The organism is Marinomonas sp., assembly GCF_039940335.1.
Classification (GTDB): Bacteria; Pseudomonadota; Gammaproteobacteria; order Pseudomonadales; family Marinomonadaceae; genus Marinomonas.
The window spans coordinates 1-57671 of sequence record NZ_JBDVGW010000008.1; the positions used below are offsets into that span (position 1 = coordinate 1).

52 protein-coding genes (1 of these 52 running past the window's edge) are annotated in these 57671 nt (G+C 44.7%); 31 read left to right on the forward strand and 21 right to left on the reverse strand.

Annotation, left to right across the window (positions count from 1 at the left end):
* Together ABJF92_RS05180 and glgC are read right to left on the reverse strand one after the other, a co-directional pair.
* Window positions 1-2013: VCBS domain-containing protein (locus ABJF92_RS05180; RefSeq protein WP_446814759.1), on the reverse strand; the 2013-nt coding region annotated here is incomplete at its 3' end.
* Window positions 2014-2287: 274 nt separating this feature from the next.
* Complete coding sequence (gene glgC, locus ABJF92_RS05185; protein ID WP_446814760.1) at window positions 2288-3538, reverse strand: glucose-1-phosphate adenylyltransferase; 1251 nt, start codon at window positions 3536-3538, stop codon at window positions 2288-2290.
* 111 nt (window positions 3539-3649) lie between these two features.
* Between glgC and glgA the strand changes: the two genes are divergently transcribed.
* Complete coding sequence (gene glgA / locus ABJF92_RS05190) at window positions 3650-5089, forward strand: glycogen synthase GlgA (protein WP_446814761.1); 1440 nt, start codon at window positions 3650-3652, stop codon at window positions 5087-5089.
* Between the two features lie 8 nt (window positions 5090-5097).
* On the opposite strand, the gene ABJF92_RS05195 is transcribed toward glgA, so the two are convergent.
* Window positions 5098-7221, reverse strand: coding sequence for a transglycosylase domain-containing protein (locus tag ABJF92_RS05195; RefSeq protein WP_446814762.1), 2124 nt, complete (start codon window positions 7219-7221; stop codon window positions 5098-5100).
* 433 nt (window positions 7222-7654) lie between these two features.
* On the opposite strand from ABJF92_RS05195, the gene ABJF92_RS05200 reads away from it, so the two are divergent.
* Genes ABJF92_RS05200 through modC form a run of 4 tightly spaced genes read left to right on the forward strand, consistent with a single transcriptional unit; the run spans window position 7655 to window position 10662 of the window.
* The gene (locus ABJF92_RS05200; protein WP_445977372.1) at window positions 7655-7984 is read left to right on the forward strand and encodes a Rieske (2Fe-2S) protein; all 330 of its coding nucleotides are present in this window, start codon (window positions 7655-7657) and stop codon (window positions 7982-7984) included.
* 17 nt (window positions 7985-8001) lie between these two features.
* On the forward strand, window positions 8002-8820 hold the full coding sequence (gene modA / locus ABJF92_RS05205) for a molybdate ABC transporter substrate-binding protein (RefSeq protein WP_446814763.1): 819 nt from the start codon (window positions 8002-8004) through the stop codon (window positions 8818-8820).
* Window positions 8821-8833: 13 nt separating this feature from the next.
* The gene (modB, locus tag ABJF92_RS05210; RefSeq protein ID WP_446814764.1) at window positions 8834-9559 is read left to right on the forward strand and encodes a molybdate ABC transporter permease subunit; all 726 of its coding nucleotides are present in this window, start codon (window positions 8834-8836) and stop codon (window positions 9557-9559) included.
* Entirely contained in the window at window positions 9559-10662 is a 1104-nt protein-coding gene (gene modC, locus ABJF92_RS05215; RefSeq protein ID WP_446814765.1) for a molybdenum ABC transporter ATP-binding protein, read from the forward strand. Before modB ends, modC begins: the two co-directional genes overlap by 1 nt.
* Here the strand turns inward: modC and ABJF92_RS05220 are convergent.
* Complete coding sequence (locus tag ABJF92_RS05220; protein ID WP_446814766.1) at window positions 10659-11297, reverse strand: HD domain-containing protein; 639 nt, start codon at window positions 11295-11297, stop codon at window positions 10659-10661. The two genes, modC and ABJF92_RS05220, sit on opposite strands and share 4 nt — an antisense overlap.
* Before the next feature lie 165 nt (window positions 11298-11462).
* On the opposite strand from ABJF92_RS05220, the gene ABJF92_RS05225 reads away from it, so the two are divergent.
* On the forward strand, window positions 11463-12347 hold the full coding sequence (locus ABJF92_RS05225) for a carboxylate/amino acid/amine transporter (RefSeq protein ID WP_446814767.1): 885 nt from the start codon (window positions 11463-11465) through the stop codon (window positions 12345-12347).
* 57 nt (window positions 12348-12404) lie between these two features.
* Here ABJF92_RS05225 and ABJF92_RS05230 read toward each other — a convergent pair whose 3' ends face one another.
* Together ABJF92_RS05230 and ABJF92_RS05235 are read right to left on the reverse strand one after the other, a co-directional pair.
* Window positions 12405-13118, reverse strand: a complete 714-nt coding sequence (locus ABJF92_RS05230; RefSeq protein WP_446814768.1) for a YccT family protein — start codon at window positions 13116-13118, stop codon at window positions 12405-12407.
* A 135-nt stretch (window positions 13119-13253) separates the two neighbouring features.
* A complete protein-coding gene (locus tag ABJF92_RS05235; protein ID WP_446814769.1) occupies window positions 13254-14414 on the reverse strand; it encodes a diguanylate cyclase in 1161 nt (386 codons plus the stop codon).
* A 257-nt stretch (window positions 14415-14671) separates the two neighbouring features.
* On the opposite strand from ABJF92_RS05235, the gene ABJF92_RS05240 reads away from it, so the two are divergent.
* Window positions 14672-16342 (forward strand): methyl-accepting chemotaxis protein, encoded by a 1671-nt coding sequence (locus ABJF92_RS05240; RefSeq protein WP_446814770.1) that lies wholly within the window; start codon window positions 14672-14674, stop codon window positions 16340-16342.
* A gap of 88 nt (window positions 16343-16430) precedes the next feature.
* On the opposite strand, the gene ABJF92_RS05245 is transcribed toward ABJF92_RS05240, so the two are convergent.
* Both ABJF92_RS05245 and ABJF92_RS05250 read right to left on the reverse strand, forming a co-directional pair.
* Window positions 16431-18035: an isocitrate lyase gene (locus ABJF92_RS05245; RefSeq protein ID WP_446814771.1), complete on the reverse strand. Its 1605-nt coding sequence runs from the start codon at window positions 18033-18035 to the stop codon at window positions 16431-16433.
* Between the two features lie 82 nt (window positions 18036-18117).
* On the reverse strand, window positions 18118-20295 hold the full coding sequence (locus ABJF92_RS05250) for a malate synthase G (RefSeq protein WP_446814772.1): 2178 nt from the start codon (window positions 20293-20295) through the stop codon (window positions 18118-18120).
* A gap of 132 nt (window positions 20296-20427) precedes the next feature.
* Between ABJF92_RS05250 and ABJF92_RS05255 the strand changes: the two genes are divergently transcribed.
* Window positions 20428-21951, forward strand: a complete 1524-nt coding sequence (locus tag ABJF92_RS05255) for a DUF3612 domain-containing protein (protein WP_446814773.1) — start codon at window positions 20428-20430, stop codon at window positions 21949-21951.
* 233 nt (window positions 21952-22184) lie between these two features.
* Here ABJF92_RS05255 and ABJF92_RS05260 read toward each other — a convergent pair whose 3' ends face one another.
* The 6 genes from ABJF92_RS05260 to ABJF92_RS05285 all read right to left on the reverse strand — a co-directional run bounded on the left by ABJF92_RS05260 (window position 22185) and on the right by ABJF92_RS05285 (window position 27805).
* Window positions 22185-22769 (reverse strand): hypothetical protein, encoded by a 585-nt coding sequence (locus ABJF92_RS05260; RefSeq protein WP_446814774.1) that lies wholly within the window; start codon window positions 22767-22769, stop codon window positions 22185-22187.
* A gap of 205 nt (window positions 22770-22974) precedes the next feature.
* On the reverse strand, window positions 22975-24237 hold the full coding sequence (locus tag ABJF92_RS05265; RefSeq protein ID WP_446814775.1) for an amidase family protein: 1263 nt from the start codon (window positions 24235-24237) through the stop codon (window positions 22975-22977).
* Window positions 24238-24262: 25 nt separating this feature from the next.
* Window positions 24263-24916: a DUF2848 domain-containing protein gene (locus tag ABJF92_RS05270; RefSeq protein ID WP_446814776.1), complete on the reverse strand. Its 654-nt coding sequence runs from the start codon at window positions 24914-24916 to the stop codon at window positions 24263-24265.
* Between the two features lie 8 nt (window positions 24917-24924).
* The gene (locus ABJF92_RS05275) at window positions 24925-26205 is read right to left on the reverse strand and encodes a TRAP transporter large permease (protein ID WP_446814777.1); all 1281 of its coding nucleotides are present in this window, start codon (window positions 26203-26205) and stop codon (window positions 24925-24927) included.
* On the reverse strand, window positions 26202-26735 hold the full coding sequence (locus ABJF92_RS05280) for a TRAP transporter small permease subunit (RefSeq protein ID WP_446814778.1): 534 nt from the start codon (window positions 26733-26735) through the stop codon (window positions 26202-26204). The genes ABJF92_RS05275 and ABJF92_RS05280 overlap by 4 nt, the downstream gene beginning before the upstream one ends.
* 11 nt (window positions 26736-26746) lie before the next feature.
* Complete coding sequence (locus ABJF92_RS05285; protein WP_446814779.1) at window positions 26747-27805, reverse strand: TRAP transporter substrate-binding protein; 1059 nt, start codon at window positions 27803-27805, stop codon at window positions 26747-26749.
* Window positions 27806-27998: 193 nt separating this feature from the next.
* Here ABJF92_RS05285 and ABJF92_RS05290 point away from each other — a divergent pair, with 193 nt between their 5' ends.
* On the forward strand, window positions 27999-28880 hold the full coding sequence (locus tag ABJF92_RS05290) for a LysR family transcriptional regulator (RefSeq protein ID WP_446814780.1): 882 nt from the start codon (window positions 27999-28001) through the stop codon (window positions 28878-28880).
* Between the two features lie 2 nt (window positions 28881-28882).
* Here the strand turns inward: ABJF92_RS05290 and ABJF92_RS05295 are convergent, their stop codons facing one another.
* On the reverse strand, window positions 28883-29287 hold the full coding sequence (locus ABJF92_RS05295; RefSeq protein ID WP_446814781.1) for a DUF1801 domain-containing protein: 405 nt from the start codon (window positions 29285-29287) through the stop codon (window positions 28883-28885).
* 162 nt (window positions 29288-29449) lie between these two features.
* Here ABJF92_RS05295 and urtA point away from each other — a divergent pair, with 162 nt between their 5' ends.
* From urtA to ABJF92_RS05365, 14 genes are all read left to right on the forward strand, one after another.
* The gene (gene urtA / locus ABJF92_RS05300; protein ID WP_446814782.1) at window positions 29450-30733 is read left to right on the forward strand and encodes an urea ABC transporter substrate-binding protein; all 1284 of its coding nucleotides are present in this window, start codon (window positions 29450-29452) and stop codon (window positions 30731-30733) included.
* A gap of 241 nt (window positions 30734-30974) precedes the next feature.
* Window positions 30975-32582, forward strand: a complete 1608-nt coding sequence (gene urtB / locus ABJF92_RS05305; protein WP_446814783.1) for an urea ABC transporter permease subunit UrtB — start codon at window positions 30975-30977, stop codon at window positions 32580-32582.
* Window positions 32579-33712 (forward strand): urea ABC transporter permease subunit UrtC, encoded by a 1134-nt coding sequence (gene urtC / locus ABJF92_RS05310; protein WP_446814784.1) that lies wholly within the window; start codon window positions 32579-32581, stop codon window positions 33710-33712. Before urtB ends, urtC begins: the two co-directional genes overlap by 4 nt.
* Entirely contained in the window at window positions 33709-34575 is an 867-nt protein-coding gene (urtD, locus tag ABJF92_RS05315; RefSeq protein ID WP_446814785.1) for an urea ABC transporter ATP-binding protein UrtD, read from the forward strand. Before urtC ends, urtD begins: the two co-directional genes overlap by 4 nt.
* A complete protein-coding gene (gene urtE / locus ABJF92_RS05320; protein ID WP_446814786.1) occupies window positions 34572-35279 on the forward strand; it encodes an urea ABC transporter ATP-binding subunit UrtE in 708 nt (235 codons plus the stop codon). Before urtD ends, urtE begins: the two co-directional genes overlap by 4 nt.
* A gap of 54 nt (window positions 35280-35333) precedes the next feature.
* Window positions 35334-36287 carry an urease accessory protein UreD gene (locus ABJF92_RS05325; RefSeq protein WP_446814787.1) on the forward strand — a complete coding sequence of 318 codons (954 nt, stop codon included), beginning with the start codon at window positions 35334-35336 and terminating at the stop codon, window positions 36285-36287.
* 61 nt (window positions 36288-36348) lie between these two features.
* Window positions 36349-36651, forward strand: coding sequence for an urease subunit gamma (locus ABJF92_RS05330; RefSeq protein ID WP_446814788.1), 303 nt, complete (start codon window positions 36349-36351; stop codon window positions 36649-36651).
* Window positions 36652-36667: 16 nt separating this feature from the next.
* Window positions 36668-36997 carry an urease subunit beta gene (locus tag ABJF92_RS05335; RefSeq protein WP_446814789.1) on the forward strand — a complete coding sequence of 110 codons (330 nt, stop codon included), beginning with the start codon at window positions 36668-36670 and terminating at the stop codon, window positions 36995-36997.
* Window positions 36994-38724 (forward strand): urease subunit alpha, encoded by a 1731-nt coding sequence (gene ureC, locus ABJF92_RS05340; RefSeq protein WP_446814790.1) that lies wholly within the window; start codon window positions 36994-36996, stop codon window positions 38722-38724. The genes ABJF92_RS05335 and ureC overlap by 4 nt, the downstream gene beginning before the upstream one ends.
* 11 nt (window positions 38725-38735) lie before the next feature.
* Entirely contained in the window at window positions 38736-39182 is a 447-nt protein-coding gene (locus ABJF92_RS05345; RefSeq protein WP_445977401.1) for an urease accessory protein UreE, read from the forward strand.
* Window positions 39160-39837, forward strand: coding sequence for an urease accessory protein UreF (locus ABJF92_RS05350; protein ID WP_446814791.1), 678 nt, complete (start codon window positions 39160-39162; stop codon window positions 39835-39837). The genes ABJF92_RS05345 and ABJF92_RS05350 overlap by 23 nt, the downstream gene beginning before the upstream one ends.
* A 41-nt stretch (window positions 39838-39878) precedes the next feature.
* Window positions 39879-40526 carry an urease accessory protein UreG gene (gene ureG / locus ABJF92_RS05355; protein ID WP_446814792.1) on the forward strand — a complete coding sequence of 216 codons (648 nt, stop codon included), beginning with the start codon at window positions 39879-39881 and terminating at the stop codon, window positions 40524-40526.
* A 38-nt stretch (window positions 40527-40564) separates the two neighbouring features.
* On the forward strand, window positions 40565-41149 hold the full coding sequence (locus ABJF92_RS05360) for a HupE/UreJ family protein (RefSeq protein ID WP_446814793.1): 585 nt from the start codon (window positions 40565-40567) through the stop codon (window positions 41147-41149).
* 189 nt (window positions 41150-41338) lie between these two features.
* Window positions 41339-43528, forward strand: coding sequence for a bifunctional diguanylate cyclase/phosphodiesterase (locus ABJF92_RS05365; protein ID WP_446814794.1), 2190 nt, complete (start codon window positions 41339-41341; stop codon window positions 43526-43528).
* 97 nt (window positions 43529-43625) lie between these two features.
* On the opposite strand, the gene ABJF92_RS05370 is transcribed toward ABJF92_RS05365, so the two are convergent.
* The 4 genes from ABJF92_RS05370 to ectA all read right to left on the reverse strand — a co-directional run bounded on the left by ABJF92_RS05370 (window position 43626) and on the right by ectA (window position 47597).
* A complete protein-coding gene (locus tag ABJF92_RS05370; protein ID WP_446814795.1) occupies window positions 43626-45068 on the reverse strand; it encodes an aspartate kinase in 1443 nt (480 codons plus the stop codon).
* A 221-nt stretch (window positions 45069-45289) separates the two neighbouring features.
* Entirely contained in the window at window positions 45290-45679 is a 390-nt protein-coding gene (locus tag ABJF92_RS05375) for an ectoine synthase (protein ID WP_445977407.1), read from the reverse strand.
* 49 nt (window positions 45680-45728) lie between these two features.
* Window positions 45729-47042: a diaminobutyrate--2-oxoglutarate transaminase gene (gene ectB, locus ABJF92_RS05380; RefSeq protein ID WP_446814796.1), complete on the reverse strand. Its 1314-nt coding sequence runs from the start codon at window positions 47040-47042 to the stop codon at window positions 45729-45731.
* 57 nt (window positions 47043-47099) lie between these two features.
* Window positions 47100-47597: a diaminobutyrate acetyltransferase gene (ectA, locus tag ABJF92_RS05385; RefSeq protein ID WP_446814797.1), complete on the reverse strand. Its 498-nt coding sequence runs from the start codon at window positions 47595-47597 to the stop codon at window positions 47100-47102.
* A 384-nt stretch (window positions 47598-47981) separates the two neighbouring features.
* Between ectA and ABJF92_RS05390 the strand changes: the two genes are divergently transcribed.
* The gene (locus ABJF92_RS05390) at window positions 47982-49328 is read left to right on the forward strand and encodes a sodium-dependent transporter (protein WP_446814798.1); all 1347 of its coding nucleotides are present in this window, start codon (window positions 47982-47984) and stop codon (window positions 49326-49328) included.
* Window positions 49329-49411: 83 nt separating this feature from the next.
* Here ABJF92_RS05390 and ABJF92_RS05395 read toward each other — a convergent pair whose 3' ends face one another.
* Both ABJF92_RS05395 and ABJF92_RS05400 read right to left on the reverse strand, forming a co-directional pair.
* Entirely contained in the window at window positions 49412-49651 is a 240-nt protein-coding gene (locus ABJF92_RS05395; RefSeq protein ID WP_446814799.1) for a DUF2061 domain-containing protein, read from the reverse strand.
* Between the two features lie 86 nt (window positions 49652-49737).
* Window positions 49738-50640 carry a MerR family transcriptional regulator gene (locus ABJF92_RS05400; RefSeq protein WP_446814800.1) on the reverse strand — a complete coding sequence of 301 codons (903 nt, stop codon included), beginning with the start codon at window positions 50638-50640 and terminating at the stop codon, window positions 49738-49740.
* 195 nt (window positions 50641-50835) lie between these two features.
* Here ABJF92_RS05400 and ABJF92_RS05405 point away from each other — a divergent pair, with 195 nt between their 5' ends.
* From ABJF92_RS05405 to ABJF92_RS05435, 7 genes are all read left to right on the forward strand, one after another.
* Entirely contained in the window at window positions 50836-51834 is a 999-nt protein-coding gene (locus ABJF92_RS05405; RefSeq protein ID WP_446814801.1) for an NAD(P)/FAD-dependent oxidoreductase, read from the forward strand.
* Between the two features lie 20 nt (window positions 51835-51854).
* Window positions 51855-52835, forward strand: a complete 981-nt coding sequence (locus ABJF92_RS05410; RefSeq protein WP_446814802.1) for a YbgA family protein — start codon at window positions 51855-51857, stop codon at window positions 52833-52835.
* Between the two features lie 15 nt (window positions 52836-52850).
* A complete protein-coding gene (locus ABJF92_RS05415) occupies window positions 52851-54239 on the forward strand; it encodes a cryptochrome/photolyase family protein (protein ID WP_446814803.1) in 1389 nt (462 codons plus the stop codon).
* Between the two features lie 205 nt (window positions 54240-54444).
* On the forward strand, window positions 54445-54933 hold the full coding sequence (locus ABJF92_RS05420; protein ID WP_445977415.1) for a MarR family winged helix-turn-helix transcriptional regulator: 489 nt from the start codon (window positions 54445-54447) through the stop codon (window positions 54931-54933).
* Window positions 54934-55184: 251 nt separating this feature from the next.
* The gene (locus ABJF92_RS05425; protein ID WP_446814804.1) at window positions 55185-56189 is read left to right on the forward strand and encodes an ABC transporter substrate-binding protein; all 1005 of its coding nucleotides are present in this window, start codon (window positions 55185-55187) and stop codon (window positions 56187-56189) included.
* A gap of 73 nt (window positions 56190-56262) precedes the next feature.
* Window positions 56263-57162: an ABC transporter permease gene (locus ABJF92_RS05430; protein ID WP_446814805.1), complete on the forward strand. Its 900-nt coding sequence runs from the start codon at window positions 56263-56265 to the stop codon at window positions 57160-57162.
* Window positions 57155-57671 carry the start of a quaternary amine ABC transporter ATP-binding protein gene (locus ABJF92_RS05435; RefSeq protein WP_446814806.1) on the forward strand. The gene runs 659 nt beyond the window's last position, so the window shows 517 of its 1176 coding nt (coding positions 1-517); the start codon lies at window positions 57155-57157; its stop codon lies off the right edge, out of view. Before ABJF92_RS05430 ends, ABJF92_RS05435 begins: the two co-directional genes overlap by 8 nt.

Below are 57671 nucleotides of genomic sequence, written 5' to 3' on the forward strand. Positions count from 1 at the left end.
CGACCCGTCGACAGACGTCGCCAAGATGGTGATGTCATGAGAGGTGTCTGTTTCATAATCCAGTTTGGACGCATCGCTTACGGTGACCACACCGGTGGTGGCATCGATGGTAAAACGTCCGTCCGCATTGTCTGACAAGCTGTAGGTCACGGTGTCGCCATCCGCGTCTGTTGCAAACGCGGTAATACCCACGGCAGTGCCGTTGGCAGCGTTTTCAGACAATAGGTTCACCGTATCATCTGAGTCGACTAGATTACCAATGGTTGAGTCAATTTCAGTGGTAACAGTAATATCATTATTTGAACCTGACGTGGTTAAACTCACTTGAGGCAGCGTTCCGCCAACATTAACGAAATCGACACCTACCTGAGTTAGAACAACGCTATTTCCTGAAATACTATAATAACCTTCTAGATTAGTACCAGGAGAGAACCCTATTTGAACGTCATCATCAACATCTGTAACGCTAAAGTTTGCGACAACCGACCCCGTTGCAATATCAGCACTAGATAAAGATAGGGCAGTAATAATTACACTGGTTTCATCGTCAGTACCATGAATAGTAATCGTAACTACTTCTGTATCCCCCCCTTGAGTGGTCACAGTAATAGTTTCCTGTAATGTCTCACCAACATTTAATGCCTGTATTTGTGGACCATTACTTGATGTGTAACTCCAATCTCCAGCCGGACTGATAGAGAAAAGACCATAAGTTGTTGATTGGCTGCTTTGCTCGATGAATGAAGCCTCATCAGTATCTATATCTATGACAGTCAATTTACCATCAATAGATATATCACTGTCTTCCGTGATGCTAGCTACTTTATTGCCTGTAATAACGGCCTGTTGATTCGTCCCAATTAAAGTAAATGTAATGTCAACTGTGGTGGTAGCACCCTGATCATCTTTCACTATAATGCTTGCTGTAATAACCTCTGTTTCACCTGCCTTTAAATAGTTATAACTTGATCCATCAAAAACATAGGAGCCGTCACTATTTAAAACTAAGCCTTCTAGTTGACCATCAAGGCTAAACTCTAATTGGGCACCTTCGGGTAGGTCTACATCGGCAGCGTGCACTTGACCTTGTACACTACTTTTATCTGTAACATAGCTGTTAGCAACTTGTGCAGTTGGAGCATCATTGGTGCCTGTTAGGGTAATATTAATTTGCGCATTACCCACACCACCTTCTGAGTCAGTAATACTTACAACGGCTGTTAGGTTTTTAACCTCACCTTTAGCCAAATAGTCATAGGAAGATGCGTCGAAAACATATGTACCATCGGGGTAAACAGTCAATCCTATAATTGACGTATTCTGACTAAAGTTAATGGTTCCTTCACTGTCATCAACTGCTGTTATTTTTCCCACCGTCACAGTATCTTCAAGCAAAGAAATTGACACATCATCAGCCGTTGGAATTGAATTAACACTAGATCTATTTGTGATATTTTTGTTAGAACTGGATGTATCATCCACCTCATCAGAATGTGAGCTTTCGTGGATTCCTAGGTATTCAACAGTATTAGGTGAGTTATATTCATAGACATCGTATTGGTATCGGCTTGCCTCTGTTAACGGAGTATTGTGATCTGATTCAACCGTCACAGTCACATGATCAGACAAAGAATATTCAACCTCTTCCCCTGCTGCGGATGGGTCTTGAATAAGTGTTGGATCTTCTCCAGCGAGAATCGCTTCTTGCAAATCAATAGTTGATGTAGAGGAATCTGCGGCAAGGAAATCTAAATCATCCAAGTGATATATTTCATCATTGATCTCTAAAATATCACCTTCAGCAAATGGTACTTCTTTTGGATTCCCTTCAAAAAAGACAATAAAACCAGCAACTCCTTGAGCAATAACTATGTCGCCAAAAAAAATGTCACTATTATTTCCAACTTGTCTCATCTCGCCAGTTGTAGATTGAACTTGGATAATACCATTTTCAATTTTTACATAGCCAATCGACTCCCAGGAATTTAATTCTCCATTTCTATCGCCGCTCATAATCTATTTCCTTATCAAGTTCTAATGCCTACTAAATACTATTACTAATTTAACCCCTTTCTCTCTAACAAACCATTGTACCTTGGTACAAGGTACAATTTCCTACACTAGATACAGTCTTATACATATAATTATTTTCAACCGAGCTTTCTCTATTTATAAGCCATCAAACACCACATTTTTTTTACATTTAGTTACAGGGTACATTTATTTACACAAAAAAAAGCCCCTTTGTGATCATTACAAAAGGGCTTTAAATTAAATACTTTGAGAATCAATTAAATAACTTTTCTATCATCTCTTGAGTAACAAGTGTAATACCATCTTCATTTCGGTAAAAACGTTCAGCGTCTTCCTGAGCATTCTCACCTATGATAGTACCCTCAGGGAGGCGACAGTCAGAATCTAAGACCACTTTGGTTAAACGACAATTACGTCCTATGTCACACCTTGGCAGTATCACAGACCGATTTACATGAGAGTACGAGTTCACCCTGACATTATTAAAGAGAATAGACTTTTCAACAGTAGACCCAGACACAATACAGCCTGCCGAGACTACGGAATTTAATGCCGTTCCCATACGTTCTTCATAATTATAATTAAACTTAGCGGCTGGACGTTGATAATGAGCAGTACGTATTGGCCAATCTTCATCATATAAATCTAATTCTGGCACTAAGCGGGTTAAATCCATATTGGATTCCCAATATGCGGTTAAGGTACCCACATCACGCCAGTAAGGATGAGTATAACTTTCATTACTTATTACACTACGAGAAAAGTGATGCGCTTTAATGGTACTTCTACCCACAAAGAAAGGAATTAAATCTTTACCGAAATCATGACTAGAATCTTTATCATCTGCATCCGAGCGAAGTTTTTCACAGAGGAATTTCGTATTAAAAATATAGATCCCCATACTGGCTAAAGAGACTTCTGGATTGCCTGGCATAGTCGGGGGATTAGAAGGTTTTTCCTCGAAAGCGATAATATTGTCGCCTTCATCAACATGCATAATGCCAAACTGATCAGCCTCAGTGACGGGCACCTCTATACAAGCCACAGATACATCTGCACCGCACTCAATATGCTCTTTAAGCATAATACTGTAATCTTGTTTATAAACATGATCACCCGCCAGAATCAAAATATATTCACTATCAAGACCTTCTATCATGCTGAGATTTTGATACACAGCGTCCGCCGTACCTTGATACCAGTCTCCGCCGGTCTGCTGTTGCGCAGGCCAAAGCTCAATGAACTCATTAAAATCTGAACGCAGGAAGTTCCATCCTCTTTGAACATGCTGATTTAATGTATGAGATCGATATTGGGTCAATACCGCAATGCGGCGCATACCCGAGTTAACACAGTTAGAAAGTGGAAAATCAATAATTTTATACTTACCAGCAATCGGCACTGCTGGCTTCGACCGGTTATCTGTTAATTGCTTCAACCTTGAGCCTCGGCCACCCGCTAAAATAATAGACAGGGTTTTCATACACGCTGTATTTAAATCCATATTAATTCCCTTACACTAAAGACTTTAAATATTATTTTTAATAGTCACACTCTACTCGAAACCCAATTTAGGTATACTCTTAAATCAACATAACACCAAAAAGATAACAACATGATGAAAATTCTCTTTGCTGCTTCAGAAATTTATCCTCTCATCAAAACAGGTGGTTTAGCCGATGTAGCTGGCGCACTTCCCTTGGCATTAAGGAAAAAAGGCTGCGATGTTAGGCTGATCATGCCTGCTTATAACGGCATACTAGATAAAGTAGCCCCTATTCATAACACTATCAACCTCGGAAACCCTTTTGGTGTCGGTGATCTGCTCTTACTTGAAAGTCACCTTACAGAAAATGACACGCCTATATGGCTCGTTCAGTGTCAGGCTTTGTTTGAACGCGATGGCGGCCCTTATGTTGACCCTCAAGGACATGATTACACAGATAATCATATTCGTTTCGCAGCCTTTTCATGGGTTGTGGCCCAACTTATTTCTAACAGTACCATTGTGAATTGGCACGCGGATATTGTGCATTTGAATGATTGGCAAACAGGCTTAACAGCGGCCTATTTAAAAAGCTGGGGAAATCACACCACTTCAGTTGTCACCACTGTGCATAATTTGCGTTACAACGGCAGTTTTGAACAAGACAAATTCTATGATCTGCAATTGCCGGATCATATGTTTAATATGCACGGCGTTGAGTTTTATGGTCAATTTTCTGCATTAAAAGCAGGGCTTGTGTATGCCGACGCCATCACCACGGTTAGTCCAACGTATGCGCACGAAATTTTAACACCTCACTATGGCGATGGATTAGATGGTGTTTTAACGGCCATGCAAAGCAAATTAACCGGCATTCTTAACGGTGTAGATTATGACCAATGGTCGCCTGAAAAAGATTCCCTACTTGCCATCAATTATGACCAATACAGTCTACATCTCAAACAAGAAAACAAGCGTTTACTGTTGGAAGAGTGCGGATTAGAGACGAACCTAGAACAACCCGTGCTAGGCATAGTCAGTCGTTTAACGGAACAAAAAGGCTTAGATCTAGTTCTCGATGTCATGCCAAACATACTAGAACAAGGCTGTAAGCTTGTATTGCTTGGCTCTGGTGATAAACAACTAGAAGCAGGCTTCCTTGACTTACAAAAGCGCTACCCGCAACAAGTCTCAGTACGAATCGGTTATATGGAAGATTATTCCCACCGTCTACAAGCAGGTGTCGATGCCTTACTCATTCCATCACGCTTTGAACCTTGTGGCTTAACTCAGTTGTATGCCCTTAAATACGGGACCTTGCCCGTTGTTCGCCAAACCGGTGGGTTGGCAGACACGGTATTTGAAGGCGGCAATAAGGCCAACGGTTTCGTTTTTGAAGAAGCGTCTGCTCATGCATTGTATGAAGCCTTGCAACGCACGATTGAAGCCTTTCGTGACACCAAAAAATGGCAGCAACTACAAACCAACGCCATGTCATACGACTACAGTTGGCAAGCGGTTACAGACCAATGGATTGATCTGTACCAATCACTTCTCAAAAACCACTAGACCTCAGACTAGAATGGCCACAGGCAAGAGGTGCTCTCCTGTGGCTGAGTCCCCACAAGGAATGCTAGCTCGACCTTGTTATCACAACGAGGGGCTGCAATTTCAAACTTGTCCTTAGAAATACTATAACGAAACGCCCCATTTGGAAGGCTGCTTGGCAGCGAACGTTGTGGCAGAGTTTTGGCAAAATCCATCCAGACTTTTTGTGCGCCGCTACTGCCGGTAATACTCAAGGGTACATTATCGTCATCGCCCAACCAGATAACGGAGGAATAATCCCCTGTAATACCAACAAACCAACTGTCTTTTTGGCTATTAGTCGTACCTGTTTTAGCCCCATAAGTTACGTTAGGAAAAACTCTTTTCGACGCTCTCGCCGTCCCTATCTCAGGCACTTTTGTCATGCCATCTAAGGTTACTGCAAGGGCGGCATCCGTGAAAGGCACGTTACCATTATGCGTAAAGCGTTTAATGAGCCTGTCCTGTTGATCAGTGACCGCCAGCACGACCCCTAACTCACTGCTTCGTCCTTGGGAAGCAATCGGCTGATATAGACGTGCCACTTCAAATGGGGACAACTCTAATGCCCCTAGAGTCGTAGAGGGACGCATGGTAAATGGTCGCTTAACACCCAAATCGCGTAGGGTTTGTCCAATTCTATCGAAGCCTAATTGAGTGGCGAGATTTAAAGTCGCTAAGTTATATGACTTAGCCATCGCCTCGTAGAGGTGTACTTCCCCATGTAACTTGCGATCATAGTTTTCCGGTTGCCAAACTTCACCACCCACATTAAACCGTAAGCGTTTATCTTCAATTTTTGACCACCAGGTGTATTTACCCGAGGCGATCGCTGCCAGATACAAAGGAGGTTTCACCAAAGATCCTATCGGGCGAACTGCTCCGAGGGCACGGTTAAAGCCCGTATAATGCTCTCCACTTGAGCCCACCACGGCACGAACCTGCCCATTGTCCCGATCCGTAATGACCATTGCCGCCTGCAAGCCTTGTAACTTTTTATCGCGCTTTTCTAATGCCTGCACTTGTCGGCGCACAGCGATGCTGGCCGCTTGCTGCGCGCGAATGTCTAATCCGGTATAAATACGTAAATTTTCAGTGGCAAGCGTATCTTCATCAAAATCCCTAGATAATTGTAAGGACACTAAGTCTAGATAATCCCCATAGACAGAGCGGGATTGTTGTTTTTCCGACAGGCGAATAGGCCGCTTAATTAATAATTGATAATCCTTTTCCGTCAGCCTACCTTGGTCTTTCAAGACCGCTAAAACTGTATTACGGCGAGACATGGCCCGTTTAGGAGAACGTTGCGGGTTGTACAGAGAAGGGCCCTTCACCATCCCCACTAACAAAGACAATTCATCAATGTTCAACTCGTTAAGCGGACGGGCAAAGAAATGCTGACTGGCCGCGGCAAAGCCGTGCAAACCGCTGTTACCTACTTGGGCTAAGTACACCTCGTTCATATAAGCGGTAATAATGTCTTGTTTCGAATAATGGTACTCAAGCAACAAGCTCATAATCACTTCGGTGAGCTTTCTGGTATAAGTTCTCTCAGAACTTAAATACATGTTTTTCACCAACTGCTGAGTCAAGGTTGAGCCACCTTGGCGACGAGAGCCATGGGTAAAGTTCACCCAGACAGCTCGAGCGATACCACTTAAAGAGATCCCCCAGTGTTGATAAAAGTCCTGATCTTCCACTGCGATTAGAATATCGATCAAGCTGACGGGGATTTGTTCGAAGGTAAGAATCTGGCGTCGCTCGGTATTACCTCCATATAAAAATCCGATTCGTTGAGGCTCAATTTGCGCCTGATCAACCGCTTCACCGCTAAGAGTTTGAATAGAAAGTTTGCCATTTGGAAACGAAAATATGCGCCGAGCACTGTCGTGATAGCCTAAATGATCAACATAAGACCGTAAGTAAGCGCTTACCTTCGTATTGCTACGAGCAGCCCAACCCACTTTTTGGCTATTCCGACCAAAGCGGTAACCATTGTCTTTTAACAAGACCTCTAAATCCGTTTTATTCCAAGGTGAACCACTTTGTAAGGTGATAGGAGCACTGTAAACCTCTGAGGGCACCTGCCACTTTTGGCCTTCAAAACGCGCCACTACTTGACCATTTAGCCACCATACCCAAAAGGCAAATGGGATACTGGCTAAAAGGCCTAAGATGATTCCCCATTTGAAAATAAATCGTATAGTACGCCTCAAAAATGAATGGCGACGCTTTCGCGATGCAGGTCGTTTACGGCCAGCTGAGGGTTTTCGAGTGGATTTTGCAGGGCTTTTTTTAGTCATGGGCGCAGTATAAGGAGCTTAAAGTTTAGGATCAATGTCATCTAGTAAACTAACTCAGTTACTGCATATTGACTCAACTGCTCTGTCGTTTTAGAGTCATCTTTTACACCTATTACAATTTACTTACTTTTTTCTATTTTTAAAATTGTGGGATGCCGCTAAGATGTGGTCACAATTAAGTAACAAATACTAAAGCTTGTTAACAATAAAACAAAAACATTCACCAGAAGAAGTGTGCGATCACGTGTTTAATAAACATCTAATTCCCAACGTAGAGAACTTACCAGAAGGTCAGGCCTTAAGTGTTAATATAGAACAACACCATTTTCTTATTACAAAATACGATGGCCAGATCCTTGCTTATAAAAACTTGTGCCCTCACCAAAATAAACCTTTGTCGCAACCTACAGACTGCGCCTTCGATGGTGACGGTGACTACCTAAAATGCAAGCACCATGGCGCTTTGTTTTCCCCGAAAGATGGCACCTGTATTACCGGCCCATGCCAAGGAAGCCAGCTTGCCAAAGCCACCGTTGGTATGCACCAAGGTGACTGCTACCTACTATTGGCTTAATAACTTTTGGAGCAAATATGCCTCACAGGCGCGATAAATTGAAAAACACAGCTTTCTCAATTTATCGCTGGCGCGTTGTTCTAATCTGCTTAGCACTCAGCCTCTCTCATCCAGTATTGTCGCAGCCATTACGATTGGCAGTTGCTTCAAACTTTATTGCGCCAATGACCCTCATTGCCCAACAATTTGAGCAAACATCTGGGCACCAAGTTACTCTCGCCTTTGCGTCGTCAGCAAAGCTGTACGCACAAATTCAGCATGGCGCACCCTACGATGCTTTCTTATCCGCTGACACAGCAAAACCCCACAAGCTCATTGAAGCTGGGCTGGCTAGAGCTGATAGTTTTAGAATCTATGCCCAAGGAATACTAGCCTTATGGTCAGCCACACCGCTAGAAACACAAAGCTATGATCAGCTTTTCACCAAATCCAAGCGTATCGCGATTGCCAACCCCAAGCTTGCCCCTTATGGGCTGGCCGCACAGCAAAGCCTAGAGTCACTTAATTTATGGGAGACGGTACAAAACAAATTGGTTCAAGGGGAAAATATTGGACAGGCCTTCCAATTCACCTACTCACAGAATGCGAGGTTAGGATTAGTTGCCCTATCTCAGGTGCTTGCCTATCAAGCGCAAATCCATCTATCCGACCAAGAAGCTGGAAAGCAATTTATGCTTATACCGGCAAACTTACATGCCCCCATAGAACAGGCGGCAGTCAGCCTATTAAAAAGTCCAAATCAAGACACAGCAAAAGAATTTTTAGCCTTTCTAAACAGCCCAGATATCCAAGCACTCATCGCAGAGTTTGGCTATCTATCAGTCTCTTCTTCATAAGGCTTCCCTATTTATGACACTGAGCGCAGACGACCTTTCCGCTATCTGGTTAACACTCAAGTTAGCGAGTCTTGTGACCTGTTTATTATTGGTGCTCACTACACCTTTGGCTTGGTGGTTAAGTCGTACACAATCTGTGTTCAAAGGCCCAATTAATGCCATTGTTGCCATGCCACTAGTACTGCCCCCTACCGTTTTGGGTTTTTATCTACTAATTTTCCTTAGCCCAAACAGTGCCGTTGGCAAGCTTCTTGATCAATTTGGTATCGCCCCTCTGCCTTTCAGTTTCACCGGTCTTGTCATTGCATCAATGGTGTATTCACTGCCCTTTGTAGTGCAGCCATTACAAAATGCTTTTTCTGCTATTGGTAGCCGCCCTTTAGAAGTCGCCGCCACTTTACGAGCTTCTCCATGGCAAACATTTATCTACGTTGTCTTACCTTTAGCCAAGCCCGGTTATCTAAGCGCTGCAATATTAGGCTTTGCCCATACACTTGGCGAATTTGGTGTGGTGCTGATGATAGGGGGCAATATTTCTTCACAAACCAGTGTGATCTCAGTAAAGATCTACGAACATGTTGAAGCCTTAGAGTATCAACAAGCCCATTCTCTATCCTTGCTCATGGTGGGGTTTGCGTTTCTAATTTTGACGCTTTTGTACAGCCAAAAAAAACGCCAACACAATTTATTTGGCGGGCATAAGAAGGCAGAAACAGATTCGCCATTTGGAGAACAATAATGCCAGTAGCTAAAACTCAATCTAGCTTATATCTGGCCTTAGAAAGCCTACCCAGTTCTGACAGACAATTTTCTCTTGATGTGAAAACCAAAATTCCGCCCCAAGGTGTCACCGCTTTATTTGGACCTTCTGGGTCAGGAAAAACCAGTTTACTACGGGCGATTGCTGGACTCGACAGTCACTTAACAGGAGACATTATTTTTGGCGACCAAGTCTGGCAGAGTCAGACGTATAGATTAGCCACCTACCGCCGCCCAATAGGCTATGTTTTTCAAGAAAGTAGCTTGTTTGAACATTTGAATGGGGAGCAAAACCTTCGTTTTGCACTCAATAGAGCAGACACTAGCCAGCTTCAAATCCAATACTCAGATGTGGTGGAGCTCATGCAAATTGGCCCTCTACTAAAACGCTACCCTCATCAGCTTTCAGGGGGGGAAAGACAACGTATCGCCATTGCCAGAGCCTTATTAATTCAACCCAAACTACTATTAATGGATGAACCCTTATCTGCATTGGACGATGCTTTAAAACAAGAAATATTGCCTTACCTTGAAACTCTTTGCCATCAAACTCAACTGCCCATTATCTATGTTAGTCATGCTCTAGACGAAGTGATCCGCCTAGCGGATAATATGTTAGTACTACACAGTGGACGCATCACAGACCAAGGTCCTACTCAGGAATTACTAGGTAAACTGGGCACGACTTTTTGTCACTATCAAGATGCCAGTGTTGTCATACAGGGAAAATTGTCCGCCGAAAACGCCTCTTGGGGGTTATCTGAACTGCATTTCGATGGTCAACGCTTACGGGTGAAAACTCCAGAACGTAAAATCGGCGAAGACGTAAAAGTTAGAGTTCAAGCCAAAGATGTCAGCTTATCTTTAAGTGCTCACGACGACACCAGCATCCTCAACCGATTACAAGTTAAGGTAGATCAAATAGCCCAAGAGCCAAATGATAACAGCATGTTCACCATACGTTTACTGGCTGGTAAAACTCCTATTTTAGCAAGAATCACCGGGCTATCTGTCCATCATTTACAACTAAAAACTGGCATGACCCTCTATGCACAAATTAAGTCCGTGGCGGTCATCGTCTAGATTTCCGCAGCTAATTGCGTCAAAAAACCTCGCATAACTTGTTCTCTGCGCTTACCTTCCATACGAGCAGAGGCAGTATTTAACTGATCTGAAATATGAAATAGCTTTTTATAAAAATGATCAATTGAATAATGCTGATCATCTAGCGCTCGCGTTTCACAAAAAGGATCCTCTGGCGCATATAATGGGCGATTTAGTGCACCACTTACCTGCATACAGCGGGCAATCCCTATGGCGCCTAACGCGTCTAAACGGTCAGCGTCTTGGACTATTTTTGCCGCCAAACTGCTTGCGAGCTGATTAGCACTAAAGCTATGAGCGTGTATGGCATGATGAATGTCGGCGAAGTATTTACTCGGATAGCCTATTGAAGCTAAGAACTCAACCGCTTTATCTGCAGCCCTCAGAGACGCCAAGTGCCTTTCTGGATGGTTTTTTGGATAGGATACACAGTCGTGTAACCAAGCCGCAGGCACCACAATGGCCAACTCCGCTTTTTCCTCAAGAGCAAGTTGCTTTGCGGTTTTAACGACACGAGTTAAGTGGGCGACATCATGGGCGACATCACCACCTTGGCTGTCACATAAAAATGGCTGAAATAACCTTTCATAGCTCGCTAACTGGTTTTCTGTCACAAACGAATCCTTCTAATGATTCCCTCAAGAGCCCGACAAGCACTTATCTTAATCAAAACTATACTGACCATTAGTAAACCAAAGGTTTATTTTCAGTAAACTGATTTACCCCAATATTATAAATGGGTACACTGGCGCAAACTTTCTTAGATGGAATTGATTCTCATGTCGATACTTGTTGCTGTCACTCTTTTGTGGGCATTTTCTTTCAGTTTAATTGGCGTCTATCTTGCTGGGCAAGTCGACGCGTGGTTTTCGGTGTTAATGCGCGTCTCCTTGGCGACACTGGTCTTTCTGCCTTTTCTAAATCCCCGCCAGATTGAACGTAAAGTCATTTTACAGCTCATGGTGTGTGGCGCTTTTCAGCTAGGGATTATGTACGGTTTTTACTACCAGTCCTTCCTTTACTTGTCGGTGCCAGAGGTACTTTTGTTTACCGTCATGACACCTATTTATATTACCTTACTAAATGACCTTATTGATCGTCGGCTCAATGTTGGCTTTGTCATCAGTGCACTACTCGCCGTTCTAGGAGCAGTAGCAATTCGCTATCAAGGCATTGATGAAGGCTTCCTTAAGGGCTTACTGATAGTTCAAGGGGCTAATCTGTGCTTCGCTGCAGGACAAGTAGGCTACAAACGCATTATCGCAAAAGAGCGTCCGGATTTACCCCAACGCACAGTTTTTGGCTGGTTCTTTATTGGCGCCTTGATCGTTGTAGTGCCTTGCTTCCTTTTAATGGGTAACACAGAAAAACTACCAACAACCAATCTGCAATGGTCCATTCTTGTGTATCTAGGTGTCGTGGCCTCTGGGGTGGGATATTTCGCTTGGAACAAGGGCGCGACCTTAGTCAATGTGGGCACCTTAGCCATTGCTAACAACCTACTGATCCCTGCTGGCATTTTGGTAAATGTTCTATTTTGGAACCGTGACGCCGACATTTTACGTTTATCTATCGGTGCAGCCATCATTCTATTAGCGCTGGTTGTGAATGATAAGTTCAACCAAAGAATCCAAGCTCGCCAAAACACAATGAGTCATACCTAATCCAATTGGCCACTCAACTTTCTTGCTGAGTGGCCAATGCCTTCTACCTTTAAAAGGCTACTTAAGAGTCCAAGCTAAGAACGCCTCTTGCTGAGTATCATTGGCTTTTTGTGACCAAAAATTCAGCATTTCTGCGGCAACATCACTTATTTCAACCTTACGTTCTGGGTTAGCACGCCATAATTGAACCTCTTCTCGGGTCGACAAGCTGGCTTTGTTGTACCAAAATTTCAGCATTTCCAAAGCAATATTATCCAGACGGTCATCAGTAACAGGAACAACTTGAGGAGAAACGTCAGACCCTTTCTTACTCACTTGTTCGATCTCTTCTAAATAGTCACGAGTATTTTGTAAGCCAGAACGTGTCGCTAATTGTACTTGTGTAAAAGGTATATTTTGATCTAGTTGAGTATCGAGCAATTCAAACTGAGGGGCTTGAGCATATTCTTGCGCTTTTCTTTGAGACGAAACATAGGGCGCTTGTAACTGGATATTTGAGTCTTGCAGAAAGTTTATATCTAAGACAATAGGTTCTGAGCGGTAGCGATGAGTATCACCACCTTGGCGTAGCAATTTATTGAAACGTACGACTAATTGGTGCTGACCAGCCGCAACCTCGACTTTAAAATCATGACCAAATTTATTCGCCGCTTGCTGATCCACATACATGATTTCAAAGGTACGAGGCACTTCAAATGTCGCAGCAAAGATAGGGCTTGCTGCGACTGAAACCAAACCACCAAATAATGCCAACTTAAACTGGTGTAACATACTATTCCTTTTAAATAAGCTACTAGTAAAGTGGCAAACTTATCATGAAAAATAGTATTTTTTGGCTTTCTTCTCCGTTAAAAAAAGGAATATGGAATTAATTCATACTCGATGCACATTTCATAAAATTAATGACTAGTCTCGATCTGTTTTACGGACATCTGAATCCACTACAACTTGATTACGACCTCTTTCCTTGGCAATGTACATACACAAATCAGCTCGCTTCAACAACTCAACTACATTATCGCCTGCCTTTTTCTCAGCGATACCTGCACTAACTGTAATATGAAAAGGTGTATTTTTTGGTCCATAGAAAGTGTGCTCAGCAATAGCTATCCGGACTTTTTCAGCGATTTCAAAACTTTCTTGCTCAGAGGCTCTCAATAGTGTCACTATCTCTTCACCACCATAACGAAAAACATTTTTATGGGGTAATAAAGCACTTTTGATAATCATGCTTGCTTCTGAGAGCACTGAGTCCCCGTATTTATGGCCGAGCTGATCATTGATCGACTTAAATTTGTCCAAATCAAAAAACACGATCGAAAAAGGTGTCTTAGCTGCCTTATCAAACATCTTAGGCGCGACATCATTTAGGTGCCCACGGGAATATAAAAGGGTTAATGAGTCATGAATGGCTTTATGACGAAACTCTTTTAAATACCTCTTGGATAAACGTAGCGACAACAAAATACTCAACACGAATAAAACAAAAATTGTTACGAAGCCTAATGAAAACTGTTCCATAATATCTTTATTTAAATCATCCACATAAAGCCCTGACACAAACACCAGTTGCCAAGGTTTAAATAATTCCACATAGCCTATTTTAGCTACTGGCTGGCTGTCACCGGGCTTAGGCCATTCATAATGAACAAAGCCACCACCTTGATCAGCAGTATTTAGCATGTCACGAATAAAGAATCGCCCTTCACTGTCCTGCACATCGATTAGGGACTTAGTGGAAAGATTAGCTAAATTCGGGTGTGCAAGCATGACGCCTTGCCTATCTAATATCCAAAAATAGCCATTCCCTTGAAATGTCATTGAACCAATGTATTTGAACAACTCTTGCTCAGATTCTGCTGAAGAAGCTCCACTAGTTAAAGATTTCTGAAAAATTGTATTAGCGAGTCCCAATGCAGACTCAACTTGAGAATGAATTAAATTTTTGCGCTCTTCTACCACCGCAGAATGGATGTGCCAGACGATAACAGTCAACAAAATCACCATGTTGATAACACTCACTAGTGACAGTGTAATAATATGATTTCGATATTTAGGCTGACGCATAAAAGTAATGAGTTATTCCGTTAAGTTCATGTATTTTGGGTAGATATATAATCGCAACTAACAAGAGTTAGAATCTTTACATTTATTGTAAATAATTGTAATACAATAAACGTAAAGACCATTAATAACGCTATTATCAAGACTTATATTCTACGGCATAGCAAGTTATTAGTCTTTGCCAATTATTTCTCAATTCCTTATCGATCATCTAACAAGTCAAACTAGACGACCAACTTGGACCAGAACCGGAGTGATTTATGTTTCGATCCCTAAAAGCGCAAGTCTACATGCTTGCATTTGTCCCCTTCATTCTCGTTGGTCTGGTCAGTATTATTACCCAGATACAAACCCTCGATACCGTCAACAAAGATATGTCGACACTATCAGAAGAGACCATTATTAATGTTGAGAAAAAACGCCTTGTTACCGTCATAGACTCTTCTCTAAGTATCATCAAGCCATACACTGATATGCCCGGTAACACAGGTATGAAAGAGGCCCTGGATCTGCTTTTCAATTATCGTTATGACAATAATGTTGGCTATTTATTCGCCTACGATGGTGATGGCAACCGATTGATGAGTGGCTCTGGTGTCGGAGTTGGCGGCAACTACATTAACTCTAAAGACAAACACGGTAATTTGATCGTTCAAAATATCATAACAGCCGCCCAATCAGGGGAAGGCTTCACTACCTACTACTTTCCTAAGGCCGGTGAGAAAGAACCTTCGGCAAAATACAGCTATGCTGTTTGGATAGAGAAATGGGGCATTGCCATTGCCACAGGATTTTTTATAGATGGTGTTGATTCAGCCTTAATCAATATCAACGCTTCTTTGAAAGCGTCAGAACAAAAAAGTCTAATTTCCAAACTCATCATCATCGCCGTGCTTTCTGGTTTGGTCGCCATTATTGTTTTCTTAGCTGTTCGATCCATTTTATCTGCCCTACATGCCCTAAGGGATGCCGTTGAAGATTTAGCAGATGGGGAAGGTGATTTAACCGCAACCCTACCGGGCAGCTCATTAGATGTATTGGATGACACCTCTAAGCATTTCAATCGCTTTCTCGCTTCCATGTCTAAAGATATCCAATCACTAAAAAATGCGGGGAATCAACTTAATGATATCGCCGTAGTTTCTAGAGAGCAGCATCAACGTTTAGCGAATGACTCTAACAGCCAGATACAAGAAACCACCAGCACAGCCGCAGCCATCGAAGAGATGTCTTCTACCGCACTAGAGATCGCTAAAAATGCAGAACTTACTCGTACTTCGGCTGAAAATACTGATCAAGAAGTTCAAGAGATACTCGTCCAGATGCAAATATCTAGCAAAGAGCTAGAGGCACTAACCAATGTTTTGAATAACGTTGAAGGCTCTGTGCAAGAACTTGGAGGTAACGTAGACGACATCAACTCTGTATTAAGTGTTATTCAAGATATCTCTGAACAAACAAACCTGTTAGCGCTTAACGCTGCCATAGAAGCCGCTCGTGCAGGTGAGCTTGGCCGTGGTTTTGCTGTCGTCGCAGATGAAGTAAGAACGCTTGCGCAACGAAGTCAGAAAAGCACAGAGGAAATCAAAACCATCCTAGATAAACTCCAAGTCAGTGCCGAAAAAACAATCCAAGATATGGCTAACACGACAGAAAAACGCACATCCGTTGTTCAAGCCATGGACACGATTACAAGCATTATCCACTCCAGCTCTAAATCTATGAAAGAGTTAACAGCCATGAACGTAGACGTTTCGAACGCTGCGTCTCAGCAATCTGATGTTGTGAATGACATGTCAAAAAATATTTCTGGCATTGCTGAGTTAGCAGACACTATCGGCAAAAGCTCTCAGCAAACCAGTGATCAATTTGCACGGCTTGAGAAACAGTCAGAAAATATTCAAGCGGTAACTCGAAAATTTAAAACCTAATCATCTCCTACGATCCGACTATAAAAAAAGGCCGACAACATAGCGGTGTTGTCGACCTTAAAAAGGGAAATTTCGTTATCCTTCGCTACTAGATAGCAGCGAACTGATTCATAGTGTTATCTTTACCAGAGGCTTTCAGTGCGTGAGCGCCTGAGAAGTACTCTTTGTGATCATCACCAATATTTGAGCCAGACATGTCTTGATGCTTTACACAAGCCAAACCTTGGCGAATTTCCTTACGCTGTACTTCTAGTACATAGCCCAACATACCTTGCTCACCAAAATAGTCTTTCGCTAGATTATCCGTCGACAATGCCGCTGTATGGTAAGTTGGTAAGGTGATCAAGTGGTGGAAAATACCTGCTTGAGCCGCCGCATCTTTTTGGAAATTACGAATACGATCATCCGCCTCTTGAGCTAACTCAGTATCATCGTACGTTTGCGCCATCAATTGTTCACGTTGATAAGCAGACACATCTTTTCCTGCTTCCAACCAAACATCAAACACCTGCTGACGAAAGTTTAGTGTCCAGTTAAAAGATGGGCTGTTGTTGTAGACCAGCTTGGCATTTGGCACCACGGCTCGAACACGGTTGACCAATTCTGCAATTTGTCCGATGTGTGGTTTTTCTGTTTCTATCCACAAAAGATCGGCACCATTTTGCAGCGAGGTAATACAATCCAGTACCACGCGATCTGCGCCAGTATTGGCCTTAAAACGAACTAGACCATTGGCAAGACGGGTCGGTTTAATTAAACGATCCCCTTGCATAATTGCCATATCACCGGACTTAAGCTCCGTTAGACTCTGCACCTCTTGCCCATCTAAATAAGCGTTGTATTGTTCTGCAAGATCCCCAGGCGTTTGGGATACTGGAATTTTCTGAGTAAGACCCGCTCCCAGAGAATCGGTACGGGCCACGATCACCCCCTCTTCAACCCCAAGCTCCATGAAGGCATAACGCACGGCATTGATCTTGGCCAAAAAGTCTTCATGAGGTACGGTCACTTTACCGTCCTGGTGACCACACTGTTTGGCATCCGATACCTGATTTTCTATTTGAATACAGCAAGCACCCGCTTCAATCATTTTCTTCGCCAACAAGTAGGTCGCTTCTTCGTTGCCAAAACCTGCATCAATATCCGCAATAATCGGCACCACGTGGGTTTCAAAGTTATCTATCTGCTCTTGGATGGCTTGTGCTTTCACTTCATCCCCCGCTTCACGAGCTTCGTCCATATCTTTAAATAAATGCTGTAGCTCTCTGGCATCTGCTTGTTTTAAAAAAGTGTACAACTCTTCAATCAGCGCCGGCACTGAGGTTTTCTCATGCATAGACTGATCCGGTAGAGGCCCAAACTCAGAGCGCATGGCAGCCACCATCCAACCCGACAAGTAAAGGTATCGGCTACGTGTGGTGCCAAAGTGTTTCTTAATAGAAATCATTTTTTGCTGGCCCACAAAACCATGCCAACAACCTAAAGATTGAGTGTATTGGCTAGCATCTGCATCGTATTTAGCCATGTCTTCACGCATAATTTTGGCCGTGTACTTGGCGATGTCTAACCCAGTATTAAAACGATTCTGCAATTGCATTCGCACAATGTACTCAGGGTTAATCGCCGCCCAAGTAGGACCTTGTTGCGCTAGGCTAGCGCTGGCTTGTTGCATTTTATTGTTATAAGTATTCATCGCGTTTTCCTCTGTTTTTAATTATGCGGCTCAGAGCCCTATGGGAAATAAGCCTTTTATTGTGATTAAACTGTTAACTCTTTTAGCGCTGCAGAGCTTGCTTAACAATCACTCGGTGAGCATGTAATAAAGGTTCTGTGTAGCCATTTGGTTGGCTCACTCCTTTAAAGATCAAATCATGAGCGGCCTTAAATGCTTGGCTTTTTTGCCCATCGCTGATTAATGGCTGGTAGCCCTTAAGGTGACAATTCTGTTCATCCACCACTTTTGCCATACGTTCCAACGTTGACTCCACTAAAGCGGCAGAACAAATGCTGTGATGCAACCAATTGGCAATGTGCTGGCTAGATATTCTTAGGGTTGCGCGATCTTCCATCAGCCCAACATGATTAATGTCAGGTACTTTCGAACAGCCCACGCCCTCTTCTACCCAGCGCACCACATAGCCTAATAATCCCTGAACGTTATTATCGATTTCTTTTTGTATTACTCTTTCTGACAACGTCAGGTTTTCTGGAATAAGTGGTAGCGTTAGTAAGTCATCAAACTTAGCTTTAGGACGTTGCTTAATACGCTCTTGCTCGGCAAATACATCCACTTGGTGATAATGCAAAGCGTGCAAAGTGGCTGCTGTTGGGGAGGGTACCCAAGCGGTATTCGCTCCAGCTTTTGGGTGAGCTTTTTTGGCTGTCATCATAGCGGCCATTTCGTCTGGCATGGCCCACATGCCCTTACCAATTTGTGCTTTACCCTGTAAACCACACTGCAAGCCAATATCCACATTGCGATTTTCGTATGCCTGTATCCAAGGTTGATTCTTAATTTGATCTTTTGGTAAAAAGGCTCCCGCCTGCATTCCCGTGTGAATTTCATCCCCCGTTCTGTCCAAGAAGCCTGTGTTAATGAACACCACTCGCTCTTTAGCCGCGCGTATACATTCTTTTAAATTCAACGTCGTGCGGCGCTCTTCATCCATGATGCCGATTTTCAGAGTATTCGGTGCTAGCCCCAGCATTTGTTCCACACGTGAAAACAGCTGACAGCTAAACGCTACTTCTTCTGGGCCATGCATTTTGGGTTTTACGATATAAATGCTGCCCGTACGGCTATTGCGAATACCGTTGTCTTTCTTCAAATCCAGTGCCGCGATCAGTGCAGTAATGGCCGCATCAATGATGCCTTCCGGAGCAAAACGCCCTTGAGCGTCCTGCATTAAGTCCGACTCCATTAGGTGACCTACATTACGAACCAAGAGCAATGAGCGGCCATGTAGGCGATACTCCTGCCCGTCAAGATCCGTAAAAAGGCGATCTTTGTTTAGACGACGAGTATGGGTTTTACCGTCTTTTTCAAAGCTCGTTTGCAGGTTTCCCTGCATGAGCCCTAGCCAATTTCGGTACACTTCTACCTTGTCTTCAGCATCGACTGCGGCAATAGAGTCTTCGCAATCCATAATGGTGCTTAAGGCAGATTCGAGCAGAATGTCATTCACATTGGCTTTATCTTGGGCACCATTCTTACCGTTCGGATCCAGCTGAATTTCTACATGCAAGCCATTGTTTTTCAATAAAATAGATTCCGGAGCACTGCGCTGACCATTCACTGCCACCAACTGACAAGGCTGCTGCAAACCCGCTTTCGAACCATCGGCAAAGAAAGCCAATAGGTGGTGGTAATACACCACGTAACTGGTCACATCCTGATGGGAGCCATTATCAAGTGGAAAAATTTCGTCCAAGAAAGCTTTGGCCTGCTGAACCACCATTTGTTCACGAGCAGCGTGATCAGCGGTGTTCGCACTTTCCACTAATTTAGGCGCCACTGCATCTGTGCCATAAAAAGCATCGTACAAGCTTCCCCAACGGGCATTGGCAGCGTTTAAAGCAAAACGAGCATTCTTTAAAGGCACCACTAATTGAGGTCCGGCTAGGGTGGCAATTTCTGCATCCACATGCTCGGTGGTGATGGCAAAATCTTCCCCCTCTGGTACTAGGTAACCAATTTCGCGTAAAAACTCTTGGTAGCTGGGTTGGTCGATAGGTTGCTCAGGATGGCATAAATGCCATTCATCAATCTGCGCTTGCAGGGATTGGCGAGTCACCAAAAGCTGACGATTAATCGGCGCTAAGTCCGCCACTAGCTGCTGCAAATCCTGCCAAAATTTATCGGCATTTAAGTCATGTAGAGGCAATACTTCTTCATTGATGAAGTGGTAGAACCCTTGGTCTATTAGGTTATTTTTATGTAAGGGCATATTCATCGCATAGATCCTTTTCAAACATTGATACGGTCAAAGCAAAATTAAAAGCACTCTGTGTTGCTTGATTTTTAGTCTATGACAAACTAGATTGAAATTTCACAATAAGAATTACACAGTGTAAATTTTACAAAAATGAAAAATAAAAATAGTTTAATTCGCAAAGCCCATTTCCTTGGCACCAAGATACGCAACCTGCGTAAACGCAACCATTTGACCATGGAAGACCTGTCCGCTCGCTGCATCAAAGTCGACCCAGAATGCGCCCCTTCAGTGTCATACTTATCCATGATAGAGAGGGGAAAGCGTGTCCCCAGTGAAGAGGTATTAGAAGTGATTGCCAGTGTCTTTCAAAAAGACCTCGACTGGTTTTTAGACGATATTCCAGAAGAGGAGGCCATCAAGCCATCGAAAGGTTCTGGAGGGGGTATCAACGGCATGGCGCTAGAACCCAATTTTCTGTTTTCTAACGACATATTACAAATCGCCATTCCTGAAATGCTGTCTCAAACTGGCACCAGTGGCCGTCAATTTGCCCACCTTTTGATTCGTGCACACCAAGAACATCATCAAAACCATTTCCCGGATTTAGAAAGAGCCGCCGAGGATGTTGGGCAAAAGCGTTTGCCGCTAAGTTTGGAAGAAATCATTGCCTTAACTCAACACCATGGCTTAACCATCAAGTGGTTTCGTAAAACGCCACAAAGCATACGTGACAGCATGGGAATTGATGATTCACAGGTTGTCACATCCTTTTTTGAGCCCCCCAACAGCCTTTACATCAACCAAATAATGAAGTCTCAGCCTGTGCGATTAAAGTACAACTTAGCGGTACATATCGGTCACTGTGTCCTACATGACAAGGACACAATGCGTAATGTATTGGTGACAGGTCGTGATGAAATATCGCCCTTACAAGAGCAAAATTTGTTACCTCAAGGTACAGGTATGGACGCCCAAGATGTGTTGCGGGCGTGGCGAGATTTTGAGTGTAGCTTCTTTGCAGGCGCCCTACTTTGCCCAAAAGTGCCCTTTCGACAAATGCTTGATCGTAACGGCTATGAGATCAACACTGCGAAACTGGCAGGGGTATCAGCTTCAGTCGCCATGCGCCGTATGACCGCAGTATCACCCTACCCCCATTGGCATTACTTTGATGCTTACGCTCCGGGCAAGCTCAAGGCGGTGTACCGTGGCAACGGTATTCCGTTGCCTTGGGGGAATATGCGCATGGTGGAAGACCCTTGCCAGCACTGGGCTGTCTTTCGAATGATTAATGCTCCCCTTACTGGCACATCGTCGCAAATTTCGATTTTGAATGTTGGTGACGAACCAAGAATTTACGCATGTGAATCCATCAAGGTGGCAGATTTAGCCGACAACAGCCATGTTTTGTGCTCTGGCATTGATCTTAACCCGGCCATTGAAGCCCAAGGCAAAAGCGCACAAGAGATTGCTCAGCAATTAAAACAGGCCTGTGTTGGGAACGGTGGCTCAGCCCCCATCCCAAAAGCCATAAAGAAAGACCTTATGAGTGTGGCAAAGATTCTCAACATTAATTGGGTGGAAAGAGGAATAGAAAACGATGCTAGAACCATATGCTCTCGTGGAGCGGTTTGTCCACGTACACCGAGTTGCTATCGCCCCTGCTATCCCTAAGGGGCAAGGGCGAAGCTCTGAAGCGGTTAAGGAACTAAGTGATGACCGCCATGATTACGGTGTCCGTGAGGCCCTGCACAGGCGGTCACCCTGACCAAAATGCTCGCCATAAGAACAGCGCCAAGAATGCGTTTAGCTCGTTTCATAAAACACCTCCAATAAAGGTATTATGATAAAAAATACGCCTTCCTAGCGCAAAGCAGCTTACCTAGTTTTACACTTAGTGAAATTGCTTATTCACGAAAAGTAAAAAGTAAAATGTCTTTCATTTTACGCTCTACTTCGACGTCGGCGCTGTCAAAATCTGCTTTACTTAATTGCGGCAAGAATGGCTGCACAGCACGAAGTTTTTTAATGGCTTGAGGGTCAGCCGTCATCACAATGGCGGCATAATTAAAGGCGTCGTAATAGGCAAAGGCTTGCTCTTCAAGGGCTTGTAAATAGGACTCTAACGTTTCTTCACCAAAGACTTGTTTGATCGCGGTTACTGCACCATACACAGCCACACCTTCGCTTAGCACATTACTTTTAGGGGTATCAAAGCCCATAGGATACAAGCCACGTACCATTTCTTGAATAACGTCCGCTAGCAACATAACATCATTGGAAAAACTGCGCGCGGGGATCTGTAAGCGGTAGTGATAGGGTTGTTCTTTACTGGTAAACACGACCTCTGGCTTGGCGATATCTTGATTGACTTCAAAACCACCAAACTCTGCTTGTGGCGCAGGCTCACCGAACAAAAAAGTCACCGCAGGTAACCAAGCTTCGCGCAGCTTTTCAAGTTTTGCTATCTGTATTGCTTGCAGATCAGACACAGGCATATCCTTCTAAAATCAGTTACAAAGCTATTAGGCTGGGCAACAAGCTTGCACATGCCTATAAACGGCGCAAACCTTAGCATATTTGAGGATATTGAGCAGTAGTAGTGCCATCCCTAATACTAAAAAACCCACCTTCATTGACCTAAATCCGAGTCAATGAAGGTGGGTTTGAGTAACTAAGCACTTAACTCTGTTTACTCTAGGCTAACGCTTTCTCCACTAACTTTGCCGCTGCTAGCAGCGCTTCATCACTACCATTAGCGCCTGTTAACATCACGCCAATATGGTGTTCCTGATGCTCAAAAGGCAATGAGACGCTGCAAGCGTCTAACACATTGGCAAGGGTGGTATTACGTAAACACAACAAATTAATACGGTCGTAATCCTCATCCTTGGTTAGATCCGAAAGCTTAGGAGGTAATATCGCCACAGTCGGCAAAAGCAGCTGAACACCAGATTCTTCCTGCTGATAACGCTCAATTAACGTTTGGCGTTGCTGACAAGTTTGAGCAAAAGTTTGCTCATCTAGGCTATCCGCCCGTCGCAGTCTTGAAGCCACTCTAGGGTCTAACTGAGCTAAATCCAAAGCAAATGTTTGCTGATAAAACTCACGCGCTTCAAAAGCCGAAAACTGCCATACAGGAAGGGCTTTATAAGCTTCCAACAAACTTACCGGACGCTCTTCCACTACCACTCCTGGTATTTGGCGTAATATTGCAAGCGCGGCACGAAAACCTTCTTCAACCGCTGTATCTAGGTTGTCCAAACCAAAATTGGTCGGCACCACAAAGTGTGCTTGCTGAGCGGCCGCAGCCGTTTTCTCTGTACCAGATAAAACCTGCCAAGCCGCTTCACAGTCCGCCACGCTTTTCGCAATGGGGCCGATACTGTCGAGTGTGGTCGAAAGAGGGAGCGCCCCTTCAGTAGAGACACTTTGCTGAGACGGTTTAAAACCGGTCAACCCGCAAAACGCCGCAGGGATTCGCAACGAGCCACCCGTATCACTACCAAGCGCAATATCGGCTATACCGAGTGCCACAGACACAGCGCCACCACTGGTGGAACCGCCCGCAATACAACCTGGGTACAACGGACTTTGTGGTGTACCATAATGAGGGTTCATACCCAAACCAGAATAAGCCAACTCAGTCATGTTAGTATGACCTAGTAAGTAAGCGCCCGCTTCGCGTAAAAGCCTTACCGATTCGGCATCTTCTTTGGCTGGTGTATTATCCTTTAAAAAGACCGAACCTGCTCGGGTCACATACCCTTGAACATCAAACAGGTCTTTAATAGTCACAATGGCCTTGCTCAATACACCATCAGAAATAGCACTCATATCTTGCCCAGCAAAACGCTGGGTTAAAATGACATCATCATTTTTGTCCAGCAACTCTTGGCTCTGGGTGAGCTGTTGCTCAAAATTCCTATCCTGCCAAGCTAATTCAGGGTGGCGCGACATTCTTACACTCCTGTCCAAAAATCCATTATTTAACCGCAGGTAACTCACGAGTTTGGTAGTCGGCTTGTATGCTTCGATTTAGCACAGGATCATGCAGAGCCATGCGGAATTTTGGCGTGTTGCGCACCCCACCAATGGCCGCAAAGGTGCCACACAACATAGCACTACCATTGTCTAATTTGGCTTTTTCAATAAGTTCGTTAAGAGGGCGAATAGCGGCCAATTTACCGCTCTGATAAAGTGTCCAACCTTCCCCTTCATCTACCCAAGATTGCATCTCAATCTGATCTAAGTGGCCTTCTACCTCTGCCAAAGGCCATAACTGCGTTGCCACAGGCTTTGGACAAACCTGCTTTGAAAAGGCGACAGAATGAGCTTCCAATTCACGGTCCGTATGATCCGAACCTAGCCCTAACCAAAAGCTGTCTTCTGCTTTAATGATCAAGGGTTCAACCTCACCAGAGGAATCACCACCAACCACTTCAACCATAGGTTGCTGAGTCAGCAACAAGTTCGAAGCGCGGTAATATAAGGGCACAGTAGAAGGTGGAGCCACACCCAACTCGGCCAGCTCATCAATATGCTCTTGTACTGCATGCTGATCTCGTGCCGTCCAACCTGCGACTACAAGGTGATTGATTAAAAATTCTTTTGCTACACCATTAATTGTAAAAAGCATACTCTTCCTTAAAAATTATCAGGTAAATACAAGGCTAAATTTGGAAAGGCGATCAATAGGAACACCATCAATAACATGATCAAAACATAAGGAATACTGCCGAGAATAACGTCCATCATGTTGCCATTCTTACGGGCGGAGTTCACCACATAAAGATTGAGCCCGACCGGTGGTGTGATCAGTGCCATTTCCACCAAGATGATCATCAAAATACCAAACCAAATCGTGTCGTAGCCCATTTGTGCAATGATCGGCACCACAATCGGAATGGTGGCCACCATCAAGGATAAGGTTTCAATAAAGAAGCCCAATACTATGTAAGTTAGGATGATCACCAACAAGGTAGCCGTAGCACTCAGGCCAAGCCCTTGTAATAAATCCTGCAGGGCTCTGCCCACACCCGCTGCGGTAAGTGCAAAGTTCAAGACATAAGCACCAATTACCACCAGCATGATCATTGCGGTGATTTTGACCGTACCTATCAGGCTACTAATGAGCATTTCTTTCGACAGAGCTTGATAAGCCAGTGCGATGATTAAAGAGATCAATACCCCAATCGCCGCGGCCTCAGTCGGGGTTGCCCAACCCATGTAGATCGAACCCACCACACTGATAAATAGAAATAAAATCGGCGTTAAGGATTTCAGCGCGATGATTTTTTCACGCCAACTACTGTGCTGCTTTGGCCCCCCTAATTTCGGGTAAACAACACACAACACTATGGTGGCTAACATAAACAATAGAGCCATCATGATGCCCGGCACAATACCCGCTAAAAACAGCTTAGGTATGGAGCTTTCGGTCAAAAAACCGTAGACAATCAAGTTGATTGAAGGGGGAATCAAAATACCCAGTGTGCCGCCTGCCGCAATGGAACCGGTGAATAATCTAGGGTCATAGCCAAGCTTCTCTGCTTGCGGAGTTGCCACGGTAGCGACCGTTGCAGCCGTCGCGACTGACGAGCCTGAGGTAGCTGAAAACATCGTCGCTGTGGCGATATTGGCATGAATCAAGCCACCCGGCAGCCAAGATACCCAAGCATTCAACGCGCTGTAAGTACGCTGTGCTACGCCACTGCGCAGTAAAATTTCGCCGATCAAGACAAAAAATGGCACCGCGATCAAAGTCGGATTATTAGACGATGACCAAACCACCTGCCCCAAACCTCGCATCAGAGGAAAAGGACTAAAAAAACTATCAACGCCAAAGGCCAATAGAAACAACACTATGCCAACAGGGATGGATAACGCTAGTAAGCCAAGCAGTCCCATTGAAGTAAATAAGATCATTGCTCGTCTCCTGTACCTATGGTTTCGTCCACTATCTGATGACGACCCTGTAACACTAATAACACTGAGAGGATCAATAACACAGAGGACGATAGGGCGAACCAAATCCAACCTGCGAACCAAATACTTTGCGGAATATACAAAGGAACCTCTAACGCGGTATTGGATAAAGCCCCACTCTTAAGAGTTTTAGTCAATACCGGCCAAGCTCGATACGCTACATAAATTGCCACATAAGAAAGCGACGCAAGGGCAATTAAGTCATATAGGGAGCGCATTTTATCGCCACCTTTTTGACGCAGTAAATCAATGCGTACATGAGCTTTAGCCGTTAAAGCAAAACAGACACCCCAGCTGGTCACTGCGGCCATTACATACCCAGAAATTTCTTCGGAGCCACTAAAGGCGACACCAAACTCTCTCAATACGATATCTACAAGAATGATGGTAATGCAGGCTAGCAAAGCTAGACCTGCAGTGACCGCCACTCCATTATTTATTCTTTTCAGAATAGAAATAATGCGAGTCATTTGAATTAGCCTTATTGAGCCGAGATTTGTATGCCAGCGGCTTTACCGACGCTCATGTTCCAACGGTTTGTCCATTCTTCCCCTGCACGATCTGCCCATTCAGGTAGCACCTTGCTGCTCAGAATATCTTTCGCTTTGGCTACGTCTTGCGCCGCAGGTTCAACCAGCACTAGGTTACGCTTGTCTCCTCTGCTACAAACGCCATTCCCTGTCAGACAAGCAATATCTTCTTCCAATGCACCTTGTGCCGCCGCCCAAGCAGGCGCCTCAAACTCTTCTGCTACAGAAGTAGCAATAAGCTCTTGATCAGCACTACTTAAATCATTCCACTTGTCTAAATTGATCGCAGTAACCACAGGATCCCAGCCACCTAACGGCAAAGTCATAAGATGAGTAGTGACTTCCCACCAACCTGCACTGTAACCAGAACCTGCACCGGTTACGGCACAATCAATTACCCCACGCTGAAGCGCTCCCGGGACTTCACCAAAGGCGATATTGACACTTTGCGCATCTAAGGCTTCAAGGAATTTAGCCGTCATGCGGCCTGACGCGCGGATTTTTAAACCCGCTAAATCATCAAGGTTACTCACTGGAGCATTACAGAATACAACCTGTGGTGGGTAAGGCACGATGGCCAACACTTTAGCGTTGAAGGTATCTTGATAAATCGATTCAATCATTGGGCGCGCTGCCTCAACAAGCGTCTTAGCTTCGGCGGCTGTGGTCGCAAGTAATGGCACATCGAGACCTTCCAAGGCTGGGGCATCGGCAACAGCATAATCCGCTACTGTCATACCGATGTCGAACACGCCATCCCCTAACATACGGAAAACATCGCCGCCGCCAATCCCCATTTGATCATGGGTGGTCATCGCGACTTCAAACTCACCATTAGTTTTTGCAGGAATGGTTTGATTCCAAAAGGGCTGCTCAAATTGCTTATGCAGAGGCAAACTACTCCAGCTACCTACCACCGATAGCATTTCGCTAGCGCTAGCCTGAGTAGACAATGTGGCCGCCAAAACAGAAGTGGCTAGAAAACTTCTCGAATTCATTTTAGTCATCATGTTCTCTTCCTGTAATTTTCAGTTTGTTTAATGTCTCAACTCTCACCCGATGTCATTATTAGCCCCTATTTTTAAGGCTTGAATTCAGTGTCGAATTTAAACATGATAATGTCAATTCGTAATATTTTATCAATTGTGATCATAATTTTTGATCATGCTAATTCCTGTTCACATGGTCAAGAGGGCAAATACAATGAATTTTGATCAACTCAAGACCTTTTTGTGGGTCGCAAAATTAGGCGGTGTTAGACGTGCCGCCAGTCAGATGAACCTCTCTCAACCGGCCATTTCCGCTCGCATCAGTGCGCTGGAAGATGAACTTGGAGTAACCCTTTTCGAACGCCAAAAAACCGGTGTCGCCCTCACCAAAGAAGGTCTCCTGCTACGCGCTCACGCTGAAAAAATAGAATCCTACATGGAACAGCTAAAAGACGAGCTCACCCCAAGTGATGAGGTAAAAGGGGTCATTCGTATCGGTGTGGCAGAAACCATTGCCCAGTCTTGGTTGTCTGATTTTCTAAGTGCCTTGCGAAAACTCTACCCCAAATTAGTGGTAGAACTTTCCGTGGATATCACGGTGAATTTAAAAGACCAATTGTTATCTCACCATTTGGATTTGGCTTTTCTAATGGGGCCTTTGGCAGAAGGAAATGTTGAAAATGTGGTACTACCCACCTTTAAATTAGCTTGGTTCTGTAGTGTTAATGAAGACTCACCTCACCCCTCTACATCCCCTATCATGTCCTTTTCACGCCTCTCTCGCCCTTACCAAAATCTCATCTCGGAGCTCATGCACAGATACGGTTCCGTGGGTCAAATTTTCCCCTCCACATCCTTGTCCACCAGCTTCGAAATGGTGGCGTCGGGCATCGGCATTGGCGCACTCCCGACTCAGTTAGCACAGCGCTTTATCAAAGATAAACGCATCAAAACTTTTAGCCCGGGCTGGCGACCAAAAGACTTGCTCTTTACCGCTTCGTACCTTAACGACCCAAGGTCGGAAATTGTCCATAAAAGTGCCTTGTTGGCCGCAGAAATCGCCCAACAATATGCAAAACAAAAAGATGTTATTTGATGTCATGCCCCCAGCATAGGCAGATGCTTGCGGTGTTTATAGGTCAACGCCAACTGAATACAGTGAGCCAGTTCTGGACGTTTAAAATCATAGTCTAGAGGCATCACCAAGGCTCGATTGCCCTCATAAGTAAACGCCTCGCTATACAATTCTTGATAGGTTGCCACCAGCTTAGTTTGACAATGCACATAGAGGTAGAGGCGATTACCATGGTCACTCTGCCAGTCAAGTCGGATACTCGTACCGGTTTTTACCCCATAGCTTAACTGCCCCCATTTAAGAGATTCTTCAACTGGCCCACACTGATTTTCTTCAGCAACTTGCCGTATCAAGTCCCTAAGCTGAGACAACTTTTCAGTGACTGATACTGGATAACTGGCCATTTTTTCAGATATTGTGTGCATCATTCCATGCTTCCTATGCCTCGCCATTAGTAGTATTCGCTATAGGTATACGTCATTTGACGTATACCTGAGGGTCATTCAGCGAATACTTTTTTGCGCATCGTTATTCAATACTAGCACTACATTAGCAAATTCACTTTAGATAACAGATAGGAAGACTCAACCATGAAAGTAAAGACGTTAGTTTCCGCAATTGCTTTATCCGGTGCAACTCTAGTTGCCCTACCATCTTTCGCTGCTGATACCATTAAAGTTGGGGTACTACACTCCCTATCTGGCACCATGGCGATCTCTGAAACCACGCTAAAAGACACGGTCTTGATGATGGTGGAAGAGCAAAACAAAAAAGGTGGATTGTTAGGCAAACAGCTTGAAGCCGTTGTGGTTGACCCTGCATCTAACTGGCCGCTGTTCGCTGAAAAAGGTCGTGAGTTGCTAACCCAAGATAAAGTAGATGTTATTTTCGGTAGCTGGACATCGGTTTCTCGTAAATCTGTACTGCCGGTTCTTGAAGAGTTGAACGGCTTGATGTTTTACCCAGTACAGTATGAAGGTGAAGAGTCTTCTAAAAACGTTTTTTATACTGGCGCTGCGCCAAACCAACAAGCGATTCCTGCTGTTGATTACCTAATGAATGATCTAGGTGTAGAGCGTTTTGTACTTGCCGGCACTGACTATGTTTACCCACGTACCACCAACAAAATCCTTGAAGCTTACTTAAAAGCGAAAGGTGTGGCGGGCGAAGATATCATGATCAACTACACACCATTTGGTCATTCAGACTGGCAATCGATTGTTTCTGATGTGAAGAAGTTTGGTAGTGAAGGTAAGAAAACTGCGGTTGTTTCCACTATTAATGGTGATGCCAACGTACCTTTCTACAAAGAATTGGGTAACCAAGGTATCTCTTCTGAAGATATTCCAGTGGTTGCCTTCTCGGTTGGTGAAGAAGAACTTTCTGGCTTAGACACCACCCCTCTTGTTGGTCACCTTGCTGCTTGGAACTACTTCCAAAGTGTCGAAAGCGATGCTAACGAGGAGTTCATCACTCAATGGAAGGCTTACACCAAAAACCCTGATCGTGTAACCAATGACCCAATGGAAGCGACTTACATCGGTTTCAACATGTGGGTAAATGCAGTGAAAGATGCCGGCACCACTGATGTCGATGCCGTTGAACAAGCCATGATTGGTCAAGAAACGCCTAACCTGACTGGCGGCATCGCCGTGATGAACAAAAACCACCATTTGAGCAAACCAGTGCTGATTGGTGAAATCCAAGACGACGGCCAATTTGAAGTCGTTTGGGAAACCGACGGTGTTGTACCAGGTGATGCTTGGTCTGACTTCTTGCCAGGTTCGAAAGACCTTATCTCTGATTGGACAGCGCCTATTAAGTGCGGTAACTACAATATTAAAACCGAAGCTTGTTCAGGCCAGAACTACTAAGTTTTTAGCAAGCTATAACTTGTTAACTTAGCATTTTCCCAGTGTTGACATTTCCCCCCTGCTGACGCCTAGCAGGGGGAATTTTTTAAAGCGAAATTCAAATCAGATTATTAACGAAACTTCTTTTCAGAACCCTTTTTGTGACCTCTTGCTCATCAAGTTTGGCAATTTATGGATAGCAAGTAATGACTAAAAATCGCCTTTTAAAGAATTGCGTAACCTCTTATTCGCGACATGGAGTATGACCTTGAGACATTTAATGGCACTTTGTTGCTGTCTTTTTGGACTCTTATCTTTTTCAGCCCATAGCGCTGATGCAGCCCCGACAGAAACCTTACTGACTGAGCTTGCTGATGCCAAACTGAAAGATATGGCCCCTATTTTAGAACAGCTAGCAAACAATGAAGGAGAAGCTATCCTGCCGCTTTTCCATACCTTACTAGGGGGTGATCTTTACTATATAAGAAAAGATAAGAGCCTAGTGGAGAAGTTCGATGATCAAGGTACTACTTTGTATCGAGATGTTTTCAACCAAACTATAGTGCCAAACCTTGGTAAACGAGATGTTAAAAAGATACGCGTAAACAATACGTTACGTGGTTATCTACGTAATGCCATCGCGCAAATTCAACTCACGGCTACATCGCCTTTAGTGCGCGAATCCGCGGTGAGAGAGCTGCTGTCTAAACTCGACGATAAGACGGTTGCCGTACTAGAAACGCTTTACCCAAAAGAGCAAAACGCTAAGGTTAAAGATGCCATGGGATTGGCGTTAGCCATGCACACAGCCAGTTCAACGCAAGTGAGTGTGTCTCAGCGTTTAACGGCCATTGAGCGATTGTCCACCAGCCTAGAAGGGGATGTCCGTAACGCCTTAACTAAACTGGTCAAAGACGACAACCCGGATGTAGTAGAAAGCGCGACCTTAGCACTTGAAAAAATTGCCCAACGGGCAGAACGCTTTGCCTTTGTTGACCAATTATTTTTCGGCTTGAGCCTTGGCTCTGTGCTGCTATTAGCGTCCATTGGCTTGGCAATTACCTTTGGTGTTATGGGTGTGATCAACATGGCCCATGGTGAAATGATCATGCTTGGGGCTTACACCACTTATGTGGTTCAGCTAATCATGCCCAATTATATCGACCTTTCTATTTGGGTCGCCATTCCTGCCGCTTTTCTCGTCTCTGGTTTAATGGGGGTATTGATCGAACGTTTGGTGATTCGTCATCTGCACGGCCGCCCTCTAGAAACACTGCTGGCCACCTTTGGTATCAGTTTGATACTACAACAACTGGTACGTACTATTTTCTCACCCCTTAACCGTCAGGTGTCTACACCGAGTTGGATGAGTGGTTCATGGGAAATCAACCCAGTGCTGTCACTTACCCTAAACCGTTTGTACATTTTAGCCTTCGCGCTTTTGGTCTTTATCGCCTTGGTGATCATCCTTAAGAAAACCTCACTAGGCCTCAACGTTCGTGCCGTCTCGCAAAACCGTAATATGGCCAAAGCCATGGGTGTCAAAACCCACTGGGTAGACGCCATGACCTTTGGTTTAGGATCAGGCATTGCTGGTATCGCTGGCGTGGCCCTTAGTCAGCTAACCAATGTGGGACCAAACCTAGGCCAAGCCTACATCATAGATTCCTTTATGGTGGTGGTATTTGGTGGCGTGGGTAACTTATTAGGAACATTAGTTGCGGCTTTCTCGCTTGGTATTGCAACGAAATTTTTGGAGCCGACCACTGGCGCCGTGTTGGCCGCCATCATTGTCTTGGTGTTCATTATTCTCTTTATCCAAAAACGTCCTAAAGGACTCTTTCCACAAAAAGGGAGGGCGGCAGAATGACACGTCTCACTCAATGGTTTTCAGAAGGCCGCTCGACGGGCAAACACACACTGCCGTTCGTAGTTATTTTATTGGCGGTCAGCTTATTGGCCAGTGCTGCCAACCTGTTTTTACCCGCTGACTCAGCGCTCTATGTGAGCACTTATACTATTACTCTATTGGGTAAGTATCTGTGTTATGCCATGTTGGCTTTAGCGGTGGATATTATTTGGGGCTACTGCGGCATTCTTAGCCTAGGCCATGGTGCGTTTTTCGCCCTTGGCGGTTACGCCATGGGCATGTACCTAATGCGTCAAATTGGTGACCGTGGCGTGTACGGCAATCCATTACTACCAGATTTCATGGTGTTCTTAGATTGGCAAGAACTGCCTTGGTTCTGGCTAGGCATGGATCAATTTTGGTTTGCCATGATCATGGCAGTTGCAGTTCCAGGTTTGCTGGCATTTGTGTTCGGTTGGTTGGCGTTCCGCTCCCGAGTCACAGGCGTGTATTTGTCCATCATGACCCAAGCTCTGACCTATGCCCTATTACTGGCTTTCTTCCGCAATGAAATGGGCTTTGGTGGTAACAATGGTTTAACCGACTTTAAAGAAATTTTGGGCTTTGACCTGCAAGCAGACAACACCCGTGTCAGCCTATTTATGATCACTGCTTTCTTACTGGCGATTATCTTTGTCATTAGCCAACGTATCTTGGCATCCCGTTTTGGTAAAGTGGTATTAGCGATTCGTGATGCCGAAGCTCGCTCGCGCTTTATCGGCTACCGCACGGACCGCTACAAGGTCTGGCTGTTTGTTTATTCGGCGGTCATCGCAGGTATTGCAGGGGCTCTGTATGTACCTCAAGTTGGCATTATTAACCCTGGCGAATTCTCCCCGATCAACTCCATAGAGATGGTCATTTGGGTAGCTGTTGGAGGACGTGGCACCTTAATCGGAGCGGTTATTGGCGCCATCTTGGTGAACTATGCCAAAACACGTTTCACTGCCATTTTACCAGACGCTTGGTTATTCGCATTAGGGGCTATGTTTGTACTAGTGACCCTGTACTTACCCAAAGGACTCATGGGCTTATATGAAAAAATGATGGCTAAACGCCGTCCACAAGGCAGAAAGGAGTCGCAAGCATGAGCACTCTCAACAATACCGTAGAGAATTTTCGCTCCACTTTCCGTCGTGACCAAGTTTGGCCTTTCTTAGTGCCAACACAAAGCGCGGTCAACGTGGACAACCAAATGATCCTCTACGTTGAAGACTTGAACTTGAGCTTTGATGGCTTCAAAGCCCTAAACAATTTGAATCTATACGTTAACGACGGTGAGCTACGCTGTCTCATTGGCGCCAACGGTGCTGGTAAAACAACCTTGATGGACGTGATTACCGGTAAAACGCAGTGTGATTCGGGCACCGTTTTCTTCGGGCAAAACCATAACCTGCTCAACAAAGACGAAGCGGAAATTGCCCAGTTGGGCATAGGTCGTAAGTTTCAAAAACCGACCGTTTTTGAAGAGCAAACCGTATTTGATAATTTAGAATTGTCACTGAAAACGGATAAAGGGGTATTACCCACGCTGTTTTCTTGCCTAACGCCCACCCAGATTGATCGCATTGACGAGGTGCTGAAAATCATTGGTTTGGCAAAACACCGCTTCATGTTGGCCGGGGCTTTATCCCACGGTCAAAAACAGTGGTTAGAAATTGGGATGTTGTTAGCCGCTGACCCTCGCCTATTACTGATCGATGAACCCGTGGCAGGTATGACAGCCCAAGAAACAGAACGTACCGCTGAGTTACTAACCTCCTTAGCAGGAGAGCGCACAGTGATTGTAGTAGAGCATGACATGGAATTTGTACGTAGCATCGCCCGTACCGTCACCGTGTTGCACCAAGGTTCCGTCCTAGCAGAAGGCACTATGGACCAAATCCAAAGCAACAAAGACGTCATTGAAGTCTACCTAGGGGAAGAAGCGGCAAGTGAAGGAGCGAAAGCATGATTTCTATTAATAATGTTGACCAATTGTACGGTGGCACTCAAATTTTATGGGGCTTGGATTTAGACATTGTACCAGGTTCCATTACCTGCATTATGGGCCGTAACGGGGTGGGTAAAACCACCTTACTAAAAGCCATTATGGGCTTGTTGCCGATAAAAAGTGGCGACATCACGATGGAAGGCCAAACCCTTAGCAAGCAAAGTGCAGAAAAACGTGCCTACTCTGGCATTGGTTATGTGCCTCAAGGACGAGATATTTTCCCTATGCTCACGGTGGAAGAAAACCTGCGTATTGGCTTGCCCGTACGCGGCAAACGCACCAAGGATTCACCAAAAGAGATTCCAGAGAAAATCTTTGAACTGTTCCCTGTGTTAAAAGATATGCTACACCGCCGTGGTGGTGATTTATCCGGCGGTCAGCAACAGCAATTGGCCATTGGGCGAGCGCTGGTACTCGAACCGAAAGTGTTGATTCTGGACGAGCCAAATGAAGGGATACAGCCGAATATCGTTAAACAAATTGGCGATGTCATTCTAAAATTAAACGCCGAAGAAGGGTTAACTGTGATCCTTGTGGAGCAAAAACTGGGCTTTGCTCGCCGTGTCGGCAAAGAGTTCCGTTTAATGGAAAAAGGCCGCATTGTGGCCTCAGATAAAATGGAAAAGCTCGATGATGACTTGATTAAACAATACTTGGCGGTTTAATTTAATGGTATTCATGGCAAATTAAACCATTGCGAGGCAGACAGAGTTCCCCCTATGACAGACCAAAGTAACCTCGCCCTAAGCCCTATCGAGACACTCACAAGTGCCATCGAGACACCCACAAGTGCCACTGACAAGCCGACCAAAAGTGCTTTAACCGTGCTTTCGCCTTCTCAGTGGCAAGCCTTTTTAACCCTAGGCATTAGCAAAACATCCCGTGGTAGTGTTCTGAAAACTTGTGACCACAAGGGCCCTTTATACGTACAAAAAGCCTTTTATCCAGAAGGCAAAGACACCGCCCACATTTATTTATTACACCCACCGGGCGGCTTAGTGTCCGGAGATGAGCTCACCATTACGGCAAATCTTGGCTCTGATACTCATGCACTCATCACTACCCCTGGCGCGGGTCGTGTTTACCGTGCCCGAGAAGATAAAACGCTACAACACCAGATCACCTGTTTGAACGTCGAGCAAAACGCCATTATGGAATGGCTACCACAAGAAACCATCCTGTACCCTAATGCTCACACCCGCTTAGAAAACCGCATTAACCTTGCTGAAGGTGCCAAATTTATTGGTTGGGAAATCACCTGTTTTGGGCTACCCGCCAACCAATTAGATTTTGCCCAAGGCCAAGCTGAGCAAGGCTTTGAAGTACGCCAGCAAGGTCAATTAAAAGTACGAGAGCGGCTCATCATAGATCAATCCAAACCTTCGATCTTAAACGCTAAAGCGGGCATGAATGGTTTACCTATCAATGGACTAATGGTGGCAGGACCTTTTAATGAGCCCGCCTCTTTGGAGCCATTAATCGACGCCTTGCGTGAACTTTGCCAAGACCATAATGCCCTATGCGGCGTTACCTTGGTGGAAGAGTATTTACTGGTACGTAGCTTGCACAATGATTCGGAACAGATGAAACAAGTGTTTAGCCAGTGTTGGCGCTTAATACGCCCACAACTTATTGATAAACAGGCTTGCGAACCCAGAATTTGGGCCACCTAGATAACACCTTAGGTCCTCCAGAATTATCGCCAAAATTAAGAGAAGTAAAAGGGTACATACTATGGAATTGCTGCCAAGAGAAAAAGATAAACTACTGGTCTTCACGGCTGCCCTACTTGCCGAACGTCGCCTTAACCGCGGCTTGAAACTTAACTACCCAGAAGCTATGGCGTACATCACCATGGAAATTATAGAAGGCGCACGAGACGGTAAAACCGTTGCAGAGTTAATGAGCTATGGCAAAACCTTACTCAGCGCTGAGCAAGTCATGGATGGTGTCGCAGATCTCATCCATGAAGTTCAAGTAGAAGCTACCTTCCCTGACGGAACTAAGCTTGTCACCGTCCACCATCCTATTAACTGAGCCCAAGGAGGCATCCATGACCCCAGGTGAAATTCAGGTTGCTGAGGGCGTTATTGAGTTAAATGTCGGCCGCGAAACGCGACGCATCAGAGTCGAAAACACAGGGGACCGGCCGGTACAAATAGGTTCCCATTACCACTTTTATGAAGTCAATCCGGCTTTATCTTTTGACCGTGAATTGAGCAAAGGTTTTCGTTTAAACATTGCCTCAGGGACAGCAGTACGTTTTGAGCCCGGCCAAGGTCGTGAAGTAGAACTGGTCGAATACGCAGGCAGTAAAACCATCTATGGTTTCCGTGGCGAGATCATGGGCAAACTCGATGCTAAAACAGGAGACGATCAATGAGCGAATCCAACAAACCCAACACAGCCCAAATGGATCGTCAAAGTTATGCACAAATGTTTGGTCCTACCACAGGTGACAGAGTGCGTCTTGGCGATACCGACCTGTGGATTCAGGTGGAGAAAGACTTCACTACCTACGGGGACGAAGTAAAGTTTGGCGGCGGTAAAGTGATTCGTGATGGCATGGGACAAAGCCAAGTGACTAACGCTATTGCCGTAGACCTAGTCATCACCAACGCGCTTGTACTGGACCACTGGGGCATCGTCAAAGGTGATGTGGGTGTCAAAGATGGCCGTATTTTTAAAGTTGGTAAAGCCGGTAACCCAGATGTTCAAGACAATGTGGATATTATTATTGGCCCTGGCACAGAAGTGATTGCTGGTGAAGGTTCGATTCTGACCGCTGGCGGCATCGACGCTCACATTCACTTTATTTGCCCACAACAAATTGAAGAAGCCCTCACCTCTGGGGTCACCACCATGATAGGCGGTGGTACTGGCCCAGCAACAGGCACCAATGCTACTACCTGTACTTCTGGCCCTTGGTATCTGGGTAAAATGATGCAAGCGACTGATAGTATGCCCATGAACCTAGGCTTTCTAGGAAAAGGTAATGCCAGCTTGCCCGAAGCGTTAGAAGAACAGCTTGAAGCCGGTGCATTTGGTCTGAAACTTCACGAAGATTGGGGCACTACGCCCGCCTCGATTGATTGTTGCCTAAGTGTGGCAGAAAAATACGATGTGCAGGTGGCCATTCATACCGACACTCTAAACGAATCGGGTTTTGTAGACAGCACACTGGATGCCTTCAAAGATAGGGTAATACATACTTACCACACAGAAGGTGCTGGCGGTGGCCATGCGCCAGACATTATTCAGGCTTGCTCTAATCCTAATGTCTTGCCCTCTTCCACCAACCCGACTCGTCCTTACACCCACAACACGGTGGATGAACATCTAGACATGCTGATGGTCTGTCACCATTTGGACAGTAATATCCCTGAAGATGTGGCCTTTGCTGATTCTCGTATTCGTAAAGAAACCATTGCCGCGGAAGACATTCTTCATGACCGTGGTGCATTCAGTATGATTTCTTCCGACTCCCAAGCCATGGGCCGTGTAGGGGAAGTGGTGACGCGGACTTGGCAAACCGCCCACAAGATGAAGCAGCAGTTTGGCCTGTTAGCAGAAGACCAAGAGCTGGGAGCAGATAACTTCCGTGCTCGTCGTTACATTGCCAAATACACCATTAACCCAGCCATTGCCCACGGCGTAAGCCATGAGATTGGCTCGATTGAACCGGGTAAATTAGCGGATCTGGTATTATGGAAACCCGCGTTTTTCGCGGTCAAACCTTCCATGATCATCAAGGGTGGCATGATTGCCAGTGCGCCTATGGGTGACCCAAACGCCTCGATCCCAACGCCGCAACCTGTGCATTATCGCCCTATGTTTGGCGCTTTTGGCAAAGCGGCCGCCGCCACCTCACTAACTTTTGTTTGTGAAGCGGCATTACACAACGGCTTGAAAGAGAAACTTGGCCTAGAGCGCACATTAGTAGCCTGTAAAAACACCCGTAACATTTCTAAATTAGATATGGTTCACAACAACTGGTTACCAAATATTAGCGTCGACCCACAAACCTACGAGGTGCGTGCCGATGGCGAATTGCTCACTTGTGAACCCGCCAAAACCTTACCGTTGGCTCAGCTTTACACTTTATTTTAGGACGACATATTATGTTAGATATTTACCAGCGCTTGGGCTGTCATTGCCACGAGCCTGTTTACACCAAGGTTGTACTTAGCCATGAACAAAGAGAACGCGGCCGCTTAAAGTTGGTAGGCACCAATAACGAAGAAGTGCGAGTGTTTCTAGAGCGTGGCAAGCCTCTATTGGTGGGCGAATACCTAAAATCTGAATGCGGCAAAATAGTCCAAGTGGAAGGAGCGGTGGAAAGTGTCGCCCACGCCAGCTGCGATGATTGGGAAAACTTTTCTAAAGCCTGCTATCACTTAGGCAACCGCCATACCAAGATTCAAATTGGTGAGCGCTGGCTGCGCATCAAACCCGACCATGTGCTTGAAGAAATGCTGCATCTGTTAGGTTTGGTGATCAGCCACGAAGAAGCCGTTTTTATTCCCGAGTCAGGAGCTTATAGCCATGGTCATCACAGCCACGGATAGCAACCTGTTACGACTATTACAGCTTAGTAGTGTCAGCTTACCTGTGGGGGGCTATGCCTTTTCCCAGGGTATGGAATATGCCATTGATCGAGGCTGGGTAAAAAAACAGCAAGAGGTAGAAGATTGGATTAGCGTTCAATTGCATCAATCCCTTGCACGAATGGACTTGCCCATTTTGAGGTTGTGCCTAGAAGCTTGCCGAAGCCAATCCAGTGAGCGCCTAGAGGAACTTAACCAGCTGGTGTTGGCCTGTCGGGAAACGAAAGAACTGCGGTTGAACGACACAGCTATGGGCGAAGCCCTATCTCGGCTCATGCAGAGTTTGGAGATACCTTCGCCCTTCACCCGCAGCCAAGATGTCAGCTTTGTCTGCCTGTTCGCACTGGTTTGCCACCATTGGCAAATTCCATTTGAGTTGGCAGCACTGGGCTTTACTTGGTCTTGGTTAGAAAATCAGGTGGCTGCCGCCACCAAACTGGTGCCTCTGGGACAAACCCAAGCACAGCAGTTATTGGGCACGTTACAACTTGATATTAATGAGGCGATCCGTCTGTCGAAAAGTATCACAGAAGACAGAGTCGGCGCTGGTTTGCCCAGCATTGCTATTGCCAGCTCATTACATGAAACACAATATTCACGACTGTTTCGTTCTTAACGGGTCGCGACGAATCTTCTATTTTGTATAAGGAATACACCATGAGTAAACCAAAACAAACTTTACGCGTTGGCGTTGGCGGCCCAGTTGGGTCAGGAAAAACCGCACTGTTGCGCTCATTGTGCTCAGCGTTACGTGATTATTATAATATCGCCGTGGTGACCAACGATATTTACACGCAAGAAGACGCAAAATTCTTAACCGCCCACCAAGCACTGGATGAAGACCGTATTCTGGGTGTCGAGACGGGAGGCTGTCCCCATACCGCGATTCGTGAAGACGCCTCCATGAACCTAGCGGCTATTGACCAACTCTTGGCTCGTCATGGTGAACTGGATGTAGTGTTTGTGGAAAGTGGTGGTGATAACCTCAGCGCAACCTTTAGTCCAGAACTGTCTGATCTAACGATTTATGTGATCGACGTGTCAGCAGGGGACAAGATTCCACGCAAAGGAGGGCCGGGTATTACTAAGTCCGATCTATTGATTATCAACAAGACAGACCTAGCTCCTTTGGTTGGAGCGTCCTTAGACGTTATGGACCGTGATGCGAAAATGATGCGCGGCGATCGCCCTTTTGTTTTTTCCAACCTGAAAAAAGCCGAAGGCTTGGACCAAATCATTCAATTTATCATCCGTGAAGGTATGTTAGAATCCAAAGCTATTCCAGCCGCAAGAGCGGTGGTTTAAATAAGTACGTTTTTTTATTTATTTTTAGGAGATTTCACATGCGTCTACATACGCTAAAACTAAGCCTTGTGGCTTTCATTACCGCCCTACCCGCTCTTGTATTTGCTCACGCTGGTCATGAACACACGTCCAGCTTTATGACAGGTTTCTTGCACCCAATGGGTGGCTTTGATCACCTATTGGCGATGTTTGCTGTCGGCCTTTGGGCTGCAACCCTAGGAGGGCGTGCTGTATTGACTGTGCCTATGGCTTTCGTTGCAACCATGTTGATTGGTGGTGGCCTAGCGGTTGCAGGCATGGCCGTGCCTTTCATTGAGCAAGGTATCTTGTTGTCTGTGATTGTGATGGGTGCTTTGTTGGTAGGTGCTGCACGCTTCCCTGCGATTATCTGCGCGGCCATTGCAGGTGTCTTTGCCCTGTTCCACGGTGCCGCTCACGGCCTAGAAATGCCTTTAAATGCTAACGGTATGGAATATGCAGCTGGCTTCGCACTCGCTACGATTGCGCTACACCTTGTTGGCCTAGGCTTTGGACAAGTGTTTACCCGCCTACAAACACCAATGATTTCTCGTCTAGTCGGTAGCATCATTGCCATTGCTGGCGTGGTTATGTCTTTCGCATAACAGCATTAGACTAGCCACTAATTCCCAATAACACTAAAGACTCAGTTAACTCATTGTTATCTGAGTCTTTTTTTCTTGATATAAAATGAATAAAGTCATCTAAAAAAACTTTGGTAGTTTACTAATGTTGAAAAAAGGCTGAGAATGTTTGGCAACTTCATTCTCTTTTAACGCTAAGGTACTTATTCTTTGCGCCAGCCCATAAAGCAATTACCGGCCATTGCCCTATCAATCATTACCTTTATGTTTTTATCGGTAATTGGTGTGTATTGGGCACATATGTCTAATAATGCAACACAGGCCGAACAAAAGTTTTTATTAGGCGGCATTGCCCGATCCCAGGCCTCCATTGTGGAGCGCCGCCTTGCATTAGCCTTTACCTCGGCGCAAATGCTGGCTCACGATATTGAAAAGAGCAACGGCGACTCACGAAACTTTCAGTCCTATGCTAAGGATATTCGCGCCACCATTGGCGGGATACACAGCTTACAATTGGCTCCTGATGGTATCATTCGCAAAATTGACCCGCTTGAAGGCAACGAAACCGCCCTTGGGTTAAACATCATTACGCACCCTAGTTTAAAAGAAGAGACTCAAAGAGCGATCAAAAACAAAGAGATGCTGATTATTGGGCCGCTTCAACTTGTTCAAGGCGGTGAGGCTATCATTAGCCGATCACCTATTTTTTTAGACAGCAATACTGATAAAGAGAGGTTTTGGGGCTTTTCCTCTGCTGTCATCCTTTCAAACAGCTTGTTCCAGTCAACCAATTTACAAGAGCTGGAAAACCAAGGTTACAGCTACCAGCTTGCTCGCAACCAGCTAGGCAGTAACAGTCGCACACTTTTCTTCAGTTCCGAGCTGCCGCTTTCTGAAACTTACGCTTCCATTGACCTTATTCTGCCTGCTGGTAATTGGTCATTAAGCATAGGTCGCGACATCAGCGCACTATTAATGGACCGGTTGCGTTTTGGCTACTCTCTAACCTTATTGATTGCATCACTTGCGGCTTTCTCGGTCTACTTTGTCACCTCGCAACCATTGAAGTTGCGTAAACTGGTTAGTGAAAAAACTCAAGCGTTACAAGATTTAGCCTATAAAGACCCTTTAACGGGTCTCTACAATAGACGCTATTTAACCGATACGCTTCCGAAACTACTGCTTAATAATCAAACTAAACTCAATACGTCGGCGTTTATTTATTTTGATTTAGATGACTTTAAGCGTATCAATGACACCATAGGTCATGATGTGGGTGACCAAGTATTGGAGATTGTGGCTCAACGCCTAGTTCGCATCGTCAAAGAAAAAGATACGGTTGTTCGATTAGGTGGAGACGAATTTGGCATTTACCTGAGCAGTATCCTTAACCCTCATGAGGCAGAAGAAATCGCGAACCAAGTGCTCGAAGCTATTCACGCCCCTCTAAAAATTGATATCCGGGATTTTTACCTAACCACATCTTTGGGCATCGCCATGATTCCAGAGCACGGTAACGATCTTGTGACCATTATGCAGAATGCCGATATGGCCCTATACGAATCCAAATTGCAGGGTAAAAACCAGTGCTCATTTTACGACGAGAAAATGAAAGAGCAGGCCATCAACTTGGCTCAAGTGGAGTCTGATATCTCCCATGCCTTGCAGCATCAGGAGTTTGAACTGTATTTCCAACCGATTTTTGACTTATCCAGCAAAAAGATCATCGGCGCCGAGGCGCTGATTCGCTGGAACCATCCAGACAAGGGTTTGGTTTTTCCTGATAAATTCATTACTCTGGCAGAAGACACTGGTCAGATTGTTGATATAGGCTACTGGGTTATTGAAAGTGCGATCCAATACTTAGCCCGCCGTCACAAAGAGGGTCACCCGAATATTCTCTTGCACGTAAATTTATCCCCTCTTCAGTTAGCGGATCCAAACCTTTTAGAGCAAGTTAAATTTTTACTTGGAAAATACCAAGTAGACGGTAGTTGTTTGGGGTTTGAGGTCACAGAAACGGCACTATTAAGTGATACTAAGTTAGCCATCTCAATACTCAATTCTTTTAAGAGCATGGGGATTTATATTGCTATCGATGACTTTGGTATTGGCTACTCTTCACTGGGTCAACTTAAAAATCTTCCGGTTAATCAGCTTAAAATTGATCGCAGTTTTGTGATGGATTTAGAAACCGATTTGGACGATAGAAAGATTGTCGAAGCCATTATTGCCATGAGCCACAAACTTGGCATTAAAGTCATCGCCGAGGGCATAGAAACCATGGAGCAATGGCAAATGCTGTCAGATTTCCACTGTGACTTTGGTCAAGGGTATGTGGTCAGCCGCCCTATTCCGGAAGCCGAGTTTAATGCTCGTCCCCAGTTAGAGCTTACTTAAACAAACACTTTCGCCACAAAAAAGCCCTAAGCCAACCCCTATATAAAGGTCATGACTTAAGGCTTTTTATAGTTTTTAAAATTATAGTTCTAAAATACTAGGACGCTAGACAGATAGCTCTGCCATGGTTGTGTACTTCAACCAATTCTTTGTGCAGGCTACAAATAGCTTTCTCGTAATCTTCTTCATCAATGACAAACTGCATATCCACCTGACGCATAGATTGGTGCATTGCCAAGACGTTGACTTCTTGTTCCGCAATGGCTTTTACCGCTTTCGCTAACATACCAGTCGTTTTCATATCGCTACCAATAGCTGAAACAATGGCCACTTTACGTTGATTAATCTCGGCATCGTTGAAGCATTCATGTAGCTGTTTCATGACTCGCTTCAAGGTTTTAAGATTAATGGCCAAGTAATGGGTAATGGTATTGGCGTTAATATCTTTGGCAATGATATGAGCGTTAAAGCGATTCAAAACTTTTAGAATGGCGCCATCAAACTCGTCGATATCGCCCGCCATGTCTTGATCAAATACTTCTACCGCAAAGACGCCACGACAGCCTGCGATGATTTCGACACAAGGCGCATCACTAACGTAATCACCTGTAATCAAAGTACCGGTATGCTCTGGCTCAAAGGTGTTTTTCACCCGTAAAGCAATACCACTTTGACGCAGACCTTTCGCCGCTTTCGGATGGATAGCTTCCATTCCCAAATTTGCTAACTGATCGGCCACATCATAGTTAGTTCGCCCAATTGGCACGGCTTTGTCTTCTCCCACTAGGCGCGGGTCAGCACTGCTTAAGTGGAATTCTTTGTGAATCACCGCTTCGTAAGCTTGGGTCAAAACCGCAATGCGACTAAAGGTCATTTCACTGTAGCCACGATCAAATGTCGACATTAAGCCAGTTTCACTGTGCGCATAGCCTGTGGCAACCGGTAACTCAGTATTCATGTCTACATTTTTGAATGCATCGACAATGCGCTCGTCCAAAGACATATGGACTGAGCTATTCCAACCAGTCAAATCCACAAACACGGCATTAACGCCATCACGCTTTAACAAGGTCGCGGTATTCCAAGCACTGTGAGCTTCACCAATACTGGCAAGCATTTCACGTACTGTGGAAAGGTGCTCGTTAATAGAAAAGTGTCCGTGTTGGCAAAGGCGATGTAAGTCTTCCAAGCATTCCTGAGCATCTTGTAAGCGGCTGTTTAAAAAGCGGTTCGCTTGCGCTAGTAATTCCCCTGGACCAAACAAAGATTCGTTTATCGACAGCATGGATTCACGAACTTCCTGCAGCGCTGCGGCCCAATGGTTTTGCTGACGCTCTTGAGCGAACAAAGCATAAACCCCTGCATCGCCTGTTTTCTTATGTTCAAGCAGTTTATCTGTCATACCACCGTAAGCGGATACAACAAATACACGTTGGTAAATCGTATCTGCGCGAACGGGCTTAAAAACTATATTATCTCGTACCGACTGGTAGTCACTCATGGACGTACCGCCGATTTTCTCAACTGTATGTTGTCCCATTTTTAACCTGTAAATAAGGGGCCAAAGAGCGTACTTCGGCCATCGATAATCGCTGGCGCTATAGTGTCATAAGGTCGCCTAAAAATTAAGCGCCAAATGCACAATTCCAGCGAATATGAAAGGTTACACTTTGAAGCGCCATTTCAACCAAATAATCCTCTAGCTGGCACCAGCAAAAACAGCCCATAGTGGGCTGTTTACGACGCTTAATTTCCCAAAGGCTAGTCTATAATTTCATAGGCCCCATCGGCGTTATGGACCTCTTTACCTGTGATCGGAGGATTAAACACACAGGCCAACTTGAGCTCCTTGAAAGCTCGTAATGTGTGTGCATCATGCTTATCTAGCACATACACAACCCCAGGCTTAATCTGATGTTTTTCACCCGTTTCACGGCTTTCTACTTCGCCTTCACCCGACATGCAATAGACAGACTCGAGATGATTTTGATAGTGCATATCAAAATCTTTACCCGCATAAATGGTGGTGATATGAAAAGAAAAGCCCATATTGTCTTCTTTTAGAATGAGTCGTGTACTTTCCCAATTACCATCGGGTGAGACAACACGGCGCTCAGTTTTTTCACATTCATTTAGATCACGTGCAAACATTATTTCTCCTACTCCTTAAAAAATTAAACACTACAACCCATTTGATTGGTTACACCGCGATGTCATAGCCTTCATCAAAATAGCTTTTCGCTTCTGGCATATCGTCTTCCTTAGCGCACACTTCTCGAATGGCTTTTTCAAGGATATCTATGCCTGCAGCCAACTCATCATCTGGAATAATCAGTGGGCATAAAAATTTCACCACTTGATCATCGGCCCCAGAAGTTTCGATCATCAAACCGTTTTGGAAACATTTTTGCGTAATTTTGCTGGCCAGCTCGCCGCTCACACAGTTAATGCCACGCATCATGCCACGCCCTTGTAAGGTAAAGTTACCCTCACCAAACTCGTTCACTATGCTTTGAGTGCGCTCGTGAATGTAGTCGCCTTTGCGCTTAATGTCTTTTACAAACTGGTCATCGGCCCAGTAGTGATCAATGGCGGCTTTCGCTGTCACGAAGGCTAGGTTATTACCGCGGAAAGTACCGTTGTGCTCACCTGGCTTCCATTCATCTAATTCGGGTTTCATCAACACCACAGCAAAGGGTAATCCATAACCGCTAAGAGATTTCGACATGGTGACGATATCTGGCGTGATGCCTGCACCTTCAAAGCTGAAAAAGCTACCAGTACGACCACAACCCGCTTGAATATCATCCACGATAAGAAGCACGCCGTGCTTTTTACAAATGGTTTCCAGATTCTGCAACCAGCTATAGCTAGCGGAATTAATACCGCCTTCCCCTTGAACGGTTTCGACAATGACAGCGGCCGGAAGGTCGACACCACTGCTGGAATCGCTCAGTACTTTATCCAGATATTCAGTGGTTTCGATACCATCGCCTAAATAACCATCAAAGGGTACGGTTGAGACAGAAGCCCCTAGGCTTGTGCCCGCTGCACCACGGTGATGAGAATTACCGGTGACAGATAAAGCCCCTAAACTACAGCCATGAAAACCGTTAGTGAAACTCACAATGTTTTCACGACCTGTGACGTTACGAGCCAATTTAAGCGCTGCTTCCACCGCATTGGTACCAGTAGGACCCGTAAACTGCATCATATACTGTAGATTACGTGGTTTTAGAATATGTTCGTTGAAACTCTCCATAAACTCACCCTTAGCCTTGGTATGCAAATCCAAGCCGTGAGTGATGCCGTCATCCATGATGTAAGCTAAAAGCTTTTCTTTAAAAACTGGATTGTTATGGCCATAGTTCAATGTACCTGCTCCAGCCAAAAAGTCGATGTATTTATTACCTTGCTCATCAAAAAGTAATGCTCCTTGCGCGCGATGAAAGACGCGAGGAAATGAGCGTGCGTAGGATTGAACTTCTGATTCTAACTCTTCAAATATTTTCATTAATGGATTCCTTTATCATGATTCAAATCTAAGACATGGCCTAAATGGCCTGAAAATTTAGGCAACAATTGGCCCTATTCGAACTAAGTATTCACTGTCGTGAAGCCCCTCGAAATGGCGCTCTTTATCAAACATGAGCGTCTCATTGAGTGGCGCATTTAATTGCTTAGCTAACGCTCGAAATAAAGCCCAAGATGCCTGATTAGACTTTGTAATAGTGGTCTCTATATGGCTCACTGTTGCGCAACTTTCCCGCGATAAAAGTGCCAACAGCATGGTTTTTGCCAACCCCTTACCACGTGCGCGCTCGCCCACCGCTACTTGCCAAACAAACAAGGTGCTAGGTGATGCTGGCAACAAATAGCCAGAAACAAAACCCACCAGCTCTTCACCTTGCTTCGCCGCCATACAGGTGTCACTGAAATGACCAGCCTGCAATAAATTGCAATACACGGAGTTGCCATCAAGTGGGGGACATGCAGACACCAACTTATTTACCGCCATTCCCTCTTCCGAGGTCGGTGAAGACAATTGAATATCGCTCGCCACCATCATTCAATCTCCTTTGAAAACAAACAATATAAAAACAAAATTTCTATATTTATTAAATTTTTTAGAAAAAAATCAGCCAAATACAGAAAAAACATCAAAAAAACTACTTTGAACTCTAAATATGCTAACGAGTTAAAATGGCTTTGTCCACCAAAACAAATTAGAACTCTAATATTTTTTAAGATGTGTACATTGAGAGCTTTAGGCTTAATAAAAAAGTATGAAGTCCACTCGATAGAAGTCGAAATGCCTTAAATCCGTGTTAGTTGTTGCAAAAAGTCGGCAAAATCTGGAAAATGCCGCCCTTATTTAAAATCTGCACTAGGCATTTGCCGTAGCTTCACAGCATTTTCCTGCTCTTAAACAACACTAAAAATAGAGATATTCATGAAAAACAAAACTTCAATCCAAGGCACATGGGCGAGCCGTTGGATTTTCATTTTAGCCGCGACAGGCTCAGCCGTAGGCTTAGGTAACATCTGGAAATTTCCCTACATTACCGGCGAAAATGGCGGCGGAGCTTTCGTACTGGTTTACTTAATTTGTATTGCTCTTGTTGGCCTACCCATTATGATGGCGGAAGTTTTTATTGGCCGTCGAGCACGCAAAAATCCGATTAATGCCTTAGAAGATCTAGCAGAAGAGTCAGGTCAATCTAAGAAGTGGGGCATCATTGGCCTAATGGGCATGTTGGCGGGTATCTTCATTTTCTCTTTTTACTCTGTCGTTGCAGGCTGGGTATTACATTACATTAAAGCCATGGCATCAGGCGAACTGGCTAATGTGAGCTCGGAACAAGCTGGCGCGTTATTCAACGAACTATTGGCTGACCCAGTAACCTTACTAGGCTGGCACACTCTGTTCACCATAATGGTATTAGCGGTTGTTATTGCAGGTGTAAATAAAGGTCTTGAAAGAGCTACTCGTATCATGATGCCTGCGCTGTTCTTCCTTTTGATTGCACTACTTGGCTATGCTATTAGCACCCCAGGTTTTTCTCAAGGTTGGGACTTCATGTTCCATTTTGATGTGAGTGAATTGTCTTGGGATGCGGTCTTGGTTGCCCTAGGTCATTCCTTCTTCACGCTCTCTTTAGGTATGGGTACTATCATGGCTTACGGCTCTTACATGCCGAAAAAAGCGTCCATTGGTAGCACCGTTCTGATGGTAGGCGCACTAGATACCTTGGTTGCACTGGTGGCAGGCCTCGCTATTTTCCCGATTATTTTTTCGAACGGTATGAACCCAGGCGCTGGCCCAGGCTTGATGTTTATTTCATTGCCCGTTGCCTTTGGACAAATGGCCTTTGGTCAATTTTTTGGCGTCTTGTTCTTTGTTCTTGTTGGTGTCGCGGCATGGACATCAGCAATTTCCTTACTTGAGCCTTCTGTTGCCTTCTTGGTAGAACGTTTCAAACTAAAACGTTCTACTGCATCAATTGGCTTAGCTATCTTGGTATGGTTGTTGGGTATCGCTTGTTTGGGTTCTTTCAACTTCATGAGTGATGTAACCTTCTTCGGCAAGAATACCTTTGACGCTCTAGATTACTTGACCACCAACATCATGTTGCCACTTGGCGGTATCTTAATTGCTATCTTTGCCGGTTGGTTTGTAAAAGATCAGTTTGTGAAAGACGAAGTTCAAACTTCCAACATCATTCACACCTGCTGGAAAATTTCGGTTTGCGTTATTTCACCGATCGCTGTATCCATCGTGTTATTACTAAACCTATAAGGTACTAGTCCCTAGAACCAAAAATGCCCCGCATCCATGATGCGGGGCATTTTTTTTTGAAGATCAATAAAATAAAAACGATCTTACATGGACTTTAGAGCGTAACTCTCACTTAGCGATACAAAAGGCGCTGTCACGGCTTCTTTTAATTTTCGCTGAGACAGTTTATTCCAAAAAATTTCGTGGAAGTAAAAAGCTACGGTGTTGATGGCAGGTTCCACTATGGCCACAAGGCCGCCAACAACAAAGCTACCTGTAATTAGGTAAGCTACGGTAAAAGCAATAGTAAAGTGCATAACGGCGAAAGTAATAGTTTTAGTCATTTCGATCTCCTCATTTAATATATTATTTATATTAAATGAGGAATATTAAAACCGAAAATCAATTAAAAAAATACCGCCGATAGTTTTTAACTAATTTTAGTTAAAAAGCTCTGCACACCTTCTATTGGGTCGGAGAAAATCGCCACATTCTCAGCCTCGTCCACCTTAGACTCATGGTAGGCTAACCATAATTTAGCTCCCACCAAGACCACAGGTATATTAGGCTGCTGAACTTTCGCAACAAATCCCGCTACCTGACTGGCTTGCTCATTACCACAAAATACCATCAAACCCGACACATCGAGACCTTTCGATAACGCCACACAATCATCCGCTGATGCTAAATTTGATACAAATTCACAGCTAACACCTTGATCGGCCAGTATAAAACTAGCCATTATCCCCCATAGGTTAGACCCACCAGCAGCGGCACCTACTAAAGCCTTTCGCCCAGAACCATGCTGTTTTTTCAGGCCATGTAAGCGTACCGTAAGCTCCTCACTTACCACGGCCTCGCAAAAGCTTCCTTCCACGCCTTTAGCCAACAAAGCTAAGCTGGGCAAGAGCCAGTTCTGTACCGCTATGGACGCAGGGTACTGGGATAACACCTCGGCGCATAATTGGTGAATTTTATCGGCATTAAAAGCCTTCGCAGCGTTAATCAAGCTAGTTTGTAATAGTTGCCAATCACTGTCTAAGTTTGGGGTTTCTTCCGCCCCCTTCTCAATTAGAGCTCTTACTTTGCTGACCGCTACCCCTTGTTGCACCCAATACAAGATAGCTTCCACTTGTTTAATATCAGCCTCGCTGTAAAGACGATGGCCTTTCGCCGTTCTTTGCGGCTTCAGTAATCCATAACGTCTTTCCCAAGCTCTTAAGGTAACAGAGTTGACTCCCGTCTTGAGTGATAAATCCCGAATAGGAAATAGCGCCACCGTTGGATTGTCGTGTTCATTTGCTATAAAGCTTTCTAGTTCAACCTGTGACATATATTGCAATCCAACCTCTTCATTTAAAACGTAAAATTTATTTCTGCTAGCCAGAGTACCAACTGAAAAACACTTATACAAAATATTTTTTGTATAATTTATTTGACAAGGCTGTACAGGAAACTATATTGTACAACTATGGTTGTACAAATATAAATATGTACAACAAATGATTTCTTAAAAAGGTACAAAGCAATGACCGCAGCAGAAGAGAAAGCAATCAACATAGTCTATGACGTTGTCGTCATTGGTGCCGGTCTAGCTGGGTCAATGAGCGCATACCTGTTAGCAGAAGCGGGGCAATCCGTATGCGTTATTGAAAAAAGTCGTGGCTCTGGCGGGCGCTGCGGCAACCAGCGCATTGATGATCAAGTTCGTGTTGATATGGGTTCCCCGTATATCCATACCAAGCACCCAGATACCATTCAGGTGCTCGATCAGCTCGTCTCTGCCAACATTGCTTTGCATTGGTCCCAGCAAGATAAAGGCACAACCAAAACCTATATTGGTTCACCAAGCCTCACAGCCATATGTCGACACTTGGTACAGTCATCACGACTACTCACCAATACTCGTGCCCACCACCTAGAGCTTGACCATACCAAGCAGGTTTGGCGAATCCGGGATAGTCACTTTCAATTGATTACCCAATGTAAAAAAGTGATTCTATGTATTCCTGCACCTCAGGCAGCGGCCTTGCTTGCAGCAACCCAAGGTACAGAAGACTTGTGGGTGACCGCCAATCAAGCGAGCAAACACAGCACTTCCCAATGGGTCTTGTGGCTTGAAACCGCTCACTCAGACCTAAAGAGCATTATTTGCCCTGATCATCCGGTGATTGAATGCATGATCAAAGACAACCAAAAGCTCTCACACAAGGGAACAAGCTGCGACCGCTGGGTAATTCATAGCCGCAGTGATTGGGCCTCTCTAAACCTTGATAAGAGTAAAGAGCATATAGCAGAAGAGCTTATTAAAGGGTTTTGCGAAGACACAGGGCTAGAGCTCATTCGCCACGGTTCACCACATCGCTGGTTGTTTAGCCGCTTTCTACCTAACCCATCGGACACACCATTCAAATGGAATGAAGAATTAAACATTGGCTTAGCTGGAGACTGGCTAAGTTCAGGAGACACTGAAGGCGCACTATTAAGCGCTCATCAGTTGGCCAAAAAAATACGCTCAACATTGTGAACCATTAGAGGATACCCATCATGAAAAAATCTGACTCTAAGCAATACAAAATGATTGATAAAATTCCTGTTGGCATCAGCGCCTGTCTCTTAGGCGACCCAGTGCGCTTTAATGGTGGACACAGCCGCTCAAGCTTTTGTGACGACCAATTAAGTGCCTACTTTGACTATCAAAAATTTTGCCCAGAAATGGCGGCAGGTTTTGGTTCTCCAAGACCAACATTAAGACTAGAAGGCGACCCTACACAACCACGCATGGTTTTTTCTAAAAATTCAGCAACCGATGTTTCCAATGTATTTATGCGCGCCAGTGAACCTTACATAGAGACGCTTTCTCACCTTGACGGTTACATTGTCATGAAAAAATCGCCAAGCTGTGGCATGGAGCGCATTAAGGTCTACCAAGAAAATGGTCACCCGCACATGCAACGTAGCGCAGGTTTGTTCACCAAAGCCCTACAAGAACGCTACCCTCTGTTGCCGATCGAAGAAGACGGTCGATTAAATGATCCTAAATTACGGGAGAATTTTATCTTACGTGTTTATACTCACCATGACTTTCGCCACAGTGTAGACGAAAACGCCACAATGAAAGATCTTATCGCCTTCCATAGCCGCTATAAATATTTGGTAATGGCGCATTCATACCCTATGTATAAAGCGCTTGGCAAAATGCTCTCAGGACGCGATCCAAGAGCTATCGCAGAATTACGTCACGGATACTTCGAGACACTCATGAAAGCCTTGTCAAAACCTGCAAAACGCACCAGCCATTGCAATGCATTAATGCATATTATTGGTTACTTAAAAGACTCTGTGGACGTAGCGATACGAAAAGAAATTATTGCTGTGGTTGAGCAGTACCGCCGTGGTGAGGTAAATCTTGCGACCCCAATGACACTCTTGCATCACTACTTAAAATGCTACGGCAGTGAATACATAAAAAAGCAACAATATTTTATGCCTTACCCTGCGCCGTTAGGCATTCGTAATACGGTCTAATTATTGGAGCCTATAATGCACGTTAATAACCTAGTTTGGTTGCGGGATGATCTTCGCTTAGAAGATAACCCCGCCTTGTATTACGCAGCCCTGCAAGGCGAGATTCGTGTTGTCATGATGGCTTCACCTAAGCAATGGCAAGAGCACAACGAATCCCCCGCAAAAACAGGGTTGCGCATAGCTTTATTCAACCGTGTCGCTGAACAGCTTGCACAAAAAGGCATTCGGGCCGAGGTGATTGAAGCACCTACTTATGAAGACATCCCAAATAAACTTGCCAACTATTGCCAAACTCATCATGTACACGCCGTGTGGTTTAATGAAGAATTGCCCATCAATGAGCAGCGCCGAGATGAGGCGGTAGTCACAACACTGCAACGGCTGAATATTGATTGCCATAAACAAGCCTGCGACCTCATAGTGCCCAGAGAGGTACTCAATCAGCAAGGGCTTCCTTTTAAGGTATTTACTCCGTTTTTTAAACGCTGGCTCAGCATGCTCGGCGAGCAAAACCCGATTCCTTTTAGCGCCCCTCCAGAGCAGTCTGAAGCAACTCTCTACCAGGCTTACCAACCAAACTGGCTAGGTAGCTATCGTGACGATTTATGGCCCGCGGATCAGCCAAGCATCAGTCAGCGCTTATGGCAATTTTGCCATCTTAAAGAAGAAGCTTACTCTGCCCATAGGGATATCCCTAATGAACCAGGGACCAGTTTATTGTCGCCCTACTTAGCCCTTGGCGCACTGGGTCCTAGGGAGTGTTTGTTCGCCTTACAATATGTGTGTGAACAACAGGGTCGAGAGTGGCGAGACAGTGTTTGGCTCAAAGAATTGGCGTGGCGAGATTTTTATCGACAACTAATGAAACACTTTCCAAAACTGTCTAAAGGTAAAGCTTTCAAAGCCAATACCGAAGAATTAACTTGGCAGTCCGATGAGTCACTCTTGCTCGCTTGGCAACAAGGTCGAACTGGTTTTCCTATTGTTGATGCTGCCATGCGCCAATTAAACCAAACCGGCTGGATGCACAATCGCTTACGCATGATCTCCGCAAGTTTCTTTTGTAAATTGATGTTTGCCGATTGGCGAAAAGGTGAAGCCTACTTTATGCAGAAACTCATTGATGGGGAGTTTGCGGCCAATAATGGTGGCTGGCAATGGAGCGCTTCTACAGGTTGTGATGCGGCCCCTTATTTTCGTGTCTTTAACCCCACGCGTCAGTCACAAACCTATGATAAGTCAGGCGATTTTATCCGCCGCTTTGTACCAGAGCTCACAGAGTTAGATGACAAGGCAATTCATCAACCTAGCTCAGCTCAGCGACTAGCCTGTGCTTACCCAGAGCCCATCATTGACTACAAGAGCGCACGTCAATACGCCATTGACGTGTTCGCCAACCTCTAAGCCTATTTTGCCAAGCTTCGGCCTAGCCGAGGTTTGGCAAAATTCTATATATTACACCCCCTCCCTTCACGCTCTCAAAGTAGAACTTTGAGCTATAAGTATAATTGGTCTATGATAATCAGACTCTCAAACAAATTTACTGAATGAGTTTGCTACTTTTAAGCAAAAGAATATAATCGACAAAATTTTTTTGGTCCCCATTATTATGTCTAATCCGCAACACTTACATGATGTCCTCGTGCATCTGCGTCGCATCATTCGCGCCACCGACCTTCAATCTAAGCGGGTCGTTAAAGCTTGTGGTCTTACCATTCCACAAATCATGGTTTTACGATCGATTGAAGAGCTTGGAGATGTGACGGTTCGTCGAATTTCTGACAGTGTTTCGTTGAGTCAAGCCACGGTGACAACTATTTTGAATCGTCTCGAAGACAGAAAGTTTGTTGAGCGTGTAAAGGTGCAAAAGGATAAACGCATAGTAAATGCCCGTTTAACCGAAGCTGGTCGAAATATTTTGCACACAACACCGCCCCTTTTACATGAAAAATTCATCAATGAATTCGAGTCTCTTGAAGGCTGGGAACAGACTCAAATGCTATCCTCATTACAGCGTATCGCCATGATGATGGACGCAGAGACAATCGATGCTGCGCCTCTTCTCGACATAAACTCCCCAAACACCTATAGCGCCTAGCTTTGCCGTCGATCTAATACAGCAAAAAGCACCTTTAGATCGACGTATTTTCATCATACAAATACATCCACATTTCCTCCTTAAACATCGCCTTAACTGCCTCTAGTTTTGTCTTTATTTGCACACTCATACCTTGCACTCAAACAAATTTTATAATTAAAACATTTGAACTATAAATATTTGATGTATAAACTGATTATAGTTTGAGAACTAACCATTCTATTTTTACCACATCTATAAGGAACAGAGACATGCACCTGAAGACTCTATCTGCGTTTGCAATGATGATTTCTGCAACGTCTGCTTTTGCCGCTAATAGCGATTGTGGAACAGTAAAAATTGCTGATATGAACTGGAATTCAGCGTCCTTTATTGCCAACATCGATAAATTCATTCTGGAACACGGATATGGCTGTGACACAGAACTAGTACCTGGCGACACCATGCCTACAGGCACCTCCATGATTGAAAAGGGCGAGCCAGATATCGCCCCTGAGCTTTGGTCAAACGCCCTAAAAGATGCGCTTGATAAAGGTATTGCCGAAAATCGCCTTGTAAAAGCAGGCCAATCTCTTTCTGACGGCGGTGAAGAAGGCTTTTGGGTCCCAGAATATATGGTTGAGCAATACCCTGAAGTAGCCACTATTGAAGGTGTTATTAAACACGCCAAAGAATTCCCTCACCCAGAAGATGACAGCGTTTCAGGTTTCTATGGCTGCCCTGCTGGTTGGAACTGTCAAATTTCTACCAGCAACCTATTTAGAGCTTTGAATTTAGAAGATTCAGGTTTCGAGTTAATCGATCCAGGCTCTGCTGCTGGTCTATCAGGCTCTATTAGCCGTGCTTATGAACGCAAAGAACCTTGGTTGGGTTATTACTGGGCACCAACAGCGGTTCTTGGTAAATACAAAATGGTAAAAGTAGACTTTGGGTCAGGTGTTGATCTTGAAGAATTCACTACTTGTACGACACAAGAAAACTGTTTAGATCCAAAGCCGACTATGTATCCACCCTCTCCTGTTGATACAGTCACTACAACCGACTTTCAGAAACGTGCACCACAGGCGTTTGAGTATCTAACTAAGCGTTCATTCGCTAACAGTGATATGAACAGCCTATTGGCTTGGATGGAAGAGAATCAAGCAGACAGCCAATATGCGGCTGAAAACTTTATGTTTAATTATGAATCTGTTTGGTCTGCTTGGGTTAGCGAAGATGTGAAAGCTAAAATCCTAACAGCGCTAGACGAACTTTAAGATTAGTACTATTGCCACGTACTAGTTCGATGATCTAGTCCGTGGCAACCTCATTCAAAGCAATGGTTTTTTTATGGCAAACTCTTCCTGGTTAACAGAGTTCCCCGACATGAGTCGCCGGGAACTTTTAAGCGTTAAACAAACTCTAGATGGCGCATATCGTGACTTTTCCCGTGAATACGGTGACACGATTGAATCCCTTTTCGATCCGCTTTTAAGCTTTTTAGTTTGGTTCGAAAATTTATTAATTAGCACACCTTGGTGGCTGGTTCTTGCTGCAATACTAGGGCTTGTGTACTACGCTTCTCGATCAATCAAATTATGCGCAGGTGTATTCGCCTCTATGTTGGCGATTGGTTATTTTGGGATGTGGGAAGACACCATGCGCACATTGAGTATTATTACGGTATGTACTCTTATGTCCATCATTATAGGGATACCTATCGGTATTTGGATGGCACGGTCTGATAGAGCACGAGCCATCATCACGCCACTCCTAGATGTCATGCAAACTATGCCGGCATTTGTTTATTTGATTCCAGTCGTAATGCTTTTAGGGATCGGTAAGATACCGGGAGTTATTGCTGTAATTATTTATGCTATTCCACCTGTTATTCGCTTAACCAACCTAGGTATCCGCCTCGTTAATAAGGAAACCTTAGAAGCCGCAACTGCCTATGGTGCAACACCAAGTCAGCGCTTATTCGGCGTTCAGTTACCTTTAGCTATGCCGACCATAATGGCAGGAATTAACCAAACAATCATGATGGCATTAGCTATGGTGGTCGTCGCTTCCATGATTGGTGTTAAAGGACTCGGACAACCGGTACTTAAATCCATTACTAACCAATACTTCACTCTTGGTTTACTGAATGGTTTGGCAATTGTTGCACTGGCTATCATTTTTGACCGCGTTTCACAGACCTATGCAAAACGTACACAGAAACATTTAGAAGGGTCTGGACATGAATAATACAGACAGAGACACGCTTATTGAGATTAATGGTCTTTACCAAATTTTTGGTGAAACCCCTGAAAAAGTATTACCAAAGGTAAAAGCTGGCGAATCAAAAGACGATATACTGGCTCAAACTGGTCATACCGTAGGTTTACAAGACATTAATCTGGAAGTGAAACGTGGTGAGATTTTCGTCATCATGGGGCTTTCTGGATCCGGTAAATCTACCTTAATTCGCCACTTCAATCGCCTTATTGATCCAACTGCCGGAGAAATTAAGGTAGATGGCGAAAATATCATGGAGCTTTCCCTTAAGGATTTGACTACCTTCCGTCGTCACAAAATGGCCATGGTATTCCAACACTTTGGTCTAATGCCGCACCGTTGCGTGCTGGATAACGTTGGTTATGGTTTAGCTATAAAAGGCGAGAAAAAAGCCGAATGGAAGCCTAAAGCTACCTCTTGGCTCGAAACGGTTGGCTTAGCAGGCTATGAAGACCAGTACCCATCGCAACTGTCTGGTG

What these genes read in the sequence shown, in the direction of transcription:
- ABJF92_RS05415 (WP_446814803.1), top strand. Translation starts at nt 52,851, where the DNA reads ATGCACGTTAATAACCTAGTTTGGTTGCGGGATGATCTTCGCTTAGAA.
- glgC (WP_446814760.1), bottom strand. Translation starts at nt 3,538, where the DNA reads ATGGATTTAAATACAGCGTGTATGAAAACCCTGTCTATTATTTTAGCG.
- modB (WP_446814764.1), top strand. Translation starts at nt 8,834, where the DNA reads ATGACACTGAGCGCAGACGACCTTTCCGCTATCTGGTTAACACTCAAG.
- ABJF92_RS05285 (WP_446814779.1), bottom strand. Translation starts at nt 27,805, where the DNA reads ATGATGACTAAAATGAATTCGAGAAGTTTTCTAGCCACTTCTGTTTTG.
- ABJF92_RS05235 (WP_446814769.1), bottom strand. Translation starts at nt 14,414, where the DNA reads ATGCGTCAGCCTAAATATCGAAATCATATTATTACACTGTCACTAGTG.
- ABJF92_RS05345 (WP_445977401.1), top strand. Translation starts at nt 38,736, where the DNA reads ATGTTAGATATTTACCAGCGCTTGGGCTGTCATTGCCACGAGCCTGTT.
- ABJF92_RS05430 (WP_446814805.1), top strand. Translation starts at nt 56,263, where the DNA reads ATGGCAAACTCTTCCTGGTTAACAGAGTTCCCCGACATGAGTCGCCGG.
- ABJF92_RS05370 (WP_446814795.1), bottom strand. Translation starts at nt 45,068, where the DNA reads ATGGGACAACATACAGTTGAGAAAATCGGCGGTACGTCCATGAGTGAC.
- urtE (WP_446814786.1), top strand. Translation starts at nt 34,572, where the DNA reads ATGATTTCTATTAATAATGTTGACCAATTGTACGGTGGCACTCAAATT.
- ABJF92_RS05290 (WP_446814780.1), top strand. Translation starts at nt 27,999, where the DNA reads ATGAATTTTGATCAACTCAAGACCTTTTTGTGGGTCGCAAAATTAGGC.
- ABJF92_RS05240 (WP_446814770.1), top strand. Translation starts at nt 14,672, where the DNA reads ATGTTTCGATCCCTAAAAGCGCAAGTCTACATGCTTGCATTTGTCCCC.
- ureG (WP_446814792.1), top strand. Translation starts at nt 39,879, where the DNA reads ATGAGTAAACCAAAACAAACTTTACGCGTTGGCGTTGGCGGCCCAGTT.
- ectA (WP_446814797.1), bottom strand. Translation starts at nt 47,597, where the DNA reads ATGATGGTGGCGAGCGATATTCAATTGTCTTCACCGACCTCGGAAGAG.
- ABJF92_RS05400 (WP_446814800.1), bottom strand. Translation starts at nt 50,640, where the DNA reads ATGTCACAGGTTGAACTAGAAAGCTTTATAGCAAATGAACACGACAAT.
- ABJF92_RS05375 (WP_445977407.1), bottom strand. Translation starts at nt 45,679, where the DNA reads ATGTTTGCACGTGATCTAAATGAATGTGAAAAAACTGAGCGCCGTGTT.
- ABJF92_RS05395 (WP_446814799.1), bottom strand. Translation starts at nt 49,651, where the DNA reads ATGACTAAAACTATTACTTTCGCCGTTATGCACTTTACTATTGCTTTT.
- ABJF92_RS05255 (WP_446814773.1), top strand. Translation starts at nt 20,428, where the DNA reads ATGAAAAATAAAAATAGTTTAATTCGCAAAGCCCATTTCCTTGGCACC.
- urtD (WP_446814785.1), top strand. Translation starts at nt 33,709, where the DNA reads ATGAGCACTCTCAACAATACCGTAGAGAATTTTCGCTCCACTTTCCGT.
- ABJF92_RS05225 (WP_446814767.1), top strand. Translation starts at nt 11,463, where the DNA reads ATGTCGATACTTGTTGCTGTCACTCTTTTGTGGGCATTTTCTTTCAGT.
- ABJF92_RS05280 (WP_446814778.1), bottom strand. Translation starts at nt 26,735, where the DNA reads ATGACTCGCATTATTTCTATTCTGAAAAGAATAAATAATGGAGTGGCG.
- ABJF92_RS05245 (WP_446814771.1), bottom strand. Translation starts at nt 18,035, where the DNA reads ATGAATACTTATAACAATAAAATGCAACAAGCCAGCGCTAGCCTAGCG.
- ABJF92_RS05335 (WP_446814789.1), top strand. Translation starts at nt 36,668, where the DNA reads ATGACCCCAGGTGAAATTCAGGTTGCTGAGGGCGTTATTGAGTTAAAT.
- ABJF92_RS05425 (WP_446814804.1), top strand. Translation starts at nt 55,185, where the DNA reads ATGCACCTGAAGACTCTATCTGCGTTTGCAATGATGATTTCTGCAACG.
- urtA (WP_446814782.1), top strand. Translation starts at nt 29,450, where the DNA reads ATGAAAGTAAAGACGTTAGTTTCCGCAATTGCTTTATCCGGTGCAACT.
- ABJF92_RS05250 (WP_446814772.1), bottom strand. Translation starts at nt 20,295, where the DNA reads ATGAATATGCCCTTACATAAAAATAACCTAATAGACCAAGGGTTCTAC.
- ABJF92_RS05265 (WP_446814775.1), bottom strand. Translation starts at nt 24,237, where the DNA reads ATGTCGCGCCACCCTGAATTAGCTTGGCAGGATAGGAATTTTGAGCAA.
- ABJF92_RS05360 (WP_446814793.1), top strand. Translation starts at nt 40,565, where the DNA reads ATGCGTCTACATACGCTAAAACTAAGCCTTGTGGCTTTCATTACCGCC.
- ABJF92_RS05275 (WP_446814777.1), bottom strand. Translation starts at nt 26,205, where the DNA reads ATGATCTTATTTACTTCAATGGGACTGCTTGGCTTACTAGCGTTATCC.
- ABJF92_RS05330 (WP_446814788.1), top strand. Translation starts at nt 36,349, where the DNA reads ATGGAATTGCTGCCAAGAGAAAAAGATAAACTACTGGTCTTCACGGCT.
- ABJF92_RS05350 (WP_446814791.1), top strand. Translation starts at nt 39,160, where the DNA reads ATGGTCATCACAGCCACGGATAGCAACCTGTTACGACTATTACAGCTT.
- modC (WP_446814765.1), top strand. Translation starts at nt 9,559, where the DNA reads ATGCCAGTAGCTAAAACTCAATCTAGCTTATATCTGGCCTTAGAAAGC.
- modA (WP_446814763.1), top strand. Translation starts at nt 8,002, where the DNA reads ATGCCTCACAGGCGCGATAAATTGAAAAACACAGCTTTCTCAATTTAT.
- ABJF92_RS05325 (WP_446814787.1), top strand. Translation starts at nt 35,334, where the DNA reads ATGACAGACCAAAGTAACCTCGCCCTAAGCCCTATCGAGACACTCACA.
- ABJF92_RS05410 (WP_446814802.1), top strand. Translation starts at nt 51,855, where the DNA reads ATGAAAAAATCTGACTCTAAGCAATACAAAATGATTGATAAAATTCCT.
- glgA (WP_446814761.1), top strand. Translation starts at nt 3,650, where the DNA reads ATGATGAAAATTCTCTTTGCTGCTTCAGAAATTTATCCTCTCATCAAA.
- ABJF92_RS05270 (WP_446814776.1), bottom strand. Translation starts at nt 24,916, where the DNA reads ATGCTTTTTACAATTAATGGTGTAGCAAAAGAATTTTTAATCAATCAC.
- ABJF92_RS05295 (WP_446814781.1), bottom strand. Translation starts at nt 29,287, where the DNA reads ATGATGCACACAATATCTGAAAAAATGGCCAGTTATCCAGTATCAGTC.
- ABJF92_RS05420 (WP_445977415.1), top strand. Translation starts at nt 54,445, where the DNA reads ATGTCTAATCCGCAACACTTACATGATGTCCTCGTGCATCTGCGTCGC.
- ectB (WP_446814796.1), bottom strand. Translation starts at nt 47,042, where the DNA reads ATGAAAATATTTGAAGAGTTAGAATCAGAAGTTCAATCCTACGCACGC.
- urtC (WP_446814784.1), top strand. Translation starts at nt 32,579, where the DNA reads ATGACACGTCTCACTCAATGGTTTTCAGAAGGCCGCTCGACGGGCAAA.
- ABJF92_RS05230 (WP_446814768.1), bottom strand. Translation starts at nt 13,118, where the DNA reads ATGTTACACCAGTTTAAGTTGGCATTATTTGGTGGTTTGGTTTCAGTC.
- ABJF92_RS05390 (WP_446814798.1), top strand. Translation starts at nt 47,982, where the DNA reads ATGAAAAACAAAACTTCAATCCAAGGCACATGGGCGAGCCGTTGGATT.
- ABJF92_RS05405 (WP_446814801.1), top strand. Translation starts at nt 50,836, where the DNA reads ATGACCGCAGCAGAAGAGAAAGCAATCAACATAGTCTATGACGTTGTC.
- urtB (WP_446814783.1), top strand. Translation starts at nt 30,975, where the DNA reads ATGACCTTGAGACATTTAATGGCACTTTGTTGCTGTCTTTTTGGACTC.
- ureC (WP_446814790.1), top strand. Translation starts at nt 36,994, where the DNA reads ATGAGCGAATCCAACAAACCCAACACAGCCCAAATGGATCGTCAAAGT.